The organism is Nitrosopumilaceae archaeon, assembly GCA_035631875.1.
GTDB lineage: Archaea > Thermoproteota > Nitrososphaeria > Nitrososphaerales > Nitrosopumilaceae > TA-20.
This window is the reverse complement of sequence record DASQHX010000013.1, coordinates 114924-172594: the sequence shown is the minus strand read 5'-3', so window position 1 is coordinate 172594 and position 57671 is coordinate 114924. Positions and strand designations below refer to the sequence as shown.

The 57671-nt window shown below is 36.3% G+C and carries 59 protein-coding genes and 1 pseudogene (2 of these 60 cut by a window edge); 33 read left to right on the top strand and 27 right to left on the bottom strand.

Annotation, left to right across the window (positions count from 1 at the left end):
* Window positions 1–201, bottom strand: the 5' portion of a protein-coding gene (locus VEU72_10160; GenBank protein HYL67496.1) for a hypothetical protein. It extends 105 nt beyond the left edge of the window; the window shows 201 of its 306 coding nt (coding positions 1–201); the start codon lies at window positions 199–201; the stop codon falls past the left edge of the window.
* Between the two features lie 35 nt (window positions 202–236).
* Here VEU72_10160 and VEU72_10155 point away from each other — a divergent pair, with 35 nt between their 5' ends.
* A complete protein-coding gene (locus VEU72_10155; protein ID HYL67495.1) occupies window positions 237–986 on the top strand; it encodes a metallophosphoesterase in 750 nt (249 codons plus the stop codon).
* Window positions 987–1036: 50 nt separating this feature from the next.
* Here the strand turns inward: VEU72_10155 and VEU72_10150 are convergent, their stop codons facing one another.
* Complete coding sequence (locus VEU72_10150; GenBank protein HYL67494.1) at window positions 1037–1789, bottom strand: hypothetical protein; 753 nt, start codon at window positions 1787–1789, stop codon at window positions 1037–1039.
* A 131-nt stretch (window positions 1790–1920) separates the two neighbouring features.
* Between VEU72_10150 and VEU72_10145 the strand changes: the two genes are divergently transcribed.
* The 4 genes from VEU72_10145 (at window position 1921) to VEU72_10130 (ending at window position 4477) form a co-directional block, all read left to right on the top strand.
* A complete protein-coding gene (locus tag VEU72_10145; protein HYL67493.1) occupies window positions 1921–2301 on the top strand; it encodes a response regulator in 381 nt (126 codons plus the stop codon).
* A gap of 180 nt (window positions 2302–2481) precedes the next feature.
* On the top strand, window positions 2482–3315 hold the full coding sequence (locus VEU72_10140; protein ID HYL67492.1) for a helix-turn-helix domain-containing protein: 834 nt from the start codon (window positions 2482–2484) through the stop codon (window positions 3313–3315).
* 60 nt (window positions 3316–3375) lie between these two features.
* Window positions 3376–3669 carry a hypothetical protein gene (locus tag VEU72_10135; GenBank protein HYL67491.1) on the top strand — a complete coding sequence of 98 codons (294 nt, stop codon included), beginning with the start codon at window positions 3376–3378 and terminating at the stop codon, window positions 3667–3669.
* Between the two features lies 1 nt (window position 3670).
* A complete protein-coding gene (locus VEU72_10130; GenBank protein ID HYL67490.1) occupies window positions 3671–4477 on the top strand; it encodes a hypothetical protein in 807 nt (268 codons plus the stop codon).
* A 17-nt stretch (window positions 4478–4494) separates the two neighbouring features.
* On the opposite strand, the gene VEU72_10125 is transcribed toward VEU72_10130, so the two are convergent.
* A complete protein-coding gene (locus VEU72_10125; protein ID HYL67489.1) occupies window positions 4495–5835 on the bottom strand; it encodes a hypothetical protein in 1341 nt (446 codons plus the stop codon).
* Here VEU72_10125 and VEU72_10120 point away from each other — a divergent pair.
* Entirely contained in the window at window positions 5819–6157 is a 339-nt protein-coding gene (locus tag VEU72_10120; protein ID HYL67488.1) for a hypothetical protein, read from the top strand. The two genes, VEU72_10125 and VEU72_10120, sit on opposite strands and share 17 nt — an antisense overlap.
* A gap of 84 nt (window positions 6158–6241) precedes the next feature.
* The gene (locus VEU72_10115) at window positions 6242–6742 is read left to right on the top strand and encodes a hypothetical protein (protein HYL67487.1); all 501 of its coding nucleotides are present in this window, start codon (window positions 6242–6244) and stop codon (window positions 6740–6742) included.
* A 333-nt stretch (window positions 6743–7075) separates the two neighbouring features.
* Here VEU72_10115 and carB read toward each other — a convergent pair.
* The 5 genes and pseudogenes from carB to VEU72_10090 all read right to left on the bottom strand — a co-directional run bounded on the left by carB (window position 7076) and on the right by VEU72_10090 (window position 13875).
* Window positions 7076–10234: pseudogene (gene carB / locus VEU72_10110) on the bottom strand (carbamoyl-phosphate synthase (glutamine-hydrolyzing) large subunit).
* 91 nt (window positions 10235–10325) lie between these two features.
* Window positions 10326–11435 (bottom strand): glutamine-hydrolyzing carbamoyl-phosphate synthase small subunit, encoded by a 1110-nt coding sequence (gene carA / locus VEU72_10105; protein ID HYL67486.1) that lies wholly within the window; start codon window positions 11433–11435, stop codon window positions 10326–10328.
* 109 nt (window positions 11436–11544) lie between these two features.
* Complete coding sequence (locus VEU72_10100; GenBank protein HYL67485.1) at window positions 11545–12732, bottom strand: AAA family ATPase; 1188 nt, start codon at window positions 12730–12732, stop codon at window positions 11545–11547.
* 11 nt (window positions 12733–12743) lie between these two features.
* Window positions 12744–13298, bottom strand: a complete 555-nt coding sequence (locus VEU72_10095) for a hypothetical protein (GenBank protein HYL67484.1) — start codon at window positions 13296–13298, stop codon at window positions 12744–12746.
* Window positions 13299–13311: 13 nt separating this feature from the next.
* Complete coding sequence (locus VEU72_10090; GenBank protein HYL67483.1) at window positions 13312–13875, bottom strand: hypothetical protein; 564 nt, start codon at window positions 13873–13875, stop codon at window positions 13312–13314.
* A gap of 158 nt (window positions 13876–14033) precedes the next feature.
* Here VEU72_10090 and VEU72_10085 point away from each other — a divergent pair, with 158 nt between their 5' ends.
* The 4 genes from VEU72_10085 (at window position 14034) to VEU72_10070 (ending at window position 19480) form a co-directional block, all read left to right on the top strand.
* On the top strand, window positions 14034–15206 hold the full coding sequence (locus VEU72_10085) for a helix-turn-helix domain-containing protein (protein HYL67482.1): 1173 nt from the start codon (window positions 14034–14036) through the stop codon (window positions 15204–15206).
* A gap of 39 nt (window positions 15207–15245) precedes the next feature.
* Window positions 15246–18440, top strand: a complete 3195-nt coding sequence (gene ileS, locus VEU72_10080) for an isoleucine--tRNA ligase (GenBank protein HYL67481.1) — start codon at window positions 15246–15248, stop codon at window positions 18438–18440.
* A gap of 410 nt (window positions 18441–18850) precedes the next feature.
* Entirely contained in the window at window positions 18851–19117 is a 267-nt protein-coding gene (locus VEU72_10075; protein ID HYL67480.1) for a hypothetical protein, read from the top strand.
* A 33-nt stretch (window positions 19118–19150) separates the two neighbouring features.
* Window positions 19151–19480, top strand: a complete 330-nt coding sequence (locus VEU72_10070) for a hypothetical protein (protein HYL67479.1) — start codon at window positions 19151–19153, stop codon at window positions 19478–19480.
* Between the two features lie 60 nt (window positions 19481–19540).
* Here the strand turns inward: VEU72_10070 and VEU72_10065 are convergent, their stop codons facing one another.
* Window positions 19541–19861, bottom strand: coding sequence for a hypothetical protein (locus VEU72_10065; GenBank protein ID HYL67478.1), 321 nt, complete (start codon window positions 19859–19861; stop codon window positions 19541–19543).
* A gap of 76 nt (window positions 19862–19937) precedes the next feature.
* Between VEU72_10065 and VEU72_10060 the strand changes: the two genes are divergently transcribed.
* Genes VEU72_10060 through VEU72_10045 form a run of 4 tightly spaced genes read left to right on the top strand, consistent with a single transcriptional unit; the run spans window position 19938 to window position 22712 of the window.
* Window positions 19938–20435, top strand: a complete 498-nt coding sequence (locus VEU72_10060) for a PEFG-CTERM sorting domain-containing protein (protein HYL67477.1) — start codon at window positions 19938–19940, stop codon at window positions 20433–20435.
* 58 nt (window positions 20436–20493) lie between these two features.
* On the top strand, window positions 20494–21606 hold the full coding sequence (locus VEU72_10055; GenBank protein HYL67476.1) for an ATP-grasp domain-containing protein: 1113 nt from the start codon (window positions 20494–20496) through the stop codon (window positions 21604–21606).
* Window positions 21599–22522, top strand: a complete 924-nt coding sequence (gene sucD, locus VEU72_10050) for a succinate--CoA ligase subunit alpha (GenBank protein ID HYL67475.1) — start codon at window positions 21599–21601, stop codon at window positions 22520–22522. The genes VEU72_10055 and sucD overlap by 8 nt, the downstream gene beginning before the upstream one ends.
* A gap of 22 nt (window positions 22523–22544) precedes the next feature.
* Window positions 22545–22712 carry a 50S ribosomal protein L40e gene (locus VEU72_10045; GenBank protein HYL67474.1) on the top strand — a complete coding sequence of 56 codons (168 nt, stop codon included), beginning with the start codon at window positions 22545–22547 and terminating at the stop codon, window positions 22710–22712.
* Between the two features lie 29 nt (window positions 22713–22741).
* Here VEU72_10045 and VEU72_10040 read toward each other — a convergent pair whose 3' ends face one another.
* Entirely contained in the window at window positions 22742–23041 is a 300-nt protein-coding gene (locus VEU72_10040) for a hypothetical protein (protein HYL67473.1), read from the bottom strand.
* Between the two features lie 113 nt (window positions 23042–23154).
* Between VEU72_10040 and VEU72_10035 the strand changes: the two genes are divergently transcribed.
* The 3 genes from VEU72_10035 (at window position 23155) to VEU72_10025 (ending at window position 28280) form a co-directional block, all read left to right on the top strand.
* The gene (locus VEU72_10035; protein HYL67472.1) at window positions 23155–23778 is read left to right on the top strand and encodes a hypothetical protein; all 624 of its coding nucleotides are present in this window, start codon (window positions 23155–23157) and stop codon (window positions 23776–23778) included.
* 92 nt (window positions 23779–23870) lie between these two features.
* The gene (gene tpiA, locus VEU72_10030) at window positions 23871–24542 is read left to right on the top strand and encodes a triose-phosphate isomerase (protein ID HYL67471.1); all 672 of its coding nucleotides are present in this window, start codon (window positions 23871–23873) and stop codon (window positions 24540–24542) included.
* A gap of 120 nt (window positions 24543–24662) precedes the next feature.
* Window positions 24663–28280, top strand: a complete 3618-nt coding sequence (locus tag VEU72_10025) for a fibronectin type III domain-containing protein (GenBank protein HYL67470.1) — start codon at window positions 24663–24665, stop codon at window positions 28278–28280.
* Between the two features lie 118 nt (window positions 28281–28398).
* On the opposite strand, the gene VEU72_10020 is transcribed toward VEU72_10025, so the two are convergent.
* Window positions 28399–28731: a hypothetical protein gene (locus VEU72_10020; protein HYL67469.1), complete on the bottom strand. Its 333-nt coding sequence runs from the start codon at window positions 28729–28731 to the stop codon at window positions 28399–28401.
* Here VEU72_10020 and VEU72_10015 point away from each other — a divergent pair.
* The gene (locus VEU72_10015) at window positions 28709–31102 is read left to right on the top strand and encodes a fibronectin type III domain-containing protein (GenBank protein HYL67468.1); all 2394 of its coding nucleotides are present in this window, start codon (window positions 28709–28711) and stop codon (window positions 31100–31102) included. The genes VEU72_10020 and VEU72_10015 overlap by 23 nt on opposite strands.
* Window positions 31103–31415: 313 nt before the next feature.
* Window positions 31416–34106, top strand: coding sequence for a pyruvate, phosphate dikinase (gene ppdK, locus VEU72_10010; GenBank protein HYL67467.1), 2691 nt, complete (start codon window positions 31416–31418; stop codon window positions 34104–34106).
* A 26-nt stretch (window positions 34107–34132) separates the two neighbouring features.
* Here the strand turns inward: ppdK and VEU72_10005 are convergent, their stop codons facing one another.
* Both VEU72_10005 and VEU72_10000 read right to left on the bottom strand, forming a co-directional pair.
* Window positions 34133–35089: a transcription initiation factor TFIIIB gene (locus VEU72_10005; GenBank protein HYL67466.1), complete on the bottom strand. Its 957-nt coding sequence runs from the start codon at window positions 35087–35089 to the stop codon at window positions 34133–34135.
* 107 nt (window positions 35090–35196) lie between these two features.
* On the bottom strand, window positions 35197–35607 hold the full coding sequence (locus VEU72_10000) for a helix-turn-helix domain-containing protein (protein ID HYL67465.1): 411 nt from the start codon (window positions 35605–35607) through the stop codon (window positions 35197–35199).
* Between VEU72_10000 and trxA the strand changes: the two genes are divergently transcribed.
* Window positions 35588–36061 carry a thioredoxin gene (trxA, locus tag VEU72_09995; GenBank protein HYL67464.1) on the top strand — a complete coding sequence of 158 codons (474 nt, stop codon included), beginning with the start codon at window positions 35588–35590 and terminating at the stop codon, window positions 36059–36061. The two genes, VEU72_10000 and trxA, sit on opposite strands and share 20 nt — an antisense overlap.
* Before the next feature lie 160 nt (window positions 36062–36221).
* Here the strand turns inward: trxA and VEU72_09990 are convergent, their stop codons facing one another.
* Complete coding sequence (locus tag VEU72_09990; GenBank protein ID HYL67463.1) at window positions 36222–36833, bottom strand: DM13 domain-containing protein; 612 nt, start codon at window positions 36831–36833, stop codon at window positions 36222–36224.
* 72 nt (window positions 36834–36905) lie between these two features.
* On the opposite strand from VEU72_09990, the gene VEU72_09985 reads away from it, so the two are divergent.
* Window positions 36906–37460, top strand: coding sequence for a CBS domain-containing protein (locus tag VEU72_09985; protein ID HYL67462.1), 555 nt, complete (start codon window positions 36906–36908; stop codon window positions 37458–37460).
* Window positions 37461–37648: 188 nt separating this feature from the next.
* Entirely contained in the window at window positions 37649–37882 is a 234-nt protein-coding gene (locus VEU72_09980; GenBank protein ID HYL67461.1) for a hypothetical protein, read from the top strand.
* 33 nt (window positions 37883–37915) lie between these two features.
* Here VEU72_09980 and mce read toward each other — a convergent pair whose 3' ends face one another.
* The 4 genes from mce to VEU72_09960 all read right to left on the bottom strand — a co-directional run bounded on the left by mce (window position 37916) and on the right by VEU72_09960 (window position 41309).
* Window positions 37916–38311 carry a methylmalonyl-CoA epimerase gene (mce, locus tag VEU72_09975; protein HYL67460.1) on the bottom strand — a complete coding sequence of 132 codons (396 nt, stop codon included), beginning with the start codon at window positions 38309–38311 and terminating at the stop codon, window positions 37916–37918.
* 1 nt (window position 38312) lies between these two features.
* A complete protein-coding gene (locus VEU72_09970; protein ID HYL67459.1) occupies window positions 38313–39908 on the bottom strand; it encodes a methylmalonyl-CoA mutase family protein in 1596 nt (531 codons plus the stop codon).
* A gap of 4 nt (window positions 39909–39912) precedes the next feature.
* The gene (gene meaB / locus VEU72_09965) at window positions 39913–40827 is read right to left on the bottom strand and encodes a methylmalonyl Co-A mutase-associated GTPase MeaB (protein HYL67458.1); all 915 of its coding nucleotides are present in this window, start codon (window positions 40825–40827) and stop codon (window positions 39913–39915) included.
* Window positions 40828–40904: 77 nt separating this feature from the next.
* Entirely contained in the window at window positions 40905–41309 is a 405-nt protein-coding gene (locus VEU72_09960; protein ID HYL67457.1) for a hypothetical protein, read from the bottom strand.
* A gap of 55 nt (window positions 41310–41364) precedes the next feature.
* Between VEU72_09960 and VEU72_09955 the strand changes: the two genes are divergently transcribed.
* Window positions 41365–41664: a hypothetical protein gene (locus tag VEU72_09955; GenBank protein HYL67456.1), complete on the top strand. Its 300-nt coding sequence runs from the start codon at window positions 41365–41367 to the stop codon at window positions 41662–41664.
* A 205-nt stretch (window positions 41665–41869) separates the two neighbouring features.
* On the opposite strand, the gene VEU72_09950 is transcribed toward VEU72_09955, so the two are convergent.
* Entirely contained in the window at window positions 41870–42631 is a 762-nt protein-coding gene (locus VEU72_09950; GenBank protein ID HYL67455.1) for a hypothetical protein, read from the bottom strand.
* 328 nt (window positions 42632–42959) lie between these two features.
* On the opposite strand from VEU72_09950, the gene VEU72_09945 reads away from it, so the two are divergent.
* Entirely contained in the window at window positions 42960–43382 is a 423-nt protein-coding gene (locus VEU72_09945; GenBank protein ID HYL67454.1) for a cobalamin B12-binding domain-containing protein, read from the top strand.
* Here VEU72_09945 and ilvC read toward each other — a convergent pair whose 3' ends face one another.
* Entirely contained in the window at window positions 43383–44381 is a 999-nt protein-coding gene (ilvC, locus tag VEU72_09940) for a ketol-acid reductoisomerase (GenBank protein ID HYL67453.1), read from the bottom strand.
* 529 nt (window positions 44382–44910) lie between these two features.
* On the opposite strand from ilvC, the gene VEU72_09935 reads away from it, so the two are divergent.
* Window positions 44911–45432 carry a tetratricopeptide repeat protein gene (locus tag VEU72_09935; protein HYL67452.1) on the top strand — a complete coding sequence of 174 codons (522 nt, stop codon included), beginning with the start codon at window positions 44911–44913 and terminating at the stop codon, window positions 45430–45432.
* A gap of 45 nt (window positions 45433–45477) precedes the next feature.
* Entirely contained in the window at window positions 45478–46350 is an 873-nt protein-coding gene (locus tag VEU72_09930) for an NAD(P)-dependent oxidoreductase (GenBank protein HYL67451.1), read from the top strand.
* 9 nt (window positions 46351–46359) lie between these two features.
* Here VEU72_09930 and VEU72_09925 read toward each other — a convergent pair whose 3' ends face one another.
* Genes VEU72_09925 through VEU72_09915 form a run of 3 tightly spaced genes read right to left on the bottom strand, consistent with a single transcriptional unit; the run spans window position 46360 to window position 50510 of the window.
* Window positions 46360–47589 carry an MFS transporter gene (locus VEU72_09925; protein ID HYL67450.1) on the bottom strand — a complete coding sequence of 410 codons (1230 nt, stop codon included), beginning with the start codon at window positions 47587–47589 and terminating at the stop codon, window positions 46360–46362.
* The gene (gene metG / locus VEU72_09920; GenBank protein HYL67449.1) at window positions 47589–49238 is read right to left on the bottom strand and encodes a methionine--tRNA ligase; all 1650 of its coding nucleotides are present in this window, start codon (window positions 49236–49238) and stop codon (window positions 47589–47591) included. Before metG ends, VEU72_09925 begins: the two co-directional genes overlap by 1 nt.
* A 30-nt stretch (window positions 49239–49268) precedes the next feature.
* A complete protein-coding gene (locus VEU72_09915) occupies window positions 49269–50510 on the bottom strand; it encodes an adenosylhomocysteinase (protein ID HYL67448.1) in 1242 nt (413 codons plus the stop codon).
* Window positions 50511–50590: 80 nt separating this feature from the next.
* On the opposite strand from VEU72_09915, the gene VEU72_09910 reads away from it, so the two are divergent.
* From VEU72_09910 to cysS, 3 genes are read left to right on the top strand one after another with little or no spacing between them, the layout of a single operon-like run.
* Complete coding sequence (locus VEU72_09910) at window positions 50591–50893, top strand: Rieske (2Fe-2S) protein (protein ID HYL67447.1); 303 nt, start codon at window positions 50591–50593, stop codon at window positions 50891–50893.
* Between the two features lie 34 nt (window positions 50894–50927).
* Window positions 50928–51716 carry an NAD+ synthase gene (locus VEU72_09905; protein HYL67446.1) on the top strand — a complete coding sequence of 263 codons (789 nt, stop codon included), beginning with the start codon at window positions 50928–50930 and terminating at the stop codon, window positions 51714–51716.
* Between the two features lie 15 nt (window positions 51717–51731).
* Complete coding sequence (gene cysS / locus VEU72_09900) at window positions 51732–53147, top strand: cysteine--tRNA ligase (protein ID HYL67445.1); 1416 nt, start codon at window positions 51732–51734, stop codon at window positions 53145–53147.
* Here the strand turns inward: cysS and VEU72_09895 are convergent.
* From VEU72_09895 to VEU72_09880, 4 genes are all read right to left on the bottom strand, one after another.
* Window positions 53144–54361 carry a redox-regulated ATPase YchF gene (locus tag VEU72_09895; protein ID HYL67444.1) on the bottom strand — a complete coding sequence of 406 codons (1218 nt, stop codon included), beginning with the start codon at window positions 54359–54361 and terminating at the stop codon, window positions 53144–53146. The genes cysS and VEU72_09895 overlap by 4 nt on opposite strands.
* A gap of 62 nt (window positions 54362–54423) precedes the next feature.
* Window positions 54424–54780, bottom strand: a complete 357-nt coding sequence (locus VEU72_09890) for a hypothetical protein (GenBank protein HYL67443.1) — start codon at window positions 54778–54780, stop codon at window positions 54424–54426.
* A gap of 3 nt (window positions 54781–54783) precedes the next feature.
* Window positions 54784–55194: a CoA-binding protein gene (locus tag VEU72_09885; GenBank protein ID HYL67442.1), complete on the bottom strand. Its 411-nt coding sequence runs from the start codon at window positions 55192–55194 to the stop codon at window positions 54784–54786.
* Window positions 55195–55317: 123 nt separating this feature from the next.
* Window positions 55318–55734, bottom strand: a complete 417-nt coding sequence (locus tag VEU72_09880) for a hypothetical protein (protein ID HYL67441.1) — start codon at window positions 55732–55734, stop codon at window positions 55318–55320.
* Window positions 55735–55852: 118 nt separating this feature from the next.
* On the opposite strand from VEU72_09880, the gene VEU72_09875 reads away from it, so the two are divergent.
* The 3 genes from VEU72_09875 to VEU72_09865 all read left to right on the top strand — a co-directional run.
* Entirely contained in the window at window positions 55853–56515 is a 663-nt protein-coding gene (locus tag VEU72_09875) for a TlpA family protein disulfide reductase (GenBank protein ID HYL67440.1), read from the top strand.
* A 43-nt stretch (window positions 56516–56558) separates the two neighbouring features.
* A complete protein-coding gene (locus VEU72_09870; protein HYL67439.1) occupies window positions 56559–57551 on the top strand; it encodes a biotin--[acetyl-CoA-carboxylase] ligase in 993 nt (330 codons plus the stop codon).
* 68 nt (window positions 57552–57619) lie between these two features.
* Window positions 57620–57671: the start of an arginase family protein gene (locus VEU72_09865; protein HYL67438.1), read on the top strand. Its footprint extends 782 nt past the window's final position; 52 of the gene's 834 nt are visible here — the first part of the coding sequence; its start codon is at window positions 57620–57622; its stop codon lies beyond the right edge, outside the window.

The window sequence follows — 57671 nt, the reverse complement described above, 5'->3', positions numbered from 1 at the left end:
TAGGTGATAGCATTCTCCGTTATTTTCCATGGCATTAAAATAATAATCCTCACAAGAGCAGAATCCCAAATCCGAGTCAAGCCAATGCTCGTTATCTTTTCCAACTACTGTCCAGATTTTTCTATTACTTGGCTCAAAGTAGTGAAGCTTGACACCTCTTCCTGATATGACCGCGTCAAGGTTGGCAGAATCTTTTTTCACAAGGATTTAATTCAAAACTGGTTCGTATATCTTTGATGGTTCAGACAAGACCAATTCAATCACAGCCTGCTTTGATTCTAGAAGAGGAAAAAAAGCGTTATCTTGTTGTAACAGATTTACACATTGGTTTTGAGAACACGTTTTTGTCTAATGAAATCCATGTGGAACCAAAAGAACTGGTCCAAGAGACAGTAGACTCTCTTTTATCCATAATAGAATATGAAAAACCAGATGTGTTGGTTTTACTAGGCGACGTAAAATCAGGCATTGATTTTATCTCAAAAATAGAGTGGCAAGCAGTTCCGTTATTTTTTGAGATTGGAAAAAAAATTGAAACTATCCTAATTCCAGGCAATCATGATTCCAATATACAAAAATTACTTCCAGAAGGAATCACACTTGTAAGCTCTTCAGGACTTGTAGTTGGGGATACGCTTTTGACCCATGGACATACCATGCCTTCAGAAAATCTATCCCAGGTAAACAAGATAGTCATGGGTCATGTACATCCAGTGTTTTTTCAGGAAGGTTCTGTCGTAGATGGTCAGAGAGTATGGGTCTCAATTAGAGCAGAAAAAAACCAGCTTTTTCCATCATCAAAAGGAACTCTAGAAATAATTATTCTTCCTGCCTTTAACAAATATTTTTATGCCACGTATAAAAAATATTACAAAAAATCAATCTCGCCAATTCTTCAATCAATTAAAAATTTCCAGTCTGCAAAAATTGTAACACTTGATGGTTCTATAATAGGAAACGAATCTATGCTTGAGAATGTAATTTGAAAATGGTTTCTACCATCAGAGACTTGACACCTAAAAGATTTGGTAGAAAACTAACTTGGTATTAGAACTAAACCTGCTTCTCTTATTACAATCTTATCAGAGGTGTCTCCAAAGTTTAATCGCAAATCAAGCATTACCTCGCCTTTGCTTGGATTAACCAGTGTTGATTGGCTTGTCATACAGTCGTGTCTCGTATTTGTCATATGTGTATCATTTAGTACGAGTGCTGTGCTTGAAGGACTCTGTTGATCTAGTCTTATTTGATCAATAAAGCTTCTTGTATTGTTAGAGTCTGCATAACAGACGATCACATTAGTGATAGAATAATGCGGGGGTACTTGTAGGCCTGTTGTTATTACTTTATCGCCACCATCAGATGCCACATTTCCTATGGTATTTGACTCAATCACAAGACCGCTCATGTTACTACCGACTTTAGAATTATTTTCATTAAATGATAAATGCACACTTGGGTCACCTTGCAAGAATCCTAAATGATTTATCCACATTGTCGTGTTTAGCGTAATTGGTGTAGTCGGTGTTGGTGTAGTCGGTGTTGGTGTAGTTGTAGTCATATTACTTCCTGAATTCTTATGCTGAAGGGCATTAAGTTCCGCCTTCAATTTCCATTGTTCTCCAGGACCACAGATATGATCTCCGCAAACTTTACTATCCCCTGATGATGATGCTGTAACGTCATATTGAAGTGTTGTAGCAACTACTACGCTTGCACTAGAATATGGAACAAATGTACTAGAAAGTACGATAGCAATAATCGCTATTAGTAGAAATGTGGTTTTCAACTGGCATAAATCACAAAATACCAAAAGATTCTCAAACGTGAGGAATTGTTGCAGTTTTTGTCAATTAAGGTCAACTAGATAGACGAATTTACAATCAAAGATCTTATTTGTATGAATCATACAAAACAACCATGAAGAAAATAGAGGCACTAATCATAGATGACAGCAAGGAGATAACACAAATGTTGTCAGAATTTTTGGAGATTGAAGGTTACAAATGTGCTGCCTGCAGTGATGGCAAAAAAGGATTGGACATGATACTGCAACACAAGTTTGATGTTGTCCTTTTAGATTTAGCAATGCCAAAATTTAGCGGACATGATATTGTTGAGTCACTTGCAAAATCAGGAAAGATTCAAGATCAAAACATCATCATCTTTACTGCTTCTTCTGTTGACAGCGATGACATCCATAAACTGTTAAAAAAGGGAGCTAAATTCTGTCTAAAAAAACCAGTTCAACTTGACACCCTTCTTAGTACACTAGAAGGCCTTGGTCTATATCGCAGGTAATGGCAAAAATATATTCATAGTTCTGAAATATTTACCAAGTTTTTCTACATACCTTGTGGTTTATTTTTTGATATCCATTTATAGAAAAATTACTGGCTGATTTCCGTTTTTGGCAGAACTATCTTTTATAGGAAAAAATGAAATAAAACATGATTAGAATTGTCAATACAAGAGAAGATCTTGACTATTTTTGAATCTGAACCTGGTTCATCTCTTTACCAACAACGAACATGTCTTGAAAAAATACAAAATGTGCTTTTAAAATTTGGCTTGACTCAAAACCAAGCTAAGGTTTACATTTACTTGGCCAAAGTAGGACCTAAACCTGCTGCTGAAATTGTCAAAACTTTGAGATTTCCTAGAACAGAGACTTATTTTATTCTTGGCGGTTTACAAGAACGCAGAATAGTTAAGGAAACCCACGGTTCACCAGCAGAGTTTATCCCCCTGCCTCTTGAACAAGCAATTTTGTCAATGATCAATGCAGAAAAAGAAAAAATCAATACATTGTCAAAACAAGCAGAAGAACTTTTTGATTTGTGGAAACAAATTCCTAGTTCGGCTCTTGAGATAAATGAAGAGATTAGTGAAAAAATGCACACACTTCAGGGGCAATCTCAAATATTTAGCAAGCTTTTGAACATGGTAAGCTCTGCTAAAAAAGAAATTCTAGTTTTGGGATCAATAAAAGACCTCTCAAAGTTAGTTCACTCTGAAGTATTTGATACATTATCAAACTCAGCTCTTGATGTAAAGATAGTAATCTCTCTTACCAAAGCTATTCCCACCTTTGCAAAAACGATAGACACAAAAAAAATAAGGTTATTGCAAGAAAGTCCCAAAGATGACCAATGCTTTGTGATAAAGGACAATGAAGAGATTCTCATGCTTTTGAGAAATACAACCAATCCTTCAGACGACATATTTGCAATATGGTCAGATTCCAAGGCACTTGTGGATTCTGTGTACAAGTTATTTGATAATTCTTGGATTAAAGGGGAGGTTGTCAGTTGAAACAAAATTTATTTGATTTACGCAATCATAATGCAATTTACAAACTAGGAGAGTTTCAAAATGTTAGATGAAAATGCAATATTAACAGACAAAAAGGCGTTATTTGCCATGGCAGTAGAGGATGCACTAAACGAAGCAGGGCAGCCATGGAACGTGATTGTTGCAAATGAGTTACTTAAAAAATACAAGTGTTCTATTTCTGATTGCATGGAACAACCAGAATATTTGAAAGACGTATTAAATCAAACATTTGGTCATGCAGATATTGTTGTAATATCAAAGATCAAGAAAAACCTAGGCGAATTTGGCCAGGAAAGATCCATAGGCGAATTCCTCAAAGTATTGGCAAAGTAGAATGCAGACAAATCTTGATGAGATAAAGAGTAACAAGTTTCTCTTATTTTGCTTACTTGCCGTAGTAATAGTTGTGATAGCCTCAAATCTTGCTGGTAGTCAGGCTGCAACCATTACAACAGACTTGCTTTATGTACCAGCATCTGGCGGGCTGTTGGTTCTGTCCATAATTATTGCAATTAGATTTAAAGGAAAAGGTGAGACTGGAAGGGCATATCTTTTGTTTGTGACTTTTGTCTCGTTCTGGTTTGCTGGCGAAGTGGTATGGCTACGAGCAGAACTTGTCTTTCATCTTGTGCCGTTTCCTGTTGAAACTGATTGGCTGTATCTTGCAGGCTATCCATTTTTGTTTGCATTTATGATTTACTATCTAAAACCATTTCGTATAGCCATATCTAAGAAAATGATTTGGAATGCATCTCTTGCTACCATGATCTTCTTTGTACCAACAATATATGCAATGTACTCGTACAATCCAACAGCAAGTTTATCTGACATATTATGGGCAGCACTTTATCCATTATCTGATGCCATGATTTTGTTTCCAGCAGTATTGGGAGTGGCCTTGTTCCTAAAAGGTAAAGTGAATTTGTTGTGGTCACTTTGCTGCATTGCAATCATACTCAATATAATAGCCGATTCAGGATTTTTATTCTTAGATACGGATAATTCTGTTCATAGTGGAAATCCTGTCAATATCTTGTATCTATGGGCCTATATTTTATTTGCATTTGGAATCTACAGTCAGGTCAAGTTGTTTACCCTACCAAAAATGAAATCGTTTGGTAAAGTTGATGATCTTAAATAAAATTCAAACATCTTGAACTATTTTTTTATTGACGAATCAATTTGAGCTTGACATGATGCAAAACTGCCATCATACCTTGCTATAGCATCAAAGCTTGTTGTTGTTTGTGCGTTAACATCTGAAATGACACCATTTCCCGTAGCCAAGATATGGCCTGTACTGTCAAGCAATATCATTTTTACAAAGATTGCTTTATACGAAACACTTCCACTATAATACTGTCCCGTCATGAATGCATATTCTGTCCCTTTACTGCAAGATATATTGCTAAAACCTTGTGAAGTACCTGTCTTGGTGGAAGCACCTACAGTTTTGGTGGAAGTAGTTTGTACAAAATTATTTGCTACAGTACCATTACCATTGGTAGCCTCTGCCACAGCAATGCCAGGAATATTCCTTACGACTGTTCCTATGCCAAACCCTCCAGTGTCAGTATTTTTTATAGTGCTAATGTGTCTCATGGAAAATACAAATTTGGAGAGATGTTGAGATTGTATTGTTACTTGACATTGAGTTGGACTAATTGATGTAGAGGATATTTCACCAAGACCATTACTAGTCCATGAACCTAAACTAAGTGTATATGCATCAATCATCGGACAGCCAGCAGAATCATTTTGTATAAAGTCAGAATTTGTCTTGTTTACTACAAGAGTTAGTGTAGGTGGTTTGGCATGGTTTTGTGGATTTCCCCAGTTAAACCCAATACCGGTTTGTTCAAATGGATATTGTACACTAAGGAAAAGAATCGGAGTATCAGATATGGCGCTAGCGTTGATTGAAGAAGGAATTTTGTTGTCAACCTCTGCAACAAACCATTCAGACGGAGCAATTCCACCAGTAGAGTTTGCTGTAGGAGAGGATTGCACATGTATTTCCTTTAGTCCACCAAAGCTTGGAATCAAGGAGTCTGCAACTGGAATTATCATTTCTTGACCTGGAATTATCTTAGATAGTGGAGGTGTGGCTACAAATTGGCCTGATGTTTGGTTTACAGTTGTAACTACAGTGGGTATTACTGCTACAACTGAGGTAGAATTTGGAAGAGTATAGTTTGGCAAACCAATGGCATTAACTATTGTTATTCCACTTGCTAACGGGGCAAATGATTTATTCAATAATACTGATGATTGGGAAATTATTGCTGCATTGACAGCAGTAACATTTGATTTTTCTGCAATGATAATTTGAGGCAGCTGAGTTACGTTGTTAATTTTACTGGTGAGATTGCCAACGATAGATGTCACTGCAGATGATGTAGTGTTGGATAGTGTTTGAGTCAATCCTGATGTCAGTCCTGTTGCTGCAGATGGAACCAATTCTGTTACTGCAGATGATGTTGTGTTAGTTAGTGTCAAAGATTGTGTTAAAGGCATTGTAGTATTGGACAATGTTGTAAGAACAGGTGTTGTAGACAGAGCGGAAAGAAGCGGTGAAGACATTGGAACAGGGGTAGTGGTTATTGAAGATAAAATCGAAGGAGTTGATCCGTTCTGTAGTGTAGTTGATGAAGTGCTTGGTAGGATTGGTGTTATTGATACAGATGGAATTGTACTCAAAGGCTGTGTTATGATAGGATCTAGAATTGTTGGAGCTGGGGCAATTAGAGTGGGCATAGTTGGAAGTACAGTTGGAATAGTTGAAGATGGAGTTGGTGGAAGTATAGTTTGTAGAGTCTGAACTGGTGCAGTTACAGTTGGTGTAGTTGGAATTGGTGTTGGTGTAGTTACAGCTGGATCTGGTGAAAGTACAGCTTGTGGTGTTATGGTTGGTGTAGATACAGCTGGTATTAATGCAGTTACAATTGGTACACTTAGAGTTGGTATAGTTAGAGATGGAATAGTCACAGATGGTGCAGTTACAGCTGGAATTGGTGCAGTTACAGCTGGAATTGGTGTAGTTACAGTTGGTGTTGGTGCGGTTGGGATTAGTGCAGTTACAGTTGATACACTTAGAGTCGGGATAATTAGAGATGGTGTTGGAGCTGGAGCAGTAACAGTTGGAGCTGGAGCAGTAACAGTTGGAGCAGGAGCAGTTGTAGTCAGAGTTGTTGTTGGTGTAGTTACGGTTGATGTTTTAGGAGATGTAGTTGGCGGTGAAGTTATAGATGATTGTATTGATGGCACCACATTAGTAGATGTGATAGTAGAAATTGTTGCAGTGGTTTTTGTGGGCGTTACTGTTGATAGTGTAGTTGATCCTAAAGATATGCCAGTACCTATTGTGTTTAATGGAACAGAATTACTTAGTAGAGCTGATGCTTGAGTAAAATTAATTATAACTAGTATAACAATACTAATCGTTAATATTTTCTTTAATATACCCCTTCACCAACCCTTGTAAAGTGATTTCATTTTTTTCTATAAAAGATACTTCTGCCAAAAATGGAAATAGCAGTTATTTTTGTGCCTAAAACACATTCCATGGGGTGTTTGTAGTAAATAATAACATACTAGGAGTTATCTCCCTATGAGATTATACTAGTATAGAAACTGTAGGACAAACCCCTTCCAGACCCAACCCAGAAGATTTTCTTCTACAGTTTTCATCTTTTTTATCCTAATCATCCTTCTAGAACTTAAAACAAATTGATTTAATTTATTCTAAACTATCGTATGGCTCTAATGGTTTTTTTGTGGTTTCGTTGTGCTGCAGCCATTCAAGTGTTTTTGCAAAAGAGTCTGCAAGCTCAGTTGTAGTTAGTACTGGGATTCCAAGCTCTACTGCCTTTCGTCTAATTTGAAATTCGTCATAAAGCATCCCAACATATTTTTCCAGAGTTGATGTACTTGGCACATTTACTATAAAGTTAATCTTGCGTTCATAAAGCAAGTCAGCAATGTTTGGTTTTCTTTCAGGTTCACTAATTTTGTAGACTATCTCATTTCCTACATGTTTTTCTGCTAAAAATTCAGCAGTGTGCTCTGTTGCATAGATTTTGTAGCCTAGATTTTTTAACAGCATGGAGGTTCGCAAGAGTTTTTCCTTGTTTTCAGAACCACCAGCAGTAATTAAAACAGCACCTTCATTTGGTAAAGAGTATCCTACAGATATCAATCCCTTTGATAGCGCATCATAAAAGCTGTCTCCAAAGCATGCAGCCTCTCCAGTTGATTGCATCTCAACTCCCAGTATGATATCAGCCCCTTCTAGCTGCATAAATGAGAATTGCGGTACTTTGATTCCATACGAATGTGTTTTTCGCCATTTGTCTTTTGGCACTGGTGGTAATGTTTTTCCAAGAACTGCGCGTGATGCAAGGCTGATAAGATTCATCTTGACAAATTTTGAAACAAACGGCATGGAGCGTGATGCACGTATGTTTAGCTCAATGACATACACTTGATTTGAATGGATGAGAAATTGCAAATTAAATGGCCCTTTTATTTTAAAGGCAATGGCAATCTTGTTTGTATAGTCTGTTATGGTTTCAATTATTTTGTTACTTAGACTCCATGGTGGAATACACATCATAGAATCTCCAGAGTGTACACCTGCACCTTCAATGTGTTCTACTATAGCGCCAATCACTACGTTTTTGCCATCAGAAACTCCATCTACTTCAGCCTCAAGTGAGTTTAGCATGAATTTTGTAATGACGACAGGATAGTCTGGCGAAACATTTGCTGCCTCTTCCAAGTATCTTTTTAGTTGCTCGTGCGACCAGACAACTTTCATTGCAGCCCCACTTAGGACATATGATGGCCTGACCAATACTGGATATCCTACGTTAATTGCAAATTTTTTGGCATCAGCAAGACTTGAAAATGCCTTCCATGGAGGCTGTGATATATGAAGTTCGTCTAAGACTTTGCTAAAGCTTGAACGGTTTTCTGCCCTGTCAATATCCTCTGATGAAGTACCTATTATTTTGATTCCATTTTTTGCAAGCTTTGGAGTAAGGTTATTTGCAGTCTGGCCTCCTACTGCTGTAACAACACCAGTTAGTTTTTCAAAATCTGCAATATCTAATACCCTCTCAAGTGTTAGCTCCTCAAAATACAGTCTGTCACAAATGTCATAATCAGTAGAGACTGTCTCAGGGTTGCAGTTAATTACAACCACTTCCTTTACTCCGTTCTCTTTAAGACCCCAAACCATGTTTACTGTACCCCAGTCAAACTCTACACTGCTTCCTATGCGATATGGGCCTGCACCCAAGACTGCAATTTTTTCTTGGTTTTTATCAACATCAAAATCGTTTGTAGTTCCACCATATGTCAAATACAGATAGTTTGTTTTTGCAGGCCACTCTGCTGCAAGTGTATCTATTTGTTTTACAACAGGTATGATTCCTAATTCTTTTCTCATTTTACGGATATCAAGATCATCTTTTCCAACTAGTCGTCCAATTTGTTTGTCTGAAAAACCAAATTGCTTTGCTTTCTGTAAAAGATTTGGCTCTAGTTTTGATTCTTTTAGTTTCTTTTCTGTTTGAATTATGTTTTGTATTTTTTCAATAAACCATGGGTCTATGGCTGAAAGTTTGTATATTCGCTCAACTGAAATTCCTTGCTTTAGTGCTTCTGCAACATGGTATAATATGTGATCATCAGGATTTTGTAATTTATTTTCTAGTTCTTCAACTTCATATGTTTTATCAGCTGAACGGTTTGCAACAAGACCGTCGTTTCCAATTTCAAGCATCCTTATTGATTTTTGTAGTGATTCTTCAAAGCACCTGCCAATTGCCATGACTTCCCCAACAGACTTCATTGTGGGCCCAAGATTTCGATTTGCAAGCTCAAACTTGCTAAAATCCCATCGTGGATGTTTGCATACAATATAATCAAGTGATGGCTCAAAACATGCAGTCGTAGTTTTTGTTATGCGATTGACCAGCTCTGGAAGTGAGTAGCCCATTACAATTTTTGCTGCCATGTATGCAATTGGATAACCTGTTGCCTTGCTTGCAAGTGCTGAAGAGCGTGAGAGTCTGGGATTCATCTCAATTGCCACGTATTTATCTGATTTTGGATCTAGTGCAAACTGTATGTTACATTCTCCAACTATGCCAACATGTTTTGCAGCGCGTAGTGCGGCAGACCTTAGTAATTGATATTCATAGTTGTCAAGTGTCTGTGATGGAGCAACCACGACATTGTCGCCAGTATGCACCCTCATTGAAAGCACGTTTTCCATGTTGCATACAATGACATTGTTTCCAGAATGGTCCGCCATCACTTCATATTCGATTTGTTTCCAATGACCTACATATTCTTCAATTAATACCTGACCGACCAAGCTTGCATTAAGACCTCGGCTCACAATTTCATGCAATTCAATTTCATTGTGCGCAACTCCGCCACCTTTTCCACCTAAGGTATATGCAACTCGTATGATTACAGGATATCCAAGCTCTGATGCAATCTTTTTTGCTTCATCAAAGTTGTAAACAGTTTTACTTTTCAGTACAGGAACTCCACACTCTATCATTGCATCTTTGAAAAGTTGTCTGTCTTCGGTTGCCTGGATTCCTTTTATCTGGGTTCCAAGAACTTTGACTCCGTATTTTTTCAATACGCCAAATTCATCTAGTTTTACTCCACAGTTTAGTGCAGTCTGTCCACCAAATCCCAGCATCAGACCATCTGGTCTTTCTGTTTCTATGATAGATTCCACATACTGTGGATTTACAGGAATGGAATACACCTTGTCAACAAATCTAGTATCAGTCTGTATTGTTGCAATGTTTGGATTGACAAGTATGCTCTTTATCCCATCTTCCCTTATGGCCTTGAGGCACTGGCTACCGGAGTAGTCGAATTTGCGGTCACTTTATTGACTTTCGCCTGCTTCTCCGATTTTAATTGCCCCACTGCCAAGAACTAGAATTTTTTTCAGTGACTCATCTTTTGGCATTTTCCTCCCCCATCAGGCGTTTTAGCTCTTCAAATACAAACATGCAATCAAAAGGTCCAGGTGATGCTTCTGGATGAAATTGTACAGCAATGCATTTTTTTTCTTTATGTTTTATTCCTTCTACTGTTTTATCATCAGTATTAGTAAACCATAATTTGAAATTTGTTTTTTTGAGTGAATCAGGATCTATTCCATATCCATGATTTTGACTTGTTACATAAACTTGGTTGTTATCTAAATCAAGACATGATTTATTTTGTCCACGATGACCATACTTTAATTTGAAAGTGTCTGCACCTCCTGCAATTCCCAATATCTGCGCACCAAGACATATTCCTAAAGTTGGAATATTTTTATCAATTAGTGCCTTGGCAGTTTTCATTGTTTCAGCACATTTTTGCGGGTCACCAGGTCCATTTGATATAACAACACCCTTTGGATCATAGGAAAGAATTTTTTCAATGGAGTAATTCCATGGTACTTTGATGACTTTGTATCCAAGCTTTCTTACATTTCGTAAGATTGCGTTTTTTACTCCAGTATCAACTATTACCACTGTTTCTTTCTCATTTCCATAAATTTGTGGCTCTTTTGTTGATACAGCATCCATAAACTCTTCAGAATTGTAATTTTTTGCCGCTGCAAGTTTTTTCTTTAGTTCATTTTCATCAATTTCGGTTTCAGAAACTGCAAGTGCTGCCATCATGACTCCACTAGTACGCAATTTTCGAGTCAACGCCCTTGTATCAATTCCTGAAATTCCTGGAATTTTTTCATCATATAGCCATTCGTCAAGTGTCATTGAAATATTCCAGTGACTTGCGCTAAGGGATAATTCATGAACAACCAAACCTCGTACCTGAATTTTGTCAGACTCAAAGTATTTTTTAATTCCATCCTCATCTTTTGCTGATTGGTCAGGTACACCATAATTGCCAATTAGAGGATAGGTGAGTGTGAGAATTTGACCGCTGTACGAAGGATCTGTTAATGCTTCGGTATAGCCAGCCATGCCTGTATTGAACACTGCTTCGCCAACAGTCGTAGAAGGATAACCAAAACCCATCCCGCTAAAAACGGTACCATCTTCTAAGATGAGTTTACCAAACTTGTTTACATGTTTGGCTTTTTTTGTTGGAATTTGAAACCCTCGTGATGTGAATTATTTTGGAGATTTAAGTTTTGTGTTAAAGCGAAAAAATTCTTTATAGTGCTCGGAACTGTTCGCTCCACTTGTAGTATGCTCGGATCATTTCCATACTCACACTTGGTTTTCTTCTTGTTAGGATTTCTTTGAAATCAACTAGTGTAAGCTCACGTGGTTGCATCTTTGGTTCTCCTACTACTGGTTCTGGAGAATAGTTTGCCTGATGGAACAAGTCATTTACCACCATTAGCTGAGCAGATTGGCAAATGTCTTTAATGTCACTTGCACTATATCCGTCTGCAAGCTTTGCAAGATCAGTAGATTTTACTTTATCCTCTTTTTTAAGTGGCGAGGTATAAAGATCAAAGAGTTTTACTCTAGCTTCAAGGCTTGGAAGTGATACATAGACTCTTTTTGTGAATCTTCGAAGAAATGGCCAGTCAAGACTCCATGGTTTGTTTGTTGCTCCAATTACGTATAGTTTTAGGTCTTTTCCTTTACCGTTGATTCCATCCATCTCTGTTAGAAATTGGTTTTTGACTCGAACTTCTCCTCCTACTTCGCTGTTTCTACTTCCTAATAACGAATCCACTTCGTCTATAAACAAAATCACTGGCAGCCCTTCTTTTTCTGCATAACCACGAGCCATGTTAAATAACTTTGAAACATTTTTTTCTGCTTCACCAAGCCATTTGCTCATCATTGATGCGGCATCTACATTTATGAAATAACCATCAACTTCACTTGCAGTTGCAGCAGCAAGAATTGTCTTTCCACATCCTGGTGGTCCATAAAGAAGAATTCCTCTTGGCCATCCCAATGGAAAGAGATCAGGTCTTTTGGCTGGATAAACAATAGATTCACGTAATGCATCTTTTGCGTCATCCAATCCTACAACTTCAGCCCAACTTACGTTAGGCTTTTCTTTCATCACCAGATCATCAAATTCATTTTTTGCAAGAGACTGTTTTTGTTGTTCTGGTGTAGCTTTTGGGTCAACTGCAGGTTCAAGTTCTACGTTGGTCATTTGTAATGCCTTTATTCTATTCTGGTATGCAGCAATGCGTTCGCTGTAAACTCGGTTTAACTTGTTATCGGGATATAGTTGAGTGAGTTTTACAAGAGATTCAATTGCTCTCTGATAATTGGATATTGCCATTCCGCGTGCCCCCTGAGAATCAAGCTTGATTGCCTCGGAAGCAAATCTACTTGCACTATTTTCTAATTCTTGCGGCGCTAGACTCATCTTATTGATACCTAAATCTCAACTGCGGTATTTGTTAGGTAATCATGTGTGTAAATTCGTCTAGTAGTATTTGTTAAATTAATTGGACTAGGAACTGGTTCCACTTTAGCTTCCTCTACTTTGGCCTGTGCAACTGCTTGTGGCATGATAGTATGATAATCATCTAGACGAGTCTGAGTGAACCTGTCCAAAGAGAGGTTCTGGGTAACTTCCTCGTGTAGAGTCTGTATCTGGTTAAATGCCATTTCTGCAGATATGAGGAGGTCTGTAAGATCATCGCGCATTATATTTACAGAATTTGTCGCGTGTAGTATTATTCCAATAAAGTCCTCCAAAAATGCCTTTAGTTCTTTTTTATCTTGATATTTTGAAAGAAGGTATTCTGCTGCCATCATTACCTGTCGCAGGTCTTTTAGCTCTTCAACTGAGAGTGATTCAATAAATTTATCATCTTTATCAGGAGCTTTTTGGGCAATTTTTTCCTCTATCTTAGATGAGATATTTCTTATCTTGTCAAGAGGCACAGCAATATCCTCTGAGGATCCGTTTTTGGAAAAATTAAGCATGAGCAGCACTTGCTTACGACAAATCTACTTGAGGAAACTGCTTGTAAATTTTAGAGTCAGCAATCAACTTCGCTTCATCTAAGAGTCTTGTGGATTCTTTATTTGCCATCTCAAAGTCAAGATTAGCACTAGTGAGTTGTCCTGTATCTATTATCAATCCACCTAGTACCAAGGACAGTTCACCAAATTGAGAATCAGATGCTGGAAACACTCCAAGCATCTGTGAACGTACGGTTCTCACTAACGATATGGTAGGCGCTAAAACCAATATGATATTTCCAAGCCCAAAAACCGAATCAATGCATCGTCTTACTTGTCTTAGAGATTCCACAGCACATGAAATTTCAGATTCAAAATGTAGATGTGTTTCAAATTCAGTCATAGTATGCTTGTTTTCTCTAGTTTTTTCATAAAGTTTCAAGTTTTTTTTGTTAAGATCAAACTTTTTTTGATTAAGTGTGTCTAATATTCCATCAATTAATTCTGCCGCATAATCAAGTCTTGGCTTTAAAGTACTTGCCCGCGTTATCTGATTTTTTGTCTCGTCATTTATTATCCATTTAGATTCTGTTATCATACCAAACAATGGCCATACTTTTTCTATATCAAATGCTTGTTACATGGAATGATGTCACTACAGTAACACCTGTCACGGATACAGCTCAGTATTTTTTCCAATCTTTGTTCAATGAATTTAGCTATTGACTTTACCTTGTAACTAGCAAATTGGTGGCAATGGTAAAAGGACAGGACTTGGCAGTCAGCCTAGAAGAATTTGGTCTAAGCAAATACGAAGCTCAAGCTTATGTAACTCTAATCACAAAGGGAACAATTTCTGCAGCAGAGCTTGCATACTATTCCAATTTACCAAGAACAAAAGTCTATCCTACATTACTAAAATTAGAAAAGAAAAAGATTGCAATAATATCAAAAACTAAACCAATCATGTGCACCGGAATAGCTCCTGAAGATGCCTTTGATGAACTGGTACAAGAGCACATAAACAAAGTAAATGGCATGAACAATCTTGTAACCAAACTAAAAGAGGTCAGTGAAGACAGTAAAAAGGCAAGAGGTTCAGAAGAAAAACGATATTTCCATCTTACCCCAAACTATGTCTTCAAGCAACTTGAAACAATGATTGAAGGCTCTAAGACTTCGATTCATGCAATAGTTGATTCGTGGGGATTGAATCTTTTTTCACAATGCAAAGAATCCCTCATACATGCGATTAGAAAAAATATAGATATAAAAATAATAATTCCACCAAATCTCGTAGGATCGGAGACATTTAGAACAATTCCTGATGATGTCAAGATAAAGTGCGCAGATGTTTCACAAAATTCAATCATGTTTGACGATTCTGAAATTCTTATGATAAATAGTAATAATGGCAAAGGTGCGATATTTTTGTCAACCGAGGTCTTGGGAACAAATCAGGCCAAAACATTTGAACAAACTTGGAAGAATGCCATCAAAGTAAACAATCTTTCAGACATGACAAAAATTGATGCCCAAGAGACCCTGAAGGTAATTCAAGCCATAAATGAGAACGGGCTTGGCTTTGTACTAAATTCCATACTACAATCTAAAAACAAAGAAATTGACATGCTTGAATTTCTTGAGAAAAACGGTGTGGATTTGGAAGCAAAAACAATTGATGAAATCATTGCTCTTGTTGACTCTACTTTACAAATTACATGTTCAGGACAAGCACATTATGAACCTCAGGGAAATCACATCATAATAGAATCAAAGCTAAACAGCGGACATTCACTTCCCTGGGCTTTATTACTTGATGGATATCTACACAAAAAAGGATTCAAGACAAAGATGATGTACAACAGCCACAATCATAGTGGTGAAAAAATACACATCAAAGTAGATTCAAAGCTAGATTCCAATTAGTTTAGCTTTATAATGTCAAAGAATTTACCAGTTCTGTAAATGGAGATATCCCATGAATTTAATGCAAAACAAATAGAGGAACAAATTAGAAATAAATTTTCTTCATTGGATTTGCAAAAATTAATTTTCGAATCTCCTAACAAGACTAAAAAAATTGCATTTATTGAGGGACCACCAACCATGAATGGCACTCCGCATGCAGGTCACTTGAGAGGCCGTGTAATCAAAGACTTGTGGTATAGATACATGACACTATGTGGAAACAAGGTGATCTTCAATGCAGGGTGGGATACGCAAGGACTACCAGTAGAATTACAAGCAGAAAAGGAGCTTGGCATTTCAGGAAGCAAGTCCGAAGTAATAGAATCTGCAGGAATTGAAAAAATTGTATCAGAGTGCAAAAAAATTGTATTCAAGTTTAATGAAAAGTGGGTAGAGGCAGACAAGCTAATGGGCATGTCGTTTAATCAAGAAAAGGCATACTGGACATACAAGGACGAATACATTGAACGCGAATGGAAGTATCTTAAAAAGGCAAATGAGATTGGCATACTTTCAGAAGATTATAAAATTGTTGCATACTGTCCAAGCTGCCAGACATCACTTAGTCATGCAGAGGTAAATCAAGGGTATGACACAGTTCAAGATCCGTCACTTTACTACAAGGTAAAGATGAGAGGCGAGGATCTGTTTTTGATTGTATGGACTACAATGCCATTTACTTTGGTTACTGATACAATGGTTGGACTAAGCCCTGATGAAAATTATGTGCACGTAAAAGTTGGAGCCGAAACTTGGCTTGTTGGTGAAAAAAGACTAGAAGAATTTATGAAAGAAGCCAAAATTGAAGAGTATACAGTTGTAAAGACAGTAAAGGGCTCTGAGATGGAGGGTAAAAAATACATCCATCCACTCTTAGATGAAATACCCGGACTGAAGGAAAAATCTGCGCTAGAAAAATTTCACATATCAGTGGCAGAAAGTTTTGTTGACATACAAACAGGAAGTGGACTGGTGCACCTTTCTCCTGCAAACGGTGAGGAAGATTTTGAGATTGCAACAAAAAGATCAATTCCAATATTTAACCCAATTAATGATGAAGCCAAATTTACAAAGGACGCTGGTACATATTCAGGATTATTTGTCAGAGATGCAGATGAAAAAATTGTCAATTCCTTGCGTGAAAAAGGTGCTCTAGTAAAAATTGGCAAGATAAAACATCAGTATCCATTATGTTGGAGATCCCAACACAAGCTTTTGTGGCTTGCACGAAGAGGCTTTTTTTATTTTTTAGACAGATTGGATGACAAGGCAATCAAGGCAGCTGAGAATGTAGAATACTTTTTTGATCCTCCAAAAAACAGATTCCTTGAGATAATAAAAGACAAGCACCCATGGTGCATATCACGTGAGAGAATATGGGGATGCCCACTTCCCAGATGGACGTGTAAGAATTGTGGAAACCACAAGTGGTTTTTTTCAAGAAATGAGATAGTTAGTGAGGCATCTGATCTTCCAGACGGGGCAAACTTTGAGCTTCACAGACCTTGGATAGATAAAATAACAATCAAATGCAAAAAATGCGATGCAAAGATGGAAAGAGAGCAATTTGTTTTGGATACATGGCATAACAGCGGTGCAGCACCATATGCATCACTTTCAGATGCAGAGTATGCAGAATACATTCCTGCCGCATTTCTTACAGAGGGAATTGACCAGACAAGAGGATGGGCATACACACTATTGATGGAAAATGTAATCTATAACGATAAACCAGTTTCCCCTTTCAAGTCGTTTTTGTTCCAGGGGCATGTCTTGGACAAAAATGGAAACAAGATGAGTAAGAGTCAGGGAAATGTCTTGGATGCAATTGAGCTTATGACAAAATATCCAGTTGATTTGATAAGACTGTATTTTATTTGGAAGTCTAGCCCAATTGAGCCGCTCAACTTTAGCACAGATGAGCTTGTATCAAGACCATACCAAATTCTAAGCACGTTATATCACCTTCACATTTACTTTAAACAAAATAGTGAATATGACAGGTTTGATAAATCCCACACACTAGAATGGGCAAAAAACAAACATCTTTTAAAATCACCAGAGATTTGGATTTTATCAAAACTTCAAAAACTTATCACCAAAGTCAAAGAACTGCAAGACAAATGCAAATTTCACGAGGCGGCAAAGGCATTAGATGATTTTATCATAAACTCTGTCAGCCAAGTGTACATACCAATCACACGAGAGGATCTTTGGACTGAAGATGATTCTCAACATGAGAGAAGACTAGCAATATACGCAACACTCTCAGAGATTCTCAAAACATTTAATGTCCTGTTGCACCCAATTTGCCCATTTACAACAGAATATCTGTATTCGTCATTTGGGGAAAAAAAGAGCATCCTACTAGAGAATTGGCCCGTACCACAAAAGTCTCTTGTAGATGATTCGGTGGAAGAATCGTTTGATCTGCTAAAAGAGGTCATTTCAATTTCAGCTGCAGCAAGAATGAAGGGCAAGCTAAAGCGCCGATGGCCATTAAACGAGGCAATAATTTGTGTTGAACCATCTCAACAAAAAAAACTTGAATCATTATCTAATCTATTATTATCACAACTAAATGTTGAAAAATATAAAATAATAGAATTGGAAAAAAGTGAAGGCCTTGAGCTTGTTGCTAATTTATTAAAATCCAATCTTCCCATCACTCCAAAAATAGAATTTGACCGAAAGAAGATTGGGCCAAAAGCAAAACAGGACATGGGTAAATTGTTATCAAAATTTGAAACCACTTCTCCACAGCAAATCATAAATGATTTGTTGAAAAAGGGTTCGTATATTTTTGATCTTGGCGGAAATAATCTAGTATTAGATAAAGAAGATTTTGTAATTGATTTTGTAGAACAGGACAAATATGCCATGGCACGTCACGAGTCTCTTATTGTTTTCATATCCACATCAAGAAATAGGGATATGATGGCACGTGGAATGGTAAGAGATGTGGCAAGAAGACTACAGGTTTTAAGAAAAGAACGGGGTTACAATCCAACTGATGTCTTGGAGGCAGCATACATTTTGGATCTTGATGAAGAATCACTTGAGATGATAAAGGAAAAACAAGGTGATCTTGCATTTTTAGTTAGAGTAAAACGAATAGATTTCTCCGACAAGGCCAAAATCTACAAAGAAGATGACATTGATGGACAAAAGATACGTATCTCAGTTGAGTAAAACAAAATGACCAATTATTACTATTGCCTAGGATGTCATAAAATCATCATAAGCAAAGATCGAGATTATGGTCCTAGATGCCCAGCTTGTAAAAAACTACAACATATCTAAGAACAATCTAATAAATCTTAAAAAACCCAAATATCAGATATAAAGATCTGAAGTAATAATGAATACTGATGATACTTTATTAACTTGAAAAATATAATATTATTATAAATAATATGAAAACACTGAATTTACAAAATGTAACTTTTATGGTTGTATCATTAGTATCGTTATTTACAATACACCCTTTGATAGATTGTTTTGGAATAACAGAGGAGTCAGACGAGCGATATTTTTTGAACATCTCAAATTATTCCTATGGTAGTAATAATAATTCCGACGATCAAATCCGTTACCGTTTAATGAAAAAAACACTAGTCACATCCATTATAGAAAACGTATTGGTTAACATGGGAAAAGGTACCTATGCTACAGTTATCAATCAACTTGCTTCAATGCAAAATAGTACCTTGCAAGATTGTTATGATCATCCCGAGTATTTGAAAGGGGTATTAATGCGACATGGTGGAAATATACACAATTCCATTATCAGTTCAATCAAATCAAGGCTAAAGGAATTTGAATATGATAAAGAGATTATTGCTTTTGTGAAGGGAATAAGCGAATAAACTGATTTTAAGATCTATTTAGAACTAAATTTCATGGTAAAGCAAAGCACCCTAGATGGATGGCTCTTAAACCATTTTTCTGAGCTTCTCAAAAAAGGCTCATTACATGTTGCCAAAACCAAAACTCCCATAGTATTATACCGAAACACAATGGAGGAAGAAGGAGAGTCATACCAAGAAACCATCTGTACATTAACTGAAGGATATGTGGTCATTCAGGTCATAACATCGGGAGGAGGAATTGTGCCAAGTGTTCAACAACAGTTGGTTTTTCCAATAGATGAATTTCCAGATTGGTTGATGAGACAAAGCAAAGATCTCTTACAGCGGTGTGTTGATTTTCTTGAAGACCAGTTAAAGTAACTAACAGATAATACATTTTATGTAAAAATCAGAAGCTAATTGGCTCTGTAATTAGTATGATTATTTTTTATTATCTGAGTAGAGCTGGTTCCAAGCTTTTGCGTAACTATCCATCATTATATGAGCTACTCTATCATACGAATCTATTGTAGCAAGCCTATATTGTAGATACATTTTTGCAAAATTTGCTGCCATGTCAATTTGAGACATAGTCATATTGGCAATAGATTTCCAATAAGTATCAAAGGCCTGAAGTGCTTGCTTGTCTATTTCTTTTCCAGAAGAGTCTGCTTCTTTTTTGGCAGTTTTTATTATTTTAGCCATTTCTTGTTTTGTCATCTTTTCTACTCTTGAGATTTCTTCTGTCTTTTTAGTTGTCATTTGATCGTAATTGTTTTACAAGTATTTACGCATGATCAAAGTCATATAATACCATCACAATTTACAGTTACTCCAAATGTTGTACGTAAATCAATATTGCATTATTTTTGTATCTATCATAACTCTTGGAATCACTGCAATGATTCCACCAGTCTTTGCAGATACATTTCAAGTAAGCATCATTCCAGGCTCAGGTCCTAGTGACTATTGCTCAGAGACAGCCACCTGCTTTACTCCAAGCATACTAAATATTTCGCCTGGCGATACCGTGACATGGACAAATAATGACAATGTTGATCACACCATAGTAAATGGTCTGCCATATGCAAACCAAATAGGAACTATATTTGATAGCGGTACTATTGCACCAGGAAAGACATATTCTTTTACTTTCTATAATGCTGGAACATACAAATATTCTGACAAAATCGACAAGTGGATGGTAGGCGAATTAAACGTTAGGCCGTCTCAGCCATCGTCTGCTGTTCCAGAATTTGGCCCTATTGCAGCACTAGTACTTGCAATTTCAATACTGTCAACAATTGTGGTTTCAACAAAGATTCAAGTCCTGTAATAATCATCTAAAGAAAATACCCAACAGAATATAAAGACCATAAAAAAGAAAAGTTTGCATGCGGTTACTAGAATATCAAGCAAAAACATTGTTTGCAGAATATGGAATTCCAATTCCAAAAGGACTGACATCAACTAATATCGATCAGGGAAGAAAAGATGCAGCCACACTTGGTTTTCCATTTGTGATCAAAGCTCAAATGGCAGTTGGCGGAAGAGGAAAGGCTGGAGCAATACAAAAATGTCAAAACGCAGACGAGTTTGAGTTAAAGTATCCAGAAATTATGCAAAAAGTAGTCAAAGGTGAAAAGACAAAAGCAATACTGCTTGAAAAAATGGCCGATATTAAAAAAGAACTTTATCTTTCATTATTTTTAAACAGAGGAAAAAGGTGTTACACCATAATTGCATCAGCAGAAGGTGGTGTAGAAATTGAATCAGTAAAAAATCAAATCATAAAAGAAGTTGGCTTGGGAGATGTTGATACAAAAACTGCTCAAGAAGTGGCACAGTTGATGGGTCTAAAAGAAAAGACAGCATCAGACTTTGTAGACATATTACAAAAATTATCTAAAATTACTACAGAAAAAGAAGCAGAGTTGGCAGAGATAAATCCACTTGCAATACTAGGTGATGGTTCAGTAGTAGCACTAGATGGCAAGGTCATAATTGATGATAACGCCATGTTCAGACACGATGAGTTACGCAGGTTCCAAGAAGTCTCTGATCTTGAAGAGCGTGCAGAAAAAAGTGGCTTTTCACTAGTGGAATTAGATGGAAATATAGCAGTTGTAGGAAACGGCGCTGGATTGGTCATGTCATCACTAGACATGTTATCAGACCATGGTGGAAAACCAGCTTGCTTTTTGGATGTAGGTGGAGGTGCAACAACAGATACTGTTTACGAAGCACTCACTTTGATTAGTAAAATGAAAAAAGTAAAAGGAATCTTGGTAAATCTTTATGGAGGAATTGTAAAAACCACAACAGTTGCAACTGCATTTATCAAAGCATATGAAGACAAAATATTAGATGTTCCAGTCTTTGCAAGAATGTCAGGTGCAGAAGCTGACAAGTCAAAAGAAATGCTAAAAGGTTCTAGAACAAAGATGTTTGATACAGTTGAAGAAGCAATAAATGCCGCAGTAATAGAGGTAAATAAAATTGGTTGATCTTTTTGAACTTTTAATAGGAAAGGAAGGGGATTCGGATTACAAGAAAAAGCCAGTAATCATACAGGGCATAACTGGTAAATTTGGATCATTTCATACACAGCAGATGCTTGCGTATGGAACAAACATTGTAGCTGGAGTAACACCAGGCAAAGGCGGTCAAAAGTTTGAGCAAACACCAATTTACAATACAGTAAAAGAAGCAGTTGATGCAACTGGCGCTAAAATTTCTGTAGTCTTTGTTCCAGCAAAATTCTTTTTGGAAGCTGCAGTTGAAGCACTAGAAGCTGGCATCAAATTACTTATTGCCATTCCAGAGCATGTACCAGTAAGAGATTCCATGAAGACAATTGAGCTTGCCAAGAAAAAAGATGCAATAGTAATTGGTCCAAACACACCTGGAATAATAATTCCAGGTGTTATGAAGATAGGAATCATGCCTGCATCTCCTTTCAAACCAGGCAGAATTGCAGTTTTATCAAGAAGTGGAACTTTGATGTACGAAGTATCATACAATCTATCCCTTGCAAACTTTGGGCAAAGTGTATGCCTTGGAATTGGAGGCGATCCAATCAACGGAACACCGGTAATAGAGGCATTTGAGAGAATTAGAAATGGAGCTAACATTGACGGTGTTGTAGTTGTTGGAGAAATTGGAGGTGATGCCGAGGAAATGCTTGCACAGCACATCATTGATACCAAGTTTGACAAGCCTGTAGTTGCATATATTGCAGGAAGGGCCGCACCAAAGGAAAAAAGAATGGGTCATGCTGGTGCAATAATTTACGGAAATTATGGTTCTGCAGAATCCAAAGTATCCATGTATGCTAAAGCAAACGTTCCAGTAGCAAAAAGACCAGCCGAAGTATCAATGCTATTAGCTGGAAAGCTTGACATAAAAGGTAGAATCAAATAGTGTCACACAGTAGGAAGAGAAAATGCCAATAACAGATCCACTAAAAAAACAAATTGCGCAAAAAGCAAGGCTCCACTTTAAGGTCTGTTTTGCATGTGGTGCAAAAAATCCAATCGGGGCATCAAGATGCCGCAAGTGTCACAACACATACTTGCGTCTCAAAAATAGAACGCTTGGAATTAAAAAGTAAGATTTTAATCCAATTTTTAATTTATAAACTTAAGATTTATTGCAGCTACAATCATCTGACATGAATTTTAATTTATTATTTGCATCATACTTTGCTTGCTGATAATGTGCAATATTTAGAATACGTTCAACTGTTGATTTATCATGCCAAGAGCCTTCAAGAGCAAACCAGCTCTTAATCTCATCAATGTTAAAAATACTCCCACTTTCAAGCATGTTTTGAAATATTCCTTTTATCATGGTTTCATCCTCAGGTTTTAGATGTTTTTTACTTGAAACTGATGTAGTGATCTCGTTTAAACTAATAATGATATTATTTGAAAGTGGCATGTAATGTAATTATATAATATTCTATAAGAAAGTTTTTGAATTTATTTACAAAACCAACAATCATCAAAGATGAAATTGATATACTAGTTCGTGCCATCAAGAATAACTAACACATGAAATCAAAATCAATATGCACATTATTTGGTGTTTTATCACTAGTTGCTACACTTTCATTAGCTCCATCAGTTTTTGGACAATATCAAGAATATGGTTCAAGTAATAACAGTACAGTACACCTAGGCAACATGGGAGTTACTTCTGTAGGAAACATGCCTGTCATGTCCATGATGAAAGCTACAACAAAGGATGGTTCAGAGCAAGTCATAGTAACTTATACACCAAATCCCCCTTCAAGCGGACAGCCACTCTCAATAACATTGACATTCACAGATGCTCAAGGAAATCCAATCAAACATCAAAACTATGCAATATCAGTAACACAAGACGGAAATGAGATATTCTCCAATATTGCAGGGCATACACATACTGGCAATGACATGCAAGTGACCAATAATTTGGCATCTTCTAATCCTATAGATATCAGCATAACACTAAATGGAATCGGATTACCTGGAACAGATCCATCGACTTGGACTGGTACAAAGGGCGAGGTGTTACTCTTTCAAGGTACAGCACAAAATGCAGTTCCAGAATTTGGCCCAGTTGCAGGTATGATTATTGCAATGTCAATTATTGGCGTTGTAGTAATAACAAGAAAATCTAGATTTTCATTTTAATAAAATGATTTGACATTTGAATTATTCATAATTTTAGAATCAATATTTTTGATTTCAATCTATATATTCAGGCAAACACAGACATCAATAGTTTGTTTATCATAAATTTCAAAAACTATGAAGAAGTATCAGGTGCAAATGCCTCTAAACTAGCTAAAATAGCAGAAAAAATTTCAAAAAAATACAAAATAAAAATTGCAGTTGTACCACCACAACACCTTTTATCTGAAATTGCAAAGATTTCCATTCCTGTTTTAGCTCAGCATGTGGATGATGCAAGTACAGGAAGTACAACAGGATTCATAGTTCCAGAGATTATCAAAAAATCAAATGTGAGTGGTTCGCTAATCAATCATAGTGAACACCGTATTTCTGAAAAAGAGATCACAGAATTAGTATCAAGGCTCAAAAAACTAGACATGATTTCAATAGTTTGTGTCAAGGATGTAAATGAGGCAAAAAAATACGCCAAACTAAATCCAGATTATATTGCCATAGAGCCACCAGAATTAATAGGGACGGGTAAGGCTGTTTCAAAAGAAAAACCTGATGTAATTACAAAATCAGTCATGGCAGTAAAACAGGCAAAAAATTCTACAAAATTATTGTGTGGTGCAGGAATAGTGTCAGGCAAAGACGTTACAAAAGCCATGCAACTTGGAGCAAAGGGAATTCTAGTAGCAAGTGGTATTATCAAGGCAAAAAACTGGAATTATATAATAGAAGAGTTTGCATTAGCCATTTCAAAAAACAAGAAAGGTTGATAATCAAACCAGAGTAGGTCGTAATCTGTAGAGATTACACAACTGGGAATAATCATCTGTATTGATCTTATAGAATATTCTCAGCATATTCAGATATGTATTGTGTTTATAATTTATTCATTGTATGTACTGAATAGTGGAACTAGTCGTTGGCTAATACTTGTTTTTGCTTTAGTCTCAATCGGAATGATTGTACACAATGCATTTGCAGATACTTATGTGGATACGATACAAGTGGGCAGTAATCCTTATGGTGTTGACGTTAATTCCAATACAAACAAGATCTATGTTGCTAACTATGGCAGCGGCACAGTCTCTGTAATTAATGGTTCAACTGATAAAGTTGTGAATACAATAGGAGCAAGTAATCCCTTTAGGTTAGCAGTAAATCCTATCACAAACCAGATCTACCTAACAGACAGTAGTGGTCTAGTAGTAATTGATGGAGCAACCAATAGTGTTGTAAGTACAATACCATTAGGAGGTCAACCTTGGGGTGTAGCAGTAAATACAAACACAAACAAGATTTACGTCACTAACAGGGGCAGCAATAGTGTATTTGTGATAGACGGGTCAACTAATAAGGTTACAAATACGATATCACTAGGAAATTATCTTCCTATGTATTTAGCAGTAAATCCATCTACAAACAAGATTTACGTGTCTGCTGGTCTTCAAGTATGTAACCCGGGTCCAAGTGAATGTGCTACCCATACCGTCTTTGTCATTAACGGTTCAAGCAACAGTGTTGCAAATACCATTGCAGTAGGATATTTCCCTGATGGCATTGCTATAATTCCAAACACAAACAAGATCTATGTTGCTAACTATTATGATAGTGACGTATCTGTAATTGATGGAAGATCTGACACTGTTGTAGGTTCAATCCCAGTAGGACAAAACCCGGAAGATATGGCAGCCAATCCTAGTACAAACAAGATCTATGTAGCTAATCTTGGTAACAATAACGTCTCTATAATAAATGGAACAAGTAACACTGTTCTAAAAACAATACCGGTAGGATCTTTTCCTGAAGGTATCGGCGTAAACACAAATACCAACAAGATTTATGTCGCTAACGGGAACAGTGGCACTGTCTCTGTAATAGACGGCAGTTCCTCTAGCACATCCTACGTCTTGGCAGATCAGGCCTCTTGTAACGCAGCTCCATTTTCCGGAACTTGGAATTCCGTTACTTCAACTTGTACTACATCTGGTTTTGGTACTCAAGGTTGGGGAAATATTATAATAATTAATCCTGGCATAGTTCTCAACAACACAGGTACCATTTACACTGTGGGCAGTACTCTTACTAATGACGGCACTATTATCAACAACAGAGGCAGTGAAATTAACAACTCTGGAGGCACCATTGACAATAATGGCGGTATCATTAACAACGGTGGCTCCATTTGGACGAAGGGTGGGTTCATCACCAACAGTGGTACCATTAACAACAACAGTGGTGGTACCATTGACGGTGACGCTACCATTAACAACACCGGTATCATTAACAACTATGCTTCCATTCGCAATCAAAACCCCGGCCCTGGTGGCGGTACCATTAACAACAACGGCGGTACCATTAACAATAAAGGCGGCGCTACCATTCTAGACGCCGAAAGTACCATTAACAACAACAGTGGTGGTAGCATTAACAATGATGGAACCATTACCAACTACGTTTACGGCACCATCAACAACAGCGGCACCATCAACAACAATAGTGGTGGCACCATTAACAACCAAAACAGCAACTATTGCAATATTTGTGGCATCAGTACCATTAACAACAACAGTGGTGGTAGCATTAACAATGATGGAATCATTAACAACTACAGTGACGCTTACATTAACAACAACAGTGGCGCTTACATTAACAACAACGGCACCATTAGCGATTATTGTGGATCTAAATTTAACAACTCGGGTACACTAACTGGTAACCCAGTTCAGAATTTATGCACTGCTCCCGCTGCACCAACTGGCCTAACAGCAAAAGCAATCTCGTCAAGCCAGATTACCATATCATGGACTGCTCCATCAAACAACGGCGGCTCTGCAATTACTGGTTATATGATAGAGAGATCAAATAATACTGGTACTACATGGTCAACTATTGTATCCAATACTGGTTCTACAGCTACAACATACAATGACACTGGACTTGCTCCAAATACAACCTACACCTATCGCGTCTCTGCAATCAATTCAGTTGGCACAAGTTCTCCATCAAATACTTCATCTGCAACAACAGCTAGTACACAACTTTCTCTTATAGTCAAATCAGTTGACCTGTCTGGAAACCCAATCACTGGCATGTCAACAGTAATTCGATATACTAACGGCACTACCATATCTGATACTTTTACACCTGCATTCTTTACGGTTAAATCTGGAACCACGTATGTAGTGCATGTACGAAATTATGGCACTAACGTGTTCAATCACTGGAATGATGGTACCACAAACAGCTACTATACCATCACACCTACACAAAACACCACTTTAACAGCATACTATTCTACAGGTACCACAACCACAACTGCTCCATCTGCACCACAGAATCTGCAGGCAACAAGTGGCAATTCACAAGTTACTCTATCATGGAATATCCCATCATCTAATGGCGGTTCAGCAATTACAAATTATAAAATATACAGGTCAACTAGTTCTGGAACAGAAACATTTCTTGCAACAACTGGAAATGTTCTCTCTTATACAGATGGTACAGTAACTAACGGTCAGACATATTTCTACAAGGTAACAGCAGTAAACTCTGTCGGTGAATCCTCACCATCAAATGAAGCAAGTGCCACACCATCAGGAGGAGCTGGAGTGACAGTCCAGTCCATAGCCCAGAACAACAACCCAATCTACGGAATTTACACATTACTCTGCTCTCAAGGAACGTCAACAAATGCTGATGGTAGCAATAGCTGTGAAACAGGTTCAAGTCGTTTGGGTAGTGGAAACACAACTGTGACCTTCTCTGGATTACCAGCTGGACAAACTTTTGGAGTGGATGTTTACAACAATGCTACCTGTTCATTTAATCACTGGTCAGATAACACTGCGAACACATTCAAGTTCCGTCTCTTCACTGCTACAAACCCGCCCCAAGTTCTGACTGCAGTGTACAGCTGCAGTACAACTGCACCACAACCACCGACTAGTCTTGCAGCTACAGCTGTATCATCATCTCAGATCAATCTAAGCTGGACAGCTCCAAGTAATAACGGTGGATCTGCAATAACTGGCTACAAGATTGAGAGATCAAATAATACTGGAACAACATGGTCTACAATTCAATCAAATACAGCAAACACATCAACAACATATTCTGATACTGGACTGACAGCAAGCACTACATACACATACAGAGTGTCTGCAATAAATTCAGTTGGCACAAGCTCTCCATCAAATACTTCATCTGCAACAACTAGCTCTGCACCTCCAACCACAACTCAGGTAACCATAACTGTCAAATCAGTCAACTTGTCTGGAAATCCAATCACTGGCATGTCAACTGTGATTCGTTATACAAATGGTACCACAATATCAGAGGGCTTTACACCTGTATCATTTACAGTTACATCTGGGACCACATATGTAGTACATGTGCGAGATTACATGACTACTGTATTTAATCACTGGCAAGATGGAAGTACAAACAGCTATTACACCATCACACCTACACAGAATGTTGTTTTGACTGCGTATTATAGTACGCCATAAAAGATGGCACAGGCAAGAATTTTCGTCTGTATTAATGTTCAAGAAAATTATGCGTATAGTCAGATATGTAATGATTCTATTCTAAATACAATTCCATGATATCGATAAAAAAATCTTATCAATTATTTGGGATGCTTGCTATTTTTTTAATCATTCTGACTTCAGCAACAAGTTTAGTTTCTGTAAATGCGTTAACAGCTAACTTGACTAGTTTGACAAATGGTACATTATTGAATGGTTCTGCTACAGTTGGTACTACAAGTACGACAATTTCTAGCAATACTACCCAAACAAACGGAACCATCTCTAGTGGAAATCCAGGAGTACCACTTCCTAACAGTACCACATCTACAGGCATATCAACTACTGTAGCAGGCACCAAAATCTTTGACAATGGTACCATAATTACTTCTGTAAATGGGGTAACTATGACTTTCTTCTTAGATCCCAAGAGACCATCACATCAACACACTGCCCCCAGTGCACCAACAGGACTGAAAGCAACAGATGTCTCTTCATCACAGATCAACTTATCATGGACTGCTCCATCAAACAACGGCGGCTCTGCAATAACAGGTTACAAGATTGAGAGATCAGTTAATGGCGGCACCACCTGGTCTACAATTCAATCAAATACGGCCAACACATCAACAATATATTCTGATACTGGACTTGCAGCTAGTACAACATACGTGTACAGAGTATCTGCAATAAATGCAATAGGTACAAGTTCTCATTCTAATACTGCATCTGCTACAACTAGTGGTGGTACTACCACGCAGATAACCATATCCGTAAACTCTGTTGACATGTCTGGAAACCCAATCACTGGCATGTCAACTGTAATTCGTGATGCCAATGGTAACACAATAGCAGAGGGCTTTACACCTGCCTCCTTTACAGTTACATCTGGAACCACATATGTAGTCCATGTACGAGATTACATGACTACTGTGTTTAATCACTGGAGTGATGGTACCACAAACAGCTACTATACCATCACACCAACACAAAGTGTTACCTTGACTGCTTACTATTCCACTAACGGTCCAGGCCCAACCGTTACATCTGCTCCGCAGAATCTACAAGCAACAGGAGGCAATGCACAAGTATCCCTCTCTTGGACTGCTCCATCAAATGATGGAGGCGCTACAATAACTGGATACAAGATAGAAAGATCAACTGATGGTGGAATTACATGGTCAACCATTGTTTCCAGCACTGGTTCTACTGCAACCACATATTCTGATTCAGGACTTGCGGCTAGTACAACCTACACTTACAGAGTATCTGCAATAAATTCAGCTGGTTCAAGTTCTCCATCAAACACCGCATCTGCAACCACAAATAGTACAATTAACCAAGTACAGTCTGGTCTTGTTGCAAGTGATTCGTTAACAAATGAGACAGAAACACAGCAACAGCTTCAAGCCAATCACGGATATTGGTTTTATTTTGGAGATGCTCCTGCTGAAAATGCACCATATAGCTTTTCTAGAGACAATCAAGGTCTTCACATTGGGATACAGGCACCTGCTGACACACAATGGGCTGGATTTTATGCTGAGAGTCCAACTCATAACGCACAACTATGGCATGCAGTCATAACAGATCCTGTTAGGACTACACCAAGTCAGTTTTACGATAATGGTATGTACATACAGACCTATAATGGAAGCATAAACTATGTTACATGTGCTGCTCTTACAAATACTCAAGCAACTGTTTGGGATGTGGTCAATGCAACAGGCAATACCACTCAGGTCACAAAATTTAGTGTGCTATACCTGGATAATAGTCCCAACCAGCCACTAACACGCGCCTGTACTATAATAACAAACGGCAGCAACTATCTCAAAGTGTACCTTGATGGAGTCAACGTATACGAAAATCACAATATGAACTTGAAGATGGCTGCACCGTTTAATGCATATCTTGAGCCAGAGACATCATCTGCAAGTCAAATGTTTATTGGAACGTTTCAGGACTATTATGTAACATTAGATGAAAATATCAACATGACTCATTTGCCAAGTAATGCTGCAAGAGTTGATGTTGTAAATTCAACTGGAAATGTACTTGCCACAAGTCAAGTTTTAAGCGGAGCCGCCACACTAAATATTGGACAGTATCATTTCCCCTTGGCTGCCACCATCAAGGTCTATGATTCAAGCAATACCCTGATTGCATCAGATTCTGCTAAATTTTATGGCGGTGATGTATATTCTATAACCACATCTTCCAGTGCCACAGCATCTAGTGCACCAACCGGACTGACAGCCACTGCTGGTAACTCCCAAGTCTCTCTAGCATGGACTGTGCCATCAAGTAATGGTGACTCTGCAATAACAGGATACAACATTTACCGTGGCACAACATCGGGTGGTGAGGGTACAACACCCATTGGCACCGTAAGTGGTTCTACACTTTCCTATACCGATACTGGGCTAACAAACGGTATAACATATTTCTACAAGGTAACAGCTGTGAACTCTGTTGGCGAATCTGTACCATCAAATGAAGCAAGTGCAACACCAATTGCTCCAACAACACAGGTAACCATATCTGTAAAATCAGTAGACTTATCCGGAAACCCAATCACTGGCATGTCAGTTGTAATTCGATATACTAACGGTACTATCATATCTGATACTTTTACACCAGCATCATTCACAGTTACATCTGGAACCACATATGTTGTCCATGTACGAAACTATGGTACTAACGTGTTCAATCACTGGCAAGACGGCACAACAAACAGCTATTACACCATTACACCTACACAGAATGTTATCTTGACTGCTTACTATAGTACTTCATAATCCTATACAAGATTACAGTTGGTGTTTTACTATTCAAGATTTTCCAACCCAACCTGCAAAAATATTTGGGATTGAATTTGAACCAAGTGTTTTTGTATATGTTTAGTCTTAGTATTGCCTATAGTTTTTCATTAGGCATGAAAAGAAGACTATATCATCCTTAATTTTATAAAAGGATAGAAAAATTTCGTAGATGGTATGAATACATCTTTTGTGTCACTTTTAACTTTATCATGCTTTCAAAAAAGGCCAGGCTTTATTGAATCACAGCATCATATATTACACCAGATAATTAAATTACGAGGTATATAATATGAAATCAGTTTATTTTTTCAACGAAGGTGATGGTAATAATAAAAAATTGTTTGGTGGAAAAGGGGCAGGTTTAGCAGAGATGACAAAGCTTGGCCTACCAGTGCCACCAGGTTTTACAATTACCACAGAGGTTTGCAATTGGTATTATTCCAATGGCAAAAAATTGCCACGCACTCTAATGAGTGATGTCAAGAAAAATATTGCAAAAATAGAAAAGAAAACCAATAAAAAATTTGGTTTGATTGAAAATCCACTTTTGGTGTCAGTAAGATCAGGTGCTGCCATTTCCATGCCAGGAATGATGGATACAATTCTAAACCTGGGATTGAACGATAAAACGGTGATTGGTCTTGCAAAAAAAAGTAACAATCCACGATTTGCATGGGATTCTTATCGTAGGTTTCTCCAGTTGTTTGGAAAGGTAGTTTTTGGAATTAATGATGAAAAATTCAATCTAGTTCTAGAGAAAGCAAAACACACCCAAGGAGTACTATTAGACAGCGACCTTAACGAGGATTCTCTCAAAAATATAGTTACGGAATACAAGGCAATATGCGAAAATCATACCAGAAAACCATTTCCAGAGGATCCATACAAGCAGTTAGAATTAGCAATTGAGGCTGTTTTTAGAAGCTGGATGGGAGAACGAGCAGTAGTATATCGAGAAAAATACAAAATTACAAAGGATGTCGCAAATGGGACTGCAGTAAATGTTGTTACCATGGTCTTTGGAAACATGGGAAATGATAGTGCCACAGGAGTTGTGTTTACACGAAATCCTGGAGATGGGACAAAAAAAATATTTGGAGAATATCTTGTTAATGCACAAGGAGAAGATGTCGTAGCAGGAATACGAACCGGACAACCAATAGATAATTTAGCAAAAGAATTACCAAAAACTTTTGCACAGCTCATAAAAACATGTGAGAAACTTGAGAGACACTACAAGGAACCACAGGATCTAGAGTTTACAATGGAACAAGGCAAGTTCTACATGTTACAAACACGTTCTGCAAAAATGAATGCAATTGGAATGATTAAAACATCTGTTGACATGGTAAAAGAGAAATTAATTTCAAAAGATAGAGCAATACTTAGACTACAACCAGAACAACTAGACCAGTTATTACACAAAACTATTGATTCTGTAGCAGCAAAAAGTTATCCATCTATAGTAAAAGGAATTGCAGCATCACCAGGTGCAGCCACTGGAATAGTGGTGTTTGATGTAAAAAAAGCTGTAACAATGGGAGAGAGCGGAGTCAAGGTAATACTTGTAAGAGAAGAGACAAAGCCGGAGGATGTTCCTGCATTTTTTGCATCAGTTGGAATTCTCACTAGTAGGGGTGGAAAGACATCTCATGCTGCAGTTGTAGCACGTGGAATGGGCAAGCCATGCATTGTTGGGTGTTCTGATATGAAGATAGATTATATGTCAAAAAAATTCCAGGTAGAAGGTAAAACAGTACTTGAAGGCGATGTAATTACAATAGATGGTAGTGATGGCCATGTTTTCATGGGTGAGGTGCCAACAATAGAGCCCAAAATTACAGAGGATTTTAGAACCATACTAGGCTGGTCAGAAAAGATAAAGAGGTTAGGAATAAGAGCAAATGCAGATACGCCCGAGGGAGCAAGACTTGCAAGAGAGTATGGTGCAAAGGGAATAGGTCTGTGTAGAACGGAAAGGATGTTCAATGCTCAGGATAGACTTGGCCTTTTTGTTGATATGATAATGACACAAACAGTTGAGGAAAGAAAAGTAGTGTTAGAAAAATTAATGGTTCTACAAAAAAGCGATTTTAAAGAAATTCTAAAGGAAATGAAAGGACATCATGTCACCATACGATTATTAGATCCACCATTACACGAGTTTCTTCCAAACATTGAAGAGTTAATCAACAAGATGCATTTGCTTGAAAGGCAAAACAATTCTGGTGAAATTGAGATTACCAAAAAAATCTTTAATCGTGCAAGAGAACTTGCCGAAATCAACCCCATGATGGGTCATCGCGGCGTCAGACTAGGTATTACATTTCCTGAGATTTATGAGATGCAAATTAAAGCAGTTTGCGAGGCAGTTGCTGAGCTTGTAAAAGATAAAGTAGATGCACGTGCACAAATAATGGTACCGCAGGTTGGGATTGTTACAGAGCTGGAACAAATTAAGAAAATATATGATTATATAAAATCTGATGTGGAATCAAGATATAAAATAAAATTAAAGATAAACTTTGGAACAATGCTTGAAGTTGTAAGAGGATGTCTTACTGCAGATGAGATGGCCAAAACTGCAGAATTTTTTAGTTTTGGTACAAATGACTTGTCGCAGGCAGTTTTTAGCTTTAGCAGAGAAGATGCAGAAGGCAAATTCCTTCCAGAATACCTAGAAAAAGAGATTCTTGTTGAAAATCCCTTCCAATCCCTTGATGTAAATGGTGTAGGAAGCTTGATGCAAATTGCCATAGCAAAGGGAAGAAGCATCAAGCCAAATCTTGAGATTGGGATCTGTGGCGAGCATGGAGGAGACCCAAACTCAATTAAATTCTGCCACAATGCCAGACTTAGCTATGTTAGTGCCTCATCACACAGAATTCCTATTGCAATTCTTGCGGCAGCACAAGCTGTACTTTTAGAAAAATTAGAAAAAAATAAATCAAAAACTAGTAGATCAAAAAAGAAGCGATAAGATACCAGTATGGATTTGTTTTTTATTTATGCCATGCCTATGCTTTTTCTAATTAATTTTCCCACATTTCTTATTGTCACACTACTAATCCCAGACGCATCTGCAATTTTTTTCTGAGTAGCACTCTCCTCATTAATTATAGAGGAAAGATACAGCGCAGAGGCTGCAAGTGACATTGGGTTTTTTCCATCTGTGATTCCTTTTTCTTTTGCTTTGAATAATATATCCAGCGCACCTCTTTTTGTTTTTTCGTTTAGACCCACAGTACTTGATATTCTAGTTACAAAGTCAGTTGAATCATAAGATTCCAGTTGTAGCCCTAGTGCGTTAAATAATGTTCTGTAATGTCTAGAAAGATCTTTGACTGTAATGTTTCCAGCACTTGCAATATCTTGTAGTGTCCTTGGTGCATTTGTCTCTCTGCATGCAGCATAAAGTGATGCCAACATTATTCCTGCAATGGTTCTGCCTTGTGTGATTTTTTTTGTCAGTGCTTTTCTGTACAGATAAGCAGCCCTTTCTACAATTGTATCAGAGAGGTCAAGTTTTGATTTTAGTGTATTAAGAATCACAAATGCTGATCGTAGACTTCGCTCAGTTGAATCAGTTTTGCTTCTACTGTCCCATGTCCGCAGTCTATTGAAAGTATATTTCATGGATGATGATATTGAATTACCTGCAGCATCTTTATCTTGAGAACCAATTACCGTAGACAAACCCTTGTCATCTATGGATAGAGCTGATCCTACACCAGTTCTGCTTCTCTCATGGTATTGTTCCAAACTAAACGAATGCTGTTCAGGGCCTGAATCTTCAACTTTGTCTGCTAGGACAAATCCACAGCTGCCACAGAAAATCTCACCACGAACACTGTCAGTGATTAATGGTCCGTGGATCCCATTATTATGAGTACAAATTTGTGGAAACTTGGTTGACTCCTCGTGTACTAGCACTTGCTTGTTGGGTTTATTTTTCACTATCATTTGTATAGTAACTATACACTTGTAACTATTTAAACAGTCAAGTGAGATTACCGAAACCAAGTTAACATGTAGTAAGTTTCTGTGTTGGTATATGATACACGAACAATCTATTTTAGAATCTCTGGCGGTTTTTCAAAGACCTGCTTGTATGTTCGTGGCTTGCCATCTTTGAACACTTCCTTTGAGCAGTACTGCATAGAAAAGGCTGCCATCTGTTCAAGTATTGGTTTTAGTGCTTTTCCTTTTTTTGTTATGGTATACTCAATTTTTACTGGTGTTCCAGGAAAAACACTTCTTTCTATTATTCCATTTTTTTCCATTTCACGCAATCTTGCAGAAAGTGTTTTTGGGTTTATTCCTTCAATTGAATCCAGGAATTCGTTAAATCTGCTCTGATCAAGCTGTGTCATATTACGTAAAATATGTACAGTAAATTTTTTTCCAATTATTTTAAAAGTATTATCAATTGGGCAGGCTTTCATACTATCTAGCAATACCTTGCATTCTTCTTCTTTCAACTTACCATATCCTCACTTGATTTCATTATTATCACTTTCCAATTTATATACTTACCTTTGTATAGTTAGTATAGAAAATAGAGGTGATAAAAAGATAGAAAACCAAACACAAAACAAAGATAATACAAAAGAGATCTCATCAAGTCAATGGGAAGACGAGATAATAAAATCCAAGATTCCTGTCTTTGTTGATTTCTGGGCACCATGGTGTGGACCATGCAGAGCAGTAGCTCCAATAGTTGAAGATATTGCAAGGGAATATTCAGGTAAGGTAAGTTTTGTCAAGGTAAACGTAGACCAAAACAATGAGCTTGCCTCAAAGTATAATGTCTTTAGCATACCTACCTTAGCTGTATTTAGCAATGGAAGTCTTGTTTCACAGCAAGTAGGAGTAAGCTCAAACGTAAAAGCGTCTCTTAAAAACATGATAGAAAATGCCTTAAAGAAAGTTTAGACATTTTATCTATTTTTTATTCTAAAACAATCTTCGCAAATCCAGATCTGTCTACCATCTTGATTTGAATCTGTCAATACAAGATTCCTATGTAATTTGCAGAGCGGACATAGTCCAAAGCTCACAGATTCTTAATGTGTCCTTTTATAATTAAATTTAGTTATGACAATTTGGCTTTTGCAAAGTAAACATGAAATGGTTGGCTGTAGATTACCACCGTATCGTATGTTTTAGTGTCAATTCCATGCAGGTCATAGTTTTGATCACCAATACTACCTTTTAGTTTGCCCAAATCAATTCCAGTAGTAGCATCACCATTAATTGTCATGTAAACATGTAGATCAGGTCCATTTGTTACCTGAAAATTTTCAAACCTAAGAAATGCAATATTTCCAACAGAAATTATTTCAGCTTTGCCTTTTGCATCATGATCTATTCCTACAAACTCGCCCTGTTTTGAAAATACTATACTTTGTGAGGTTGATGAAATCTTTGAAATCATGTTTTGCATGCTTTCAGAAACTGTAGTTGGGAATTTTTTTGCGTCATCCATTATGAGAGAAATTGTTTGCTGTGGCATTTTCTGTACAAGTGCATCTCTTTGCGAATTAGTCATGTTTACAAATTTATCATATGTTAAACCAGTCTGCATTTGATTTAATGCCTGTTGTAGAGGATCACTCATTTTTTGTGAAATTATCTGAGGTCCAAAATAGTATACACCAATTGCAGCTATGACAAGAATTGCTACAATTCCAATTCCCCTTAACACGAATAAATTCAGCAAATGAAACTATTAAGGATTGAAGAATGCTGAAATATCCAATCTTAGATAATTATTATAATGCTACCTAGACTTGATTCCATAAAACCAGCCAGACTAAAGATTGGTCTTACCCAACAAAAACTAGCCTCTCTCACAGGAGTGAGCACCTCAATGATTAATCAAATAGAATCTGGAAGGTGTCAGCCAAGCTATTCTACTGCAAGAAAAATATTCGAAGTATTATGGTCACTTGAAAGCCAATCTTCAATGAAAGCAGGAGATATTTGTAGCAAAGAAATTGCAAAGCTAAGGACTACAGACACACTGCATGATGCAATAAAGAAGATGCAGGATTTTTCAATTAGTCAAATACCAGTCTTTGATGGAACAGAGGTAGTAGGTCTGATAACAGAGGATGGTCTTGTTAAACATTTGTTAGATAGTGATGAAAGTCAGCGCAAGAAGATCAGGCTTTCTGAAGTCATGGAACCAAGACCTCCAATAGTTGATTATGCGATTCCTGTGAAAACCCTAGTTACTCTTATCAGATTTTCAAAATGCATCTTGGTATCAAAGCAAAGCAAGATAATTGGCATAATCACTGCATCTGACACTCTAAAATTAATGGAATAATTAATTTTAGCAAAATAAAATTCATAAACTAAATTCTACATAGTTTACAACATGTTTTTCCAAGTAGGTTTTTGATTTCCAACTTTGGCAGACGGGGCTTTTATAATTTAAAAGGTGTATAAAATTGGAGTAAAAGTATCTGTGTCTATAAAGAAATTGAACATATTGTTGATCGTGGTGTAAGTAACTTGAGCTCAAATAATTCAAATAAATTGCAAAAAGACAAAATCATTGTTAATCAAATGTGGTCACTAATTGAAGAAAAATTATCTCCTATCAACAGCGTACCAGATAAAACAAATATGAGCGATGAACAAGTTTTCAATCTATATTCCATCATAATAGAAGCAGATGAGATGTTTAGAATGCTTGCACAAATAGCTGAATTAAAGAAAGCAATTGATGGATTAATTAAAAAATAAATCCAGTTATTCTATAAAGCAAATTATCTATACTCACTTTGAGTGAGAACAAAGTTCTGCTAAAACTCCATGCAGTGATTTTGGATGTATGAAAGTAACCTTAGTACCTCTTGAACCAGGCCTTATTTCTCCAAGAAATCTCACTCCACATCCTTTCATCCGGGTTACTTCACCTTCAATGCCATCTGTTTCAAATGCGATATGATGTAGACCCTCACCCCTACTTGTGAGAAATTTCTTAATAGGACTGTCTTCTCGTGTTGGTTCCATCAGTTCAATTCTAGAATCTTTTAGATGTAAAATTGCAACTCTGACACCTTCTGTCTCTACAGTTTCAAATTCAACTTCTTTTATTCCTAATGCTTGTTGGTATTCTTTTGCAGCTTCATCTACATTATTTACTGCAATTGCAACATGGTCTATTTTCATCTTAGAAGGTTTCCTTTGGTTGATAGATTCCAAAAACTTCTCTAAATGTATTGCTTATTTCTCCTAGTGTCGCATAACTTTTTACAGCATTTATTATATGTGGCATTAAATTATCCTCTGATTCAGAAACACTTTTCATTTTGGAAAGAAGGTTTGCAACTTTTTTGTTATCTCTAATGCTTCTCAATTCCTTAAGAGTCTTGGTTTGTTTTACTTCAATGCTGTTATCAATTCTTAGCAGATCTTGTTTTGCTTCTACTGCGTCTGCAAATTTATTAACGCCAACAATAATTCTTTCGCCTTTGTCAATTTCTTGTTTTAAGCGATATGCATTTTGTCTAATTTCTGATTGGAAAAATCCTCGCTCTATTCCTACAAGAGACCCTCCCATTCTATCAATTTTTTTCAAATACTTGTTTACTTCATCCTCAATTTGGTCAGTAAGAGATTCAACATAGTAAGATCCTGCTAGTGGATCAACTGTCTTTGTAATTCCGCTCTCATGTGCAACAATTTGTTGAGTTCGTAATGCTATTTTGACAGCTGCCTCTGTAGGAAGTGCAAGAGCCTCATCTTTTGAATTTGTGTGCAAAGATTGTGCGCCACCAAGTACTGCAGCCATTGATTGTATTGCAACACGGACAATATTATTATCTGGTTGTTGTGCTGTTAGTGACTCTCCACTAGTTTGTACGTGAAATCTTAGATGCATTGATTTTGGATCACGTGCATGGAATCTTTCTTTTAGTATTTTTGCATAAATTCTTCTTGCGACTCTGAATTTAGCGACTTCTTCAAGAAACTCGTTTGTACAGCAGAAAAAGAACGAAAGCCTTGGTGCAAAATCGTCTATTTTTAATCCTCTTTGAACACATGTTTCTATGTATTGTATAGCATTTGCAATTGTAAATGCAACTTCTTGTACTGCATTACATCCAGCTTCCCTCATGTGGTATCCAGAAATTGAAATAGGATACCATTGTTGAACTTTTTTTGAGCAATATTCTATCATATCACCAATTAGTCTCATAGATTGGCGTGGGGGATAGATGTAGGTATTTCTTGCAATGTATTCTTTGAGAATATCATTTTGGGTTGTCCCACGTAAGGCAGAGCTTGCAACACCTTGGGATTCCCCTGTAGCGATGTATAGTGAAAGCAAAGTTGACGCTGTTGCGTTAATTGTCATAGATGTACTTACTTTGTCTAGAGGTATCCCTCCAAAACAAGTCATCATGTCTTTAAGCGAGGTTATAGAGACACCAACTTTTCCAACTTCACCCTCTGCGTGAGGATCGTCTGCATCATAGCCAATCTGGGTAGGAAGATCAAATGCCATACTTAATCCAGTTTGACCACGTTCTAGTAAATACTTGAATCTTTGATTTGTCTGATCAGCAGTTCCAAATCCAGTATATTGTCTCATGGTCCATAATCTATCTCGATACATTCCTTTGTGAATAGCTCGCGTGTATGGAAATTTTCCTGGCTGCTCATTCTTGCTTCTTGGTTTTACTTTGGAATCATAAACTGGTTTTACTGGAATGTTAGAATCTGTTTTTACTTGTTTTGGTGTATCAGATTTCTTGTCTTTCATAAAATCACTTGAATAGTTTTGAAATTTTACCTGCAGCTTCGTATGGATCTAGTGCCTTTGATTGTACTTTTTTTAGGTATTTAGTATATTCTTTACTAGAATCAAGCATGGTGCTCACTTTATTTTTAACATTATTTAAAACAATATCCCTAAGCTCTATTTCAAGTCGTGATTGTTCCTGTGTTTTTTTGGTTTTTTTCTTTGATATGACAAGTGCTTCTAGCTTTTTTGCAAATTCTGATATTCCTTTACTTGATTTTGCTGAAGTCAATAATATTGTGGGATTTTTTTCTGACATGCCAATGAAATCCCTAACTGCGTTGAACAACTGATTTGCCCCTGCCAAGTCACTTTTGTTTATCAGATAAATGTCACCAATTTCAGTCAATCCTGCTTTTATTGTCTGTATACTATCACCAGTATTTGGATTAAAAACCACCACTGTAATGTCTGCTATTTTTGAAATATCAATCTCGGTTTGGCCTGCACCAACACTTTCAATTATTATTATATCAAATCCAGCATACTCTAGAACTCTTATGCTGTTTCGTAGCGATGAGGAGATGGCTCCTGTAGCACCTCTTGATGCCATGCTTCTGATATAGGTTCCAGAATCAGTAGAATCAGACATTCTAACTCTATCACCTAGTATGGCACCACCTGTGATGTGACTAGTTGGATCTATTGCAAGAACTGCAGCCTTGTAACCAAGTTTTTTTAATTCAAGAACACTCTTGTCTATTAGAGTACTTTTTCCTGCACCAGCTGGTCCTGTTATTCCTATAGTAATAGATTTTCCAGAATTTTTGAAGATTTTTTTTATTAGTACTTTTGCAGCCTTGTCATCATTTTCAATAATTGAAATGGCCTTGGCGATGGCCCTGCGTTTACCATGTTTTAATTCAGATACAATATCCATGTAGAACTGAAATACGGGTATTACCACAATAAAATCTTCTTGTTTCAAATTAAAAATAAACAGAAATCAATTTTTTGTCAGGGTCTACTGTATATCACTTTTGGGGACGGTTGTCCATATGGAACAATTTCAGTCTTTAAAATTAGCTTCCCAAATTCTTTATTATCTATTAATAAAGTTAGAGGGATAGTTTTCCAACCATATTGTGGAGTGGAAGAAATTGGAACGTCTTCAACAAATGACGAATTATCGTATTTTTTCTGAAACGGTTGGCTTAGACCCTCTATTTCTAAAATGGCAGTGTTAGTTTGATTTGATCTGTCAAGATATGATATCTTGATAACATGACTATCCTCAAAATATATAGCAGAAAATTCAAATGTACTTGCCAAACGTTTCTCATCTATTTTATTTACATTAAAAACATACAGCGATACTAGAATAATTACAATTGGAATTATGATAATGATTTTTTTATTCATATAATTTCAGTGTCTTAGCGTAGGTTTATTTTGCCATATTCTAAAATAAACTTACTTGGTATTAGATGAGCAGTTTCGAAAATTGATGAAAGAGACCATAGAATCAGAATTGGAAGCCATAAGTAAATATCCAAAAGATCCAGCATCCAAGACCTATTGGGAATATGATAACCAATTTGATTTTGAATATGGCTGGCATATTGGCTATCTAGAAGCCATGTTTTTTACCTCATATTTACAAATGCGTAAAAAAGTACCAGATAGAAGCGAAGAGTTGGAAATCAAACAAACCATAGCATCACATTCTAGAGAAATCAAAAAGTTGCTGTCCAAAAGAAAAACCTCAGTATCATAAAATCACTTTTCTGAAAATATTTGAGTGTATTTTTGTCAAATAAAGATTAGAACGTCAAATCGATTACTAAACTTCAGCGTTTACCAACAACCTGAGAGACAGACTATTTTTATTTACAATCAGTAAAAAGGCAAAGCCCCCATTACGAAGAAAAACTCCCGACAACTACCTAATATGGTACGTTATGATTTGTTGGAAATAGTTTCTAAATCTTGAAGTTTGGTATCATCTTTTGTCTTATACCCATATACACTGCTGCTACTGCAACAAAAATAATTACCAAACTAAATGAAAATGGAAATTCTGGAATTGACGGAGGAGTACAACCATTAACAGCAGGACTACCAAAAAAGTTACCGGAAAAAGTTCCGCCACAATAATCCGTAATGGTGCCGTCGTTATAAAATAAATATGAGGTGAAGATTAAACCGTAATTACTAATGGTTATGCCCGAATGGTTTGTGAATGTACCATCATTCTGCACATGTCCATTGTTAATGATGGGACCAAAGTTGTCAAATCCCCCAGATGGGGCATTTTCGATGAAACCAGTATTTATGATCTTACCAGGGTTATTGAAGATATAAAAATTGACAATTGAAAAAATATTATTAATGGTGCCATCGTTACTGATTACACCTAAGATGGTAATGGTGCCAGAGTTATGAATCGTACCACTGGTTGTGATTGTTAATCCTGCACCTGAATCTATTGTCAACGAGTCTCCACTATTTAGAGTCAGTGCACTACCAAGAGTACAAGTTGGAGCGTTCCATGTTCCGCCTATATGTTCACAATCTCCATTTACATTTGTGGGTTTTATCTCGTATGAGATTGAAGCAAATGCACGTGGAACAGGATCCATCATAACATACTTGGCAAAGGCTGATGGCAGGTTTGCAAGTTTGAATGAATTTAGGTTCTCATTTGTAAGTTGTATCGTGCCAACATTTGAGGGTACCATCATTGAAGCAATAACAAGTATCGCGAATAAAGGCAATAAACGAATTTTTTCTATCTAACTCAACCCCGTATCATGGAGTGTGATTTTCATTTATTTAAAAATGATCTTCCATTATTGGAAGTAAATTGAGTTTTATTAAAATTGTCGTTCAATTTAGAATATATTTTGAGTTCCTAATTCCTTGTATTTTTGGTTTTACGTCAAATCTCATTTTTCTCAAAATAATTCCATGAAATTGGCAGATAATCTTCTAGATTTTATCAGGGTCAAACTCTGGAAAAGAAAAAGGGATTGAATAAAGATTTTAAAACCCAGATGTATCCTCAAAATTGTGGTACAAAAGACAACTACTAGAAGAATCAGAATACTTGTTGCCAAATTAGGACTAGATGGTCATGACAGAGGAGCACTAGTTTTATGTCGTGCCTTTAGAGATTCAGGAATGGAGGTAATTTATTCTGGTCTTTTTGCGACTCCTGAAAGAATTGCCAAAATTGTTGAAGATGAGGATGTTGATGTAGTAGCCCTTAGCCTTCTAAACGGTGCACATCTTACATTGTTTCCAAGAGTAGTCAAAGCACTACAAGAAAAAGGAATCAAGGATGTTCTTGTAATTGGCGGCGGAGTCATACCAGAAGATGACAAACCAGATCTTGTAAAAGCTGGAGTTTTAGGAAACTTTGGTCCTGGTACACCACTTTCTACTGTAACAGATTATATCAATTCTGGCGTTGCAAAGCTAAGAAAAATTTAGTTATTCTGTTGAATCAGGCCACATCATCTGACGCATTTTCTTGCCCACTTGTTCTATTTGGTGAGCATCTATTTGCTTCATGTATCTGTCAAATGAATTTTTGCCATTTTTCTGATAATCACTTATCCATTCTTGATTGAATGTTCCATCTTGTATCATTTTGAGAACTTTTTTCATGTTTTCTTTTACATCCTTATTCATTACCATAGGCCCTCTTGTCAAACCACCATATCTTGCAGTCTCACTTACTCTTCGCCACATTCCGTTGATTCCATATCTTTGGATAAGATCAACAATAAGTTTCAATTCATGCAGAACTTCAAAGTATGCAATTTCTGGCTGATAACCTGCCTCAACTAGAATTTCAAAAGCATTCATTACCATTGATGCGCATCCTCCACAAAGATCAGCTTGTTCACCAAACCAATCTGTTTCTACCTCTTCTTGGAATGTTGTTTCTATTATTCCTGCCCTTGTGCTACCGATTCCTTTTGCTAATGCCAAAGTTCTGTCCCAAGCCATTTTAGTATAATCTTGATAAACTGCAACTATAGACGGCGTACCAAATCCTTCAAGATAGGTCTCTCTAACTTTGGAGCCAGGACCTTTTGGTGCAACCATAATTATATCAACATCTCCTGGTGCCTTTATCCACTCCCAATGAATCGCGGCTCCATGTGAAAATGACAGTGCATTTCCTACGTTCAGATTAGGTTCAATTTGTTCTCGAAAGATTTTGGCTTGAATCATGTCAGGAATTAATACGTGTACAATGTCAGCCTTTTCACATGCTTTTGGAATAGACAATACTTCGTGACCATCATTTTTTGCCTTTTTCCAGCTAGAGCCACCTTCTTGTAATCCAACTATAACATTTAGACCAGAATCTTTTAGGTTGTTTGCTTGCGCATGTCCTTGAATGCCATAGCCAATTATTGCAATGATTTGGTTCTTTATGGGATCTAAACTTACATCTGCATCTTTCCAAGTTTTTGCCATTTCCTGACGGTTGAATTATTGCAAATATAATCGTACAAATCTAATACAATAATGTAAGATAGTAAAAAGTGAAAAGGAACTGATTCCTGTAATGTAAATACCTCCATGTAAAACATATGGAAGTTGGACAATAACTGTAAAACTTGTGGACATTCAAGAGAAGATCACAAAGGAACTGCAACCATATGTATAAAACAGGTAGGAAAAGATTCTAATCAAATTTGTGATTGTTGTTGGTTCGATGACGGTAAGCCACATCAGCTACCAATAAAACCATTTTAAATGAAATGTGTCCAAATACTAGATCCAGAAAAATAGATCATATTATTAGTTCTTTACCACATTTTGTGCATTTAACAACAGTGTCTTTGGCCTCTAATCGATCAAATTTTTTTGAACCACATGCAGGACAGATGGGACAAGACCTTATTTTTTTCATATCTTACAGAGTATTCATTGTTCTCAAATTATAAATCCTACAAAATTGCTAAGAAATAGAGTTTATCAAATAGAAGTCTTTTAGAATATCATGACAAAGATCGCATTTTCATCTGACGAAGAACTAAATTTAGAATATTTGTATAACATAGGCGTATCACATGCAAAACGTGGAAATCCACGTGATGCAATATTTTATTTTGACAAGGTGTTATCTGTTGAACCAGAACACATGAATGCTCTAGTGTACAAAGGAAATGCATTAGGCAAACTTGGAAAATATGATGATTCCATCATATGCTATGACAAAGTTTTAAAAAGTAACTCTAATCACCAAATAGCCTTAATCAACAAAGGTCTAGCACTTCATTACTTAAAAAAATATGATCAAGCAATAACATTTTATGATAAAATTCTAGAAAAAGATCCTCAAAATGCCAGTGTACTTTATCATAAATCTTGCAGTAAGGCACTGCAAAAAAATTCTAAAGAAGCATTAACCATATTAGAACAAGCTATCATGATAGATTCAGAATATGGAATTAAAGCAGCCTGTGACCTTGATTTTGAAAGTTTACGTTCGGATCAAAGATTCAAAGCTTTAACATCTTAGATCAATTCAATAAGAAAAAATAGTGTCATACGAAATGATAATTTATTGAAAATAGGAATTATTGGAACTGGTTTTCTTGGAAAAGCAGTGGCCAAAAGGTTACTTGGTACAGGACACAAAGTAATAGTTTACAATAGGACAGGAGACAAAACAGAATCTCTAAAAAACCTTGGAGCAATTGTTGCAGATACACCTAAGGATCTGGCACAAAGCTGCGATCTTGTCATAACAATTGTAAAAGATTCTGATGCTGTAGAATCTGTCTCATTTGATAAAAATGGCATAATATATGGAAAGCATGAGGGATTAACAGTTGCTGACATGAGTACAATAAACCCAATTTCTTCAAAAAAAATAGCAAAAAAATTTCTAGAAAACGGAATATCAATGATTGATACCCCAGTCATGGGCGGACCAAATCTTGCAGAAAAAGGCGAACTTGTAGTCATGATAGGTGGGAAAAAAGAAATCTATGAAAAATATAAACAGGTTTTTGATCATATTGGAAACAAGACATTCTATTTGGGCGAAAATGGCTCAGGGCATGCAATGAAGCTTGCTATGAATTTGCAGATATCAATGCTGGCCTTGGCGTTATCGGAAGGAATTACATTAACAAAAAGGGCTGGGCTTGATCCTAAACTATTTCTTGATATTTTAAACTCAACTTATTTCAAAACTGGCATGAGCGTATTAAAAGGTCCCAAGATGATAAATGGTAACTTTGAACCTAGCTTTACATTGAAAATGATGAAAAAGGATCTTGATACAATAAACACGACTGCAAAAGAACTTGGTATATCTCTTCCAATGACAACATTGGCAAATGAGATTTATCAAAATGCAATTTCTAATGGTTTGGGCGAACTAGATTATACTGGGATTCTTGCATTCATAGAAAGGATAAGCAAGTTATAAAAATAAAAATCAGTTTTCTTCTGGTGGTTTTATTTTTCTAAAACTCACATAAACACCAATGTCATAAACAATTTTTAATAAACCTCCTACAACAAATGGTGCAGAAAGTGATAACGATTGTATTATTGCACCTGCAAGAGATGGACTAACTGCCTGTGCTATGTTTCTTGAAGTATTAGTAATACCAGCGGCAGCTATTCTTTCATCTTCATTAACTACAGCTACAATGTATGACTGTCTAGCTGGAACGTCCATCTGAGACAAACTCATTCTTGCCAAGTATAATCCAATTGCTAATGGAAATGTAGGAGCAAACGCTAGCAATATCAACAAAATATTAGATGGAATATGGGTAAAGACCATCGTATTTATCAAACCAATCCTAGATGCAATTTTTGTTGCAAACAGAAATGAAAAGGCTGTCAGTGCACCAGCAATAGAGAAGATGTAAGACAGTGTAGTCAAGTCTGCACCAAATTTTGTAAAGAACCAAAATGACACTATGCTTTGAATTACAAAGCCTCCTGCAAAGGAATCCACTGCAAAAAGCGATGACAGTTTAGCTACAATGCCCTTGGATTTTGGAGAGATGGTGCGAACTGATGCGGTTTTAGCAATACTTGGATCAAGCTCAATTTTCTTGGATAGGAAAAGGTAGATGCCTATTACAATAATAGCGCATATACTGTAAAAAAGAAAAAGTATTCTAATTGATTCTACTTGATTTAATCCATACAGTTTTTGGATATATTGAGGTAATCCTGAAAGCAAAACTCCTGCAGACATTGCAAACGTGCCAACCATATTATAAATGGCAAAAATTGAGTTTCTTTTTCTATTATCATTAACTGTTTGTGGCAGTATTGCTTGCTCTATGGACAAAAATGCACCAACTTCAGTTCCAGTTACGTTAATTGTTCCAATAAGGGCAGATGCAATTAATGCAACGTAATTATTTGTTACAAGAAAGATTACGCCAGAGATAGCCATCAAAACTGCATAAATAATTAGAATTTTTTTTCTGCCAATCTTGTCAGCGTAAAAACTTGCAAATAGGTTAAAGATCACACTATTTACTAGTGTTGCAGTTAAAACTATTCCAATGAAGATTTCATTAAATCCCATTAATTTCAGGTAAATTGCAAGAATTATACTAAGAAACCCATAGGAAAAAGCTCTTACTATTCTTGCAGTTAGGAGTAACTTGCCATCTTGTGAGACCCAATCAAGAAATTCCATTATGCACCAAGTTTAGCTTTATATTTTTCAATATCAGACATCTCCACTTTTTTGAAAATAGGATATGAGACTCCAATTTTATGATTAGTGGATACTGCCAAGTCTGAGATGGAATTCCATTTTTGTTCGAAGACCTTACCAGTAAGATTAAGTTGCATCCATATTTTCTCCGATGATTCTGGAAGGAATGGAAAAAGTGCGATTGCAATGCTGCGAACTGCGTTTACTGAAAGGTAAATGCAGTTGTTTGTCCCCCTTGCACCTTTCCACGGCTCTTTTTGTTGAAAATATTGGTTAAAGTGGGCAGAAAACTCCAATATCCTTTTGAGTGCCTTATCTAGATTGTTTTGTTCCATCAATATGGTCATATCATTTACTAGGTTTTTGATTTTGTTTTGTGCATCAGTATCAGCAGAATCAAATTCTTCTGTTTGTGGTACTATGCCATTGACACTTTTTTGAGTAAAACCCAATGCACGGTTAACAAAATTACCAAGGTTCCCAATTAGCTCAGAATTTATTCTTGCAGAAAATTCCTCCCAATCAAAATTAAGATCATCTTGACTATGCGGCGTAATCAACGTCAAATAAAATCTCAAATAATCAGCAGGATAAAGACTAAGAAAATCTTTAAGACCGATGTACCAATTTCTGCTCTTTGATATCTTTTTTGCCTGTAACATCAGATGGCCTCTCGTGGGGATATAGTCTGGTAACTTGTATTCTTTTTTTATACCAATTCTCATTGCAGGCAAAAACAGGTAATGATGATACACAATATCTTTACCAATAAAATGATAAATGTCTGCCGAGTTCCAAAATTGTTTTCCGTCTATTCCCTTATCAGTAAGAAATTTCATTGTAGAAGAAATGTATGCAAGATGATTATCAAACCAGCCATAAAACACCTTACCTTCTGCCTCAGGAAGCGGAATTGGTACCCCCCAGTGTATGTCACGTGTAATGTCCCAGTCTGCAAGTCCATCTTTAATCCAATTTTGAACGTATTTTTTGACGTCTTTTTGAAGATAGGAATCTTCTTCTAGCCATTGATTTAGTTCTTTTACAAAATTTGTCAGCTTGAAAAAATAATGCTTTGTTTTTTCTTTGGTTGGCTGGTTTTTACATATTGAACAACGTGGATTTTCTATCTCTTCTGGAACTCTACCACATTTTTCGCAAAGATCAGAATATTGATCATCCGCTTTACAATATGGACATGTTCCAATCACATATCTATCTGGCAGGAATTTTTTATCGAATTTACAATAAAACTGGATGATTTCTTTTTCATAGATGTGCCCATTTGCAAGTAGTTTTTTAAAGACATCCTGAACAAACACTACATTCTCAGGTGAGCTTGTCCTGTAAAAAAAATCAAAATTTATTCCAAGTGAAGTGAAATCTTCATAATCACGCTTGTTCCAGAACTTGACATATTCCTGAGGATCTTTTTGTTCTTTTTCTGACTGAATTAGAATTGGAGTACCATAATCATCTGATGCACAGATATAGTAAGCTTCAACTCCCTTGAGTTTTAGAAATCGTGTTGTAATATCGGCAGGTAGATACGTAGAGGCAACATGCCCAAGATGAATCTCTCCATTTGCATATGGGAGTGCACTAGTAATGATTGCCCTATTGTTCATTAGGTGTGTAAAGTGTGAGGCGAATTTAAGCTATCCCCAACTCTTGGCATATTTTATCTGAGCTGGTGTTGGCTTGTCAGTTTTGACATCCATTGCATTTAGAGCATCGATTGCAATTTGCGTATCTATCTCCTGTGGAACAGTTATCACTCTCTTTCCAATTTTTTTATGATTTTTTGCTATGTGTATCATAGAAAGAAGTTGATTTGAAAATGATTGTGCCATTACCTCTGGAGGATGTCCTTCTGCTGCAACTAGATTTGCAATCCTGCCTTTTCCTATAAGATAAACACGTTTTCCATTTTTCAAAAGACATTCATCAAGATTGGGTCTAACTTGTTTAACTGATTTTGATCCATGAAGTAAAAAGTGTGCATCCACTTCAACATCAAAGTGACCAACATTTCCAAGCACTGCACCCTCCTTCATTTTTAAAATGTGTTCTTTTCTTATCACTCCAGTTTGCCCTGTTGCAGTGATAAAAATATCACCAATCTTTGCGGCTTCTGCCATTGGAAGCACTTCATAACCATCCATGTGAGCTTCCAAGGCTCTAATTGGGTCTACTTCTGTAACAAAAACTTTGGAGCCCATTCCATTTGCTCTTGATGCTACACCCCTTCCAACCCATCCGTATCCAGCTACAACAACACGTTTTCCTGCAAAAAGTAAATTCATAGATCTAAGATAGCCATCAATTGTGCTTTGACCAGTTCCATATCTATTATCAAACATGTGTTTTGTGTAAGCGTCATTTACTGCAATAACTGGATATCTGAGTTTTTTCTGATTTGCCAATGCTTTTAATCTAATAACACCAGTTGTAGTTTCTTCAGTTCCGCCCATTATTTGTAGAGATGAAAACTTGGATTTCCCATGTACTTTGCTGTGGCAGTCAGAACCATCATCAGTTAGAATTTGAGGTTTGTGACTGAGCATTTGTTCAATACACCAATCATATTCTTCGGTGGTTTGGCCTTCCCAAGCATAAATGTTAATTCCGTTCTCATCAAGAAAAGCTGCAATATCATCTTGTGTAGAAAGTGGATTTGCACCACATACACTTACTTCAGCTCCAAGTTCTTTTGCACCCATAATTAAAACAGAGGTCTCTTTTGTAATATGTAAGCAAATACCAAGTCTAATACCTCGTAATGGTTGTGATCGCTTCAGACGACCAATTGTATTTGTAAGAATCTTCATGTGGTTTTTAGCCCATTCGTATGACGTCTTACCTTGTTCTGCAAGGCTTGGATCCTTTACTTTACCCATATCAAGAAGTCAAATATTAGGACTATAAAATGGTATCATAATAACAATCTAAATATTGATCAAAATTTTGTTTTAAATTAATGGTATGGAAAAAAGTTGCAGAAAAAAATGACATTTCACTAGGAAAAGGCAAGGAATTCTTGGTAGATGGAAAACGAATAGCGATCTTTAACCAAGATGGATTTCATGCACTAGATTCCGTATGTGTTCATCAAGATGGTTCACTTGCACCTGGAAAGTTAGAAGGAGATATTGTTGAATGCCCATTACATTTTTGGCATTATAACATTAAAACCGGAGAATTACAGGATTACATCAAAGGAATCAAACTAAAAACTTACAATGTAGAAGCAAAAAACGATGGCATTTACATTGATGTATGATAAGTTTAATTCCGCAATCTCAGTTTAAAAATTATTGAATCAGAGCATCTTAGAAGAAATTACAAAACAATCCTATGATTCCATACAAAATAAAATTGGGAAATTTCTTGTAGAAGAAGTATCCCAAAGGCAAGCATTTGGACTAGTTTTTGGATTAAGCGGCGGAATAGATTCAGCTGTTATAGCAGTATTGTGTTCAAAATTTCTCAAAGACAAATCACTTGCACTAATAATGCCAGATTCAAAGGCCACACCTAAAATCGATACAGAGGACGCAATAAAACTTGTAGACAAGTTAGGTATAGAGTACAAGTTAATTGATATTGGTTTTATCAATAAAGAATATTCAAAGTACCTAGAACCAAATCCATTCTCGTTTGGAAATCTCAGTGCTAGAATTAGAGCAAACATTTTGTATTATTATGCAAATGCTAGAAAATATCTTGTACTAGGGTCTAGTGATAAAAGTGAGTTTCTCATAGGATATTTTACAAAATTTGGTGATGGTGCGTCTGATTTGTTACCTATTGCATCACTTTACAAAACTCAGATCAGACAATTTGCAAAATTTCTTGGAATTTCTGATTCCATAATATCAAAGAAAAGCAGCCCTGGCCTTTGGGAGGGACATGTTGCAGAAGCTGAAATCGGTCTAAATTATGATGAGATAGATGCAATTCTTTATTGTTTATTTGATAAAAAATTTTCAATTCAAGAGACAGTTAACCTTACTGGCATTGATAATTTAGCTGTTGATAAAATCTACAAAATGTACAAAAATAACGAACACAAGAGAATAACACCAAAGATTTGTCAGATATAAAATAAAGTGATTAATTTGAAAATTTTTGATACCCTGACAGCAAAAGAAGAAGATCTTGACACATCAGGAATTGTTAGAATTTATGTTTGTGGTGTGACCGTGTATGATGAAAGTCATATAGGTCATGCAAGAACCATCATAGTGTTTGACACACTAAGAAGATTCCTAGAATCAGATGGATTCAAAGTCAAATTCATACAAAATTTTACTGATGTGGATGATAAAATAATAAATCGTGCAAAACAAGAAAACATTCCACCATTAGAACTTAGTTCAAAGTTCATTACACGTTATTTTGAGGATTTTGATAGACTAAATATCAAAAGGGCAGACAATTATCCAAAAGCGACAGACCACATACAAGAAATGATAGATTTAATCAAGAGTCTCATAGAGAAAAATTTTGCATATGTATCAAAGAACGGAGTATATTTTTCCGTATCAAAGTTCAAAGAATACGGAAAGCTTTCAAAAAAGAAGATAGAAGATCTGGTGTCAGGAGCAAGAATTGAAGTTGATGAAACAAAAAATGACCCTCTAGATTTTGCGTTGTGGAAGTTTGCAAGTGATCAGCCAAACTGGCAAAGTCCATGGGGAGATGGAAGACCTGGCTGGCACATAGAATGCTCTGCGATGAGTCTCAAATATCTGGGCGAGAATTTTGAAATCCATGGTGGAGGAAGAGATCTCATTTTCCCTCATCATGAAAATGAGATTGCACAGTCTGAATCGTATACTGGAAAAAATTTTGCTAAAATCTGGATGCATGCTGGCATGGTAACAATAAACAGTGAAAAAATGTCAAAATCACTAGGCAATACTAAATCAATTGAACATGTCTTGAAAAACTGGGGGCCAAACATAATTAGGTTATTTTGTCTTTCAGGACATTATTCCAAACCAATCGATTATTCAGAAGATGCCCTTAAAGAGACCATAATAAAATGGCGTCAGGTTGAAAACTGCTATGCCGAATTGAATTCACCAGAGAAAGACGAATTGGTTAGACCGTTTGATGATTTAAATAAACAATGGGTAATGGTTGCTGATAGTTATAAAAAAGAGTTTAAAACAGCATTAAATTCTGATTTCAATACGTCTCTAGCCCTTAATGTATTTTTTAGATTTGTAAAGGATGTAAACAACTTTGTTGCATCAGAAAAAAATATACCTCAATCATTTTCAAATATTATCATACCAGAATTTGAGAAAATGCTAGAAATCCTGGGGTTAAAAATATCAAAAATTTCAGATGAAGAAAAAAATATCATAAATGAACTTATCGTAAAACGTAATAAATACAGAGATGAAAAACAATACCAAAAAGCTGACGAGATCAGAAAGCAAATATCTGATATGGGCATAGTGTTAATTGATCATAAGACCAGAACTCTTTTGTTAAAACAAGAAAAAATAGGTGTAGAAAGTTAGGATTTTTTTGTCATTGCACTAACAAGAGATACTACATCCCTGTCACGCAACTGATAACCAGTAGGCAATCTCACTCCATATCTTACATCTTTTGCATACAACAGTCCCTTTGTTAAGTCAGAATGTATCTCCTTTGCCAAATCCTCCACTGTGGATCCATCTTTCATTAAGATAAGATCTGGTAGCACTCTTCCCTTTTTGTCGGATAGTTTTTCAGCATTTGCCACAGGGTATATTGAATTCATTTTTAACAACTTGAAGACAGTCACGTTAATTGCAAACTGAACACCTGTTCGCATGTATTCACCTAGTATACCTTGCGTTATGAAATTCAATGCTTCTAGCTGTTTTTCATTTAATTCATTTTTGTGCAGAATTTCAAACTGCTCTGAGCCTGGCACATATTTTATGAGGCCTTTCTGTTCTGCCCTTCGTAAAGAAAGCTCGCTATCTGCACTTGCAGGAATAATTATCGTGTCAACATATTTTTCTCGTAATCTATCAAAGTTTTTGTCTGCACCTGGCAAATCAATCTTGTTTGCAACTATCAAAGTTGGTTTAGAGATATGACGCAAGCGCGCAGAAAATTTTTTACTATCATGCATATCAAAATTATCAAAATCTTTGTTTTCTAGACCAGTTATCTTTAATGCCTCTTTTACATGATTTTCTTTTACTCCAATTCCTCGAAATACATCTGCCAAAGCAGTCAATGGTTCTGTTTCTGAATGAATTAGTTTTGAGATTTTATCTCTGTTACCTTCAAGAAGTTTAAGGTACCACATTATCAATTCTTCTTCAATGTCTGAAACATCTGCAATAGGATCACCATTTCCTACATCAGTGATCTTTCCAGATGCATCCACACTTCCTGAGACATCAACAACATGCAATAATGCGTCAGATTGAGTTGCGACTGAGAGGAATTGATTACCTAATCCTTTTCCAGCCCAAGCATCTTTTATCAAGCCTGGAAGATCGATTAATTCAATAGGAATAAAGCGCCAACCATCCATACATTTTGAATTTTGTGGTTGGTCTTGAACATTAAATTCAGTATGAACACATGGAGTTATTGCATTACCCATGGCTCTTTCTGGTTTTTTTGTTGTGAAAGGATAGGTAGAGATTTCAGAATGGGAAAGAGTTGCAGCGTTAAAAAATGTAGTCTTACCGGTATTGGTTTTACCAATAAGGCCAATTCGAATTGGCATTGATTTGATCACAGAAATTTGAATATTTATCTCTGCCGAAGAAACCCCAAGTTAGAAAATATTTATTTTTCTTCAAGTTTTCTAGCAGTATTCTTAATTTCATCTGTATTCCATGAAATTTCATCAAGTTCTTCCTTTGTTAAATTATCATTCCATTTTTCAAGCACAATTTTCAAAATCTGTGATGAATTGAATATCAAACTCCAATACGGATGATGTTCTGCAGTAGTATAAGCAAGTTCAGAAATTCCTTCCAATCCTGTCTTGGCAAGTACTAGAGAATCAGTTTTTTCACCATATATTCTTATTATGTTTGCTTCCAAGTCTGGTTGAATCTTTAATAGTAAATCTTTTTCTTCAAATGATTTTGCCAATTTAACAAGAGATTCATAAAATTCAGTAAAAGGAATTTCAGACATGTCTTAAAAGAGTCGCTGATGTTCTGCTAACATGCATCTATTAAAAATTACTTCAATGTCAGCTTTTTGTGCTAGAGATTCAGCTTCAATGTTGTGTATTCCTTCTTGCAACCATATTACTTTTGGCTTTAGTTTTATTGCCTCATTAATTACTGGCATAACTTGTTCTGATGGTCTAAACACATCAACAATGTCAACACGTTCAGGTATGTCAGAAAGTTCATGGTAACACTTTTTACCCAAAATTTCATCCGCAGTGGGATTTACTGGAATTATGTTGTATCCTTTTTCAGCAAGATATTTTGGTACATAATGCGCAGCTTTTTCAGGATTTTTCGACATTCCAACCACAGCTATATTTTTTAGTTCATAGAATTTTTTTATCTGTTCATCAGTATGAGCGTCTTTTTCCACACCAAACTTACAATTAATTGGTTTAATATCTTGTCGAAGAATTACTTGACAAGCAAATATCAACTAGAGAATATGAAAAGTTACCTTATACGAATCTCATGAATAAAAATAAAAGAGGTTTCTTTAACTACAGCTAAGATCAGCCATTACTTTTGCTATTACAGTGGATGAAATCCCTGCAGTAGTAAGAGTTGCTTTTACACTATCACAAACAGACATTGCTGGCATTGTTGTTGAAGTGCCGTTCATTGGAGGCATGGTTGTTGGCGTAGTTGGTGTTGTTGGTGTGCTAGGTGTTGTAGAACCAGTCTTACCTTTCATCTGTGCTTCAGCAAGAGCCTGTTGCATTTTGTCATACTCGCCTGGTGCGCAAATATGATCGCCACAAATTCTTGGACCTCCAGGATAGAGTGCCGTATAGTGGTTATCATTGAAGCTACTTCGGCTTGTAAGAGCACTTGCGGCAGGAATTGTAACTGCTGCAATTGATGTCATAAGTACTGCTGTAACAAACAGTGCTAACATTAACTTAGACGACATTAACCTGACTATTGTCAGGCCATATAAAAGAATTGCGTAACTTTTCGTACTTGATAAATAGTCATTTTCAAAACAAATAGATACTTTTTAAAATGATATTAGATCTAAGAATTACTTTATGGTTGCAAAAATAGGTGCAAAAGCCCCGAATCTTAAAATTTCAAATTGGGTACAAGGGTTGCCAACAAACATCGAAAAGGAGAAAGATAACGTAATACTTGTAGAAGTTTTTCAGGTCAATTGTCCAGGTTGTTTTCTGTATGGAATTCCTCAATCTATTGACATTTACAGTAAGTACCGTAAAAAAGGATTGATTGTACTTGGAATGGCAACTGCCTTTGAGGATTATGATAAAAACACATTACAAAACTTGGAGCTTTTGCTTTCTAAAGGAGAAGTGATTGGAGAAACTCTCAAAGCACTTGGGCAATATGGTCATTTGGTGCTTGAGAACAAATTACCTTATAAAATTCCGTTTCCAGTAGGAATGGATTCCCTAATAAAAGAAACAGGAACAATAAATCAAGAAAGAATATCTGGTTTCATTGATGCAAATGTTCCGGATTTTAATGCATATGATGAACATTCCAAAGCAGAGATAATTGAAAAAATCAAACAATATCTAAAAAGTAAAGAATACTCAGCTGAAACTTTTGAAGAATATGCATTAAGGGGAACCCCATCTTCCATCCTCATTGATAAAAAGGGAATACTACGAGATGTGAGCTTTGGCCAGAATGAATTTCTGGAAGAAAAAATCCAGAATTTATTAAAAGAGTAAACAAGAATATAACAATAATTACCCTACCTGCCTTTGGTTTTGTGTGTATACCTCATTTGATAATACATCCCTTGTCAAGATAGTTACTCTACTCAAATCTCATAAATCAGAATACCTATCAGGTCAAGACTTGAGCGATTCTCTAAAGCTAAGTCGTGCTGCAGTTTGGAAACATGTCAAAAAACTGCAATCATTAGGATACAAGATAGACTCAAAACCAAAATCAGGATACAAATTAATCAAAACAACAGATTTGCTTCTGCCTTGGGAAATAAGTGATGGTCTTCAAACAAAATTCATTGGTAAAAGAATTTACTATTTTGATACACTTGACTCTACACAAAATTTTGCAATTGAACTTGCTTCAAAAAAAATTGAGAGTGGAACAATAGTGATTTCAGAAAAACAGACACATGGGAGAGGAAGACTGGATAGGAAATGGGTTTCTCCAAGTGGTGGTATTTGGCTATCATTGATTTTACATCCAGAGTTTGAGATTTCAGTGTCTACGCTATTTCCTCTCATTACTTCACTTGCTCTTGCCATTGCAATTGAAAAAATTTTAAAAATTAAACCAAAATTGAAATGGCCAAACGATGTAACAGTTGGCAATAAAAAAGTTGCAGGCATATTGATTGATGCCTCTATAGAATCTGGTAAAATTGATTATTTGGTACTTGGTATTGGAATTAATTTCAAAATTAATCCTACTGAGATTGAAAAAATGATCAAGCACACAGCCAATTATTATGGTGTTACGACTCTTCTTAAGAAAAATGAAAACATGAATCCTATAAAATTAGTTCAAAGATTTCTTGTAGAACTTGAAAAACTCTATCAAATTTCATTAAAAAATGATCTAAAGAACATCATGCAAGAATGGACAAAACGATCTTCAACAATTGGAAAATCAATTTCTATAAAATTGCCAGATGAAAAGTTGAGTGGAAAAGCACTTAGAATAGATGATGATGGTGCACTTGTCATATCAAGCAAAGATAAAATACGTAGAGTTATTGTAGGCGATATAACTTAAAGAGATGCATTTTATTCATAGATACAATATTTCAAAATTTTTTATAATTACTAGTTCAGAGTATACAGATGAAGATTTGTTGGGCAAACACGAATAATTTTGATGATTCAGATATTGTCA

Bases quoted from the DNA above. Each gene is read 5' to 3' on its own strand.
- VEU72_10155 (HYL67495.1), top strand. From the start codon at position 237: ATGGTTCAGACAAGACCAATTCAATCACAGCCTGCTTTGATTCTAGAA.
- VEU72_10145 (HYL67493.1), top strand. From the start codon at position 1,921: ATGAAGAAAATAGAGGCACTAATCATAGATGACAGCAAGGAGATAACA.
- VEU72_10135 (HYL67491.1), top strand. From the start codon at position 3,376: ATGTTAGATGAAAATGCAATATTAACAGACAAAAAGGCGTTATTTGCC.
- VEU72_10130 (HYL67490.1), top strand. From the start codon at position 3,671: ATGCAGACAAATCTTGATGAGATAAAGAGTAACAAGTTTCTCTTATTT.
- VEU72_10115 (HYL67487.1), top strand. From the start codon at position 6,242: ATGGTTGGTGTAGATACAGCTGGTATTAATGCAGTTACAATTGGTACA.
- VEU72_10100 (HYL67485.1), bottom strand. From the start codon at position 12,732: ATGAGTCTAGCGCCGCAAGAATTAGAAAATAGTGCAAGTAGATTTGCT.
- VEU72_10095 (HYL67484.1), bottom strand. From the start codon at position 13,298: ATGCTTAATTTTTCCAAAAACGGATCCTCAGAGGATATTGCTGTGCCT.
- VEU72_10090 (HYL67483.1), bottom strand. From the start codon at position 13,875: ATGATAACAGAATCTAAATGGATAATAAATGACGAGACAAAAAATCAG.
- VEU72_10085 (HYL67482.1), top strand. From the start codon at position 14,034: ATGGTAAAAGGACAGGACTTGGCAGTCAGCCTAGAAGAATTTGGTCTA.
- ileS (HYL67481.1), top strand. From the start codon at position 15,246: ATGGAGATATCCCATGAATTTAATGCAAAACAAATAGAGGAACAAATT.
- VEU72_10075 (HYL67480.1), top strand. From the start codon at position 18,851: ATGAAAAAAACACTAGTCACATCCATTATAGAAAACGTATTGGTTAAC.
- VEU72_10070 (HYL67479.1), top strand. From the start codon at position 19,151: ATGGTAAAGCAAAGCACCCTAGATGGATGGCTCTTAAACCATTTTTCT.
- VEU72_10065 (HYL67478.1), bottom strand. From the start codon at position 19,861: ATGACAACTAAAAAGACAGAAGAAATCTCAAGAGTAGAAAAGATGACA.
- VEU72_10060 (HYL67477.1), top strand. From the start codon at position 19,938: ATGTTGTACGTAAATCAATATTGCATTATTTTTGTATCTATCATAACT.
- VEU72_10055 (HYL67476.1), top strand. From the start codon at position 20,494: ATGCGGTTACTAGAATATCAAGCAAAAACATTGTTTGCAGAATATGGA.
- VEU72_10045 (HYL67474.1), top strand. From the start codon at position 22,545: ATGCCAATAACAGATCCACTAAAAAAACAAATTGCGCAAAAAGCAAGG.
- VEU72_10040 (HYL67473.1), bottom strand. From the start codon at position 23,041: ATGCCACTTTCAAATAATATCATTATTAGTTTAAACGAGATCACTACA.
- VEU72_10035 (HYL67472.1), top strand. From the start codon at position 23,155: ATGAAATCAAAATCAATATGCACATTATTTGGTGTTTTATCACTAGTT.
- VEU72_10015 (HYL67468.1), top strand. From the start codon at position 28,709: ATGACTTTCTTCTTAGATCCCAAGAGACCATCACATCAACACACTGCC.
- ppdK (HYL67467.1), top strand. From the start codon at position 31,416: ATGAAATCAGTTTATTTTTTCAACGAAGGTGATGGTAATAATAAAAAA.
- VEU72_10005 (HYL67466.1), bottom strand. From the start codon at position 35,089: ATGATAGTGAAAAATAAACCCAACAAGCAAGTGCTAGTACACGAGGAG.
- VEU72_09985 (HYL67462.1), top strand. From the start codon at position 36,906: ATGCTACCTAGACTTGATTCCATAAAACCAGCCAGACTAAAGATTGGT.
- mce (HYL67460.1), bottom strand. From the start codon at position 38,311: ATGAAAATAGACCATGTTGCAATTGCAGTAAATAATGTAGATGAAGCT.
- VEU72_09970 (HYL67459.1), bottom strand. From the start codon at position 39,908: ATGAAAGACAAGAAATCTGATACACCAAAACAAGTAAAAACAGATTCT.
- meaB (HYL67458.1), bottom strand. From the start codon at position 40,827: ATGGATATTGTATCTGAATTAAAACATGGTAAACGCAGGGCCATCGCC.
- VEU72_09960 (HYL67457.1), bottom strand. From the start codon at position 41,309: ATGAATAAAAAAATCATTATCATAATTCCAATTGTAATTATTCTAGTA.
- VEU72_09950 (HYL67455.1), bottom strand. From the start codon at position 42,631: ATGATGGTACCCTCAAATGTTGGCACGATACAACTTACAAATGAGAAC.
- ilvC (HYL67453.1), bottom strand. From the start codon at position 44,381: ATGGCAAAAACTTGGAAAGATGCAGATGTAAGTTTAGATCCCATAAAG.
- VEU72_09935 (HYL67452.1), top strand. From the start codon at position 44,911: ATGACAAAGATCGCATTTTCATCTGACGAAGAACTAAATTTAGAATAT.
- VEU72_09925 (HYL67450.1), bottom strand. From the start codon at position 47,589: ATGGAATTTCTTGATTGGGTCTCACAAGATGGCAAGTTACTCCTAACT.
- metG (HYL67449.1), bottom strand. From the start codon at position 49,238: ATGAACAATAGGGCAATCATTACTAGTGCACTCCCATATGCAAATGGA.
- VEU72_09915 (HYL67448.1), bottom strand. From the start codon at position 50,510: ATGGGTAAAGTAAAGGATCCAAGCCTTGCAGAACAAGGTAAGACGTCA.
- VEU72_09910 (HYL67447.1), top strand. From the start codon at position 50,591: ATGGTATGGAAAAAAGTTGCAGAAAAAAATGACATTTCACTAGGAAAA.
- VEU72_09895 (HYL67444.1), bottom strand. From the start codon at position 54,361: ATGCCAATTCGAATTGGCCTTATTGGTAAAACCAATACCGGTAAGACT.
- VEU72_09890 (HYL67443.1), bottom strand. From the start codon at position 54,780: ATGTCTGAAATTCCTTTTACTGAATTTTATGAATCTCTTGTTAAATTG.
- VEU72_09880 (HYL67441.1), bottom strand. From the start codon at position 55,734: ATGTCGTCTAAGTTAATGTTAGCACTGTTTGTTACAGCAGTACTTATG.
- VEU72_09875 (HYL67440.1), top strand. From the start codon at position 55,853: ATGGTTGCAAAAATAGGTGCAAAAGCCCCGAATCTTAAAATTTCAAAT.